Origin of the sequence: Thioalkalivibrio sp. ARh3 (genome assembly GCF_000377265.1) — a bacterium.
Lineage (GTDB): Bacteria > Pseudomonadota > Gammaproteobacteria > Ectothiorhodospirales > Ectothiorhodospiraceae > Thioalkalivibrio > Thioalkalivibrio thiocyanoxidans.
On record NZ_KB897948.1, the window covers coordinates 343505 to 399948 of the forward strand.

General features: G+C 65.8%; 56 protein-coding genes and 1 pseudogene (1 of these 57 cut by a window edge). 27 read left to right on the forward strand and 30 right to left on the reverse strand.

The genetic code is table 11. The features are described 5' to 3' along the window. Window positions 1–920: the 3' portion of a phosphatidylserine/phosphatidylglycerophosphate/cardiolipin synthase family protein gene (locus tag C995_RS0106460; RefSeq protein WP_018864146.1), read on the forward strand. Its footprint begins 364 nt before the window's first position; 920 of the gene's 1284 nt are visible here — the last part of the coding sequence; its start codon lies off the left edge, out of view; its stop codon occupies window positions 918–920. Between the two features lie 26 nt (window positions 921–946). Here C995_RS0106460 and C995_RS14460 read toward each other — a convergent pair whose 3' ends face one another. The 3 genes from C995_RS14460 to C995_RS0106475 all read right to left on the reverse strand — a co-directional run bounded on the left by C995_RS14460 (window position 947) and on the right by C995_RS0106475 (window position 1949). Beyond that, window positions 947–1075 (reverse strand): hypothetical protein, encoded by a 129-nt coding sequence (locus tag C995_RS14460; RefSeq protein WP_018864147.1) that lies wholly within the window; start codon window positions 1073–1075, stop codon window positions 947–949. 156 nt (window positions 1076–1231) lie between these two features. After that, window positions 1232–1627, reverse strand: a complete 396-nt coding sequence (locus tag C995_RS0106470; RefSeq protein WP_018864148.1) for a thiol-disulfide oxidoreductase DCC family protein — start codon at window positions 1625–1627, stop codon at window positions 1232–1234. Then, entirely contained in the window at window positions 1620–1949 is a 330-nt protein-coding gene (locus C995_RS0106475; RefSeq protein WP_018864149.1) for a hypothetical protein, read from the reverse strand. The genes C995_RS0106470 and C995_RS0106475 overlap by 8 nt, the downstream gene beginning before the upstream one ends. Window positions 1950–2184: 235 nt before the next feature. Between C995_RS0106475 and mtgA the strand changes: the two genes are divergently transcribed. From mtgA to C995_RS0106525, 10 genes and pseudogenes are all read left to right on the forward strand, one after another. Continuing rightward, window positions 2185–2907 (forward strand): monofunctional biosynthetic peptidoglycan transglycosylase, encoded by a 723-nt coding sequence (mtgA, locus tag C995_RS0106480; protein ID WP_018864150.1) that lies wholly within the window; start codon window positions 2185–2187, stop codon window positions 2905–2907. A gap of 133 nt (window positions 2908–3040) precedes the next feature. Then, complete coding sequence (locus tag C995_RS0106485; protein ID WP_026278988.1) at window positions 3041–5329, forward strand: mechanosensitive ion channel domain-containing protein; 2289 nt, start codon at window positions 3041–3043, stop codon at window positions 5327–5329. Window positions 5330–5401: 72 nt separating this feature from the next. Then, window positions 5402–6088 carry a zinc metallopeptidase gene (locus C995_RS0106490; RefSeq protein WP_018864152.1) on the forward strand — a complete coding sequence of 229 codons (687 nt, stop codon included), beginning with the start codon at window positions 5402–5404 and terminating at the stop codon, window positions 6086–6088. A 302-nt stretch (window positions 6089–6390) separates the two neighbouring features. Continuing rightward, window positions 6391–7124, forward strand: a pseudogene (locus C995_RS0106495) (class I SAM-dependent methyltransferase). Between the two features lie 59 nt (window positions 7125–7183). Further along, on the forward strand, window positions 7184–7768 hold the full coding sequence (locus C995_RS0106500) for a hypothetical protein (RefSeq protein WP_018864154.1): 585 nt from the start codon (window positions 7184–7186) through the stop codon (window positions 7766–7768). A gap of 321 nt (window positions 7769–8089) precedes the next feature. Then, window positions 8090–10162, forward strand: a complete 2073-nt coding sequence (locus C995_RS0106505; protein ID WP_018864155.1) for a SulP family inorganic anion transporter — start codon at window positions 8090–8092, stop codon at window positions 10160–10162. A 95-nt stretch (window positions 10163–10257) separates the two neighbouring features. Further along, complete coding sequence (locus C995_RS0106510; RefSeq protein WP_018139182.1) at window positions 10258–10947, forward strand: Bax inhibitor-1/YccA family protein; 690 nt, start codon at window positions 10258–10260, stop codon at window positions 10945–10947. Between the two features lie 179 nt (window positions 10948–11126). Further along, the gene (locus C995_RS0106515; RefSeq protein ID WP_018864156.1) at window positions 11127–12107 is read left to right on the forward strand and encodes a D-2-hydroxyacid dehydrogenase; all 981 of its coding nucleotides are present in this window, start codon (window positions 11127–11129) and stop codon (window positions 12105–12107) included. Beyond that, the gene (locus C995_RS0106520; RefSeq protein WP_018861853.1) at window positions 12094–12336 is read left to right on the forward strand and encodes a SlyX family protein; all 243 of its coding nucleotides are present in this window, start codon (window positions 12094–12096) and stop codon (window positions 12334–12336) included. The genes C995_RS0106515 and C995_RS0106520 overlap by 14 nt, the downstream gene beginning before the upstream one ends. A 2-nt stretch (window positions 12337–12338) precedes the next feature. Continuing rightward, complete coding sequence (locus tag C995_RS0106525; protein WP_018864158.1) at window positions 12339–13094, forward strand: class I SAM-dependent methyltransferase; 756 nt, start codon at window positions 12339–12341, stop codon at window positions 13092–13094. Between the two features lie 37 nt (window positions 13095–13131). Here C995_RS0106525 and C995_RS0106530 read toward each other — a convergent pair whose 3' ends face one another. Further along, window positions 13132–13692: a hypothetical protein gene (locus C995_RS0106530; RefSeq protein ID WP_018864159.1), complete on the reverse strand. Its 561-nt coding sequence runs from the start codon at window positions 13690–13692 to the stop codon at window positions 13132–13134. A 125-nt stretch (window positions 13693–13817) separates the two neighbouring features. Here C995_RS0106530 and C995_RS0106535 point away from each other — a divergent pair, with 125 nt between their 5' ends. From C995_RS0106535 to cyaY, 3 genes are all read left to right on the forward strand, one after another. Beyond that, window positions 13818–14090: a hypothetical protein gene (locus C995_RS0106535; RefSeq protein ID WP_369771648.1), complete on the forward strand. Its 273-nt coding sequence runs from the start codon at window positions 13818–13820 to the stop codon at window positions 14088–14090. Then, window positions 14090–14482, forward strand: a complete 393-nt coding sequence (locus C995_RS0106540; RefSeq protein ID WP_018864161.1) for a DUF423 domain-containing protein — start codon at window positions 14090–14092, stop codon at window positions 14480–14482. Before C995_RS0106535 ends, C995_RS0106540 begins: the two co-directional genes overlap by 1 nt. Window positions 14483–14580: 98 nt before the next feature. Next, entirely contained in the window at window positions 14581–14904 is a 324-nt protein-coding gene (gene cyaY / locus C995_RS0106545; protein ID WP_018864162.1) for an iron donor protein CyaY, read from the forward strand. On the opposite strand, the gene C995_RS0106550 is transcribed toward cyaY, so the two are convergent. The 5 genes from C995_RS0106550 to crcB (C995_RS0106570) form a co-directional block, all read right to left on the reverse strand. Then, complete coding sequence (locus C995_RS0106550; RefSeq protein ID WP_018864163.1) at window positions 14901–15311, reverse strand: hypothetical protein; 411 nt, start codon at window positions 15309–15311, stop codon at window positions 14901–14903. The two genes, cyaY and C995_RS0106550, sit on opposite strands and share 4 nt — an antisense overlap. A gap of 296 nt (window positions 15312–15607) precedes the next feature. After that, on the reverse strand, window positions 15608–16636 hold the full coding sequence (locus C995_RS0106555; protein ID WP_018864164.1) for a thioredoxin fold domain-containing protein: 1029 nt from the start codon (window positions 16634–16636) through the stop codon (window positions 15608–15610). 21 nt (window positions 16637–16657) lie between these two features. Beyond that, a complete protein-coding gene (gene serS, locus C995_RS0106560) occupies window positions 16658–17947 on the reverse strand; it encodes a serine--tRNA ligase (RefSeq protein WP_018864165.1) in 1290 nt (429 codons plus the stop codon). An 85-nt stretch (window positions 17948–18032) separates the two neighbouring features. After that, window positions 18033–18449 carry a fluoride efflux transporter CrcB gene (gene crcB / locus C995_RS0106565; RefSeq protein WP_018864166.1) on the reverse strand — a complete coding sequence of 139 codons (417 nt, stop codon included), beginning with the start codon at window positions 18447–18449 and terminating at the stop codon, window positions 18033–18035. After that, window positions 18446–18886, reverse strand: a complete 441-nt coding sequence (gene crcB, locus C995_RS0106570; RefSeq protein WP_018864167.1) for a fluoride efflux transporter CrcB — start codon at window positions 18884–18886, stop codon at window positions 18446–18448. Before crcB (C995_RS0106570) ends, crcB (C995_RS0106565) begins: the two co-directional genes overlap by 4 nt. 169 nt (window positions 18887–19055) lie before the next feature. On the opposite strand from crcB (C995_RS0106570), the gene C995_RS0106575 reads away from it, so the two are divergent. The 5 genes from C995_RS0106575 to C995_RS0106595 all read left to right on the forward strand — a co-directional run bounded on the left by C995_RS0106575 (window position 19056) and on the right by C995_RS0106595 (window position 27905). Beyond that, window positions 19056–21764, forward strand: a complete 2709-nt coding sequence (locus C995_RS0106575) for a cation-transporting P-type ATPase (RefSeq protein ID WP_018864168.1) — start codon at window positions 19056–19058, stop codon at window positions 21762–21764. 250 nt (window positions 21765–22014) lie between these two features. Beyond that, window positions 22015–23697 (forward strand): NADH-quinone oxidoreductase subunit L, encoded by a 1683-nt coding sequence (locus tag C995_RS0106580; protein ID WP_026278990.1) that lies wholly within the window; start codon window positions 22015–22017, stop codon window positions 23695–23697. Between the two features lies 1 nt (window position 23698). Further along, on the forward strand, window positions 23699–24451 hold the full coding sequence (locus C995_RS0106585; protein ID WP_018864170.1) for a hypothetical protein: 753 nt from the start codon (window positions 23699–23701) through the stop codon (window positions 24449–24451). Beyond that, window positions 24448–27582, forward strand: a complete 3135-nt coding sequence (locus tag C995_RS0106590) for a DUF2309 domain-containing protein (protein WP_018864171.1) — start codon at window positions 24448–24450, stop codon at window positions 27580–27582. Before C995_RS0106585 ends, C995_RS0106590 begins: the two co-directional genes overlap by 4 nt. Further along, entirely contained in the window at window positions 27579–27905 is a 327-nt protein-coding gene (locus tag C995_RS0106595) for a P-II family nitrogen regulator (RefSeq protein WP_018174440.1), read from the forward strand. The genes C995_RS0106590 and C995_RS0106595 overlap by 4 nt, the downstream gene beginning before the upstream one ends. Before the next feature lie 83 nt (window positions 27906–27988). On the opposite strand, the gene C995_RS0106600 is transcribed toward C995_RS0106595, so the two are convergent. Beyond that, entirely contained in the window at window positions 27989–28558 is a 570-nt protein-coding gene (locus C995_RS0106600) for a cupin domain-containing protein (RefSeq protein WP_018864172.1), read from the reverse strand. Between the two features lie 297 nt (window positions 28559–28855). Between C995_RS0106600 and C995_RS0106605 the strand changes: the two genes are divergently transcribed. Next, window positions 28856–29581 carry a helix-turn-helix domain-containing protein gene (locus C995_RS0106605; RefSeq protein ID WP_018138827.1) on the forward strand — a complete coding sequence of 242 codons (726 nt, stop codon included), beginning with the start codon at window positions 28856–28858 and terminating at the stop codon, window positions 29579–29581. A 499-nt stretch (window positions 29582–30080) separates the two neighbouring features. Here the strand turns inward: C995_RS0106605 and C995_RS0106610 are convergent, their stop codons facing one another. After that, the gene (locus tag C995_RS0106610; protein ID WP_018864173.1) at window positions 30081–30992 is read right to left on the reverse strand and encodes a LysR family transcriptional regulator; all 912 of its coding nucleotides are present in this window, start codon (window positions 30990–30992) and stop codon (window positions 30081–30083) included. Window positions 30993–31101: 109 nt separating this feature from the next. Here C995_RS0106610 and C995_RS0106615 point away from each other — a divergent pair, with 109 nt between their 5' ends. The 3 genes from C995_RS0106615 to ettA all read left to right on the forward strand — a co-directional run bounded on the left by C995_RS0106615 (window position 31102) and on the right by ettA (window position 34622). Beyond that, a complete protein-coding gene (locus C995_RS0106615) occupies window positions 31102–31974 on the forward strand; it encodes a pirin family protein (protein ID WP_018864174.1) in 873 nt (290 codons plus the stop codon). Between the two features lie 70 nt (window positions 31975–32044). Next, complete coding sequence (gene ycaC / locus C995_RS0106620; protein ID WP_018864175.1) at window positions 32045–32671, forward strand: isochorismate family cysteine hydrolase YcaC; 627 nt, start codon at window positions 32045–32047, stop codon at window positions 32669–32671. Between the two features lie 283 nt (window positions 32672–32954). Next, on the forward strand, window positions 32955–34622 hold the full coding sequence (ettA, locus tag C995_RS0106625; protein WP_018864176.1) for an energy-dependent translational throttle protein EttA: 1668 nt from the start codon (window positions 32955–32957) through the stop codon (window positions 34620–34622). An 88-nt stretch (window positions 34623–34710) separates the two neighbouring features. Here the strand turns inward: ettA and C995_RS0106630 are convergent, their stop codons facing one another. From C995_RS0106630 to C995_RS0106640, 3 genes are all read right to left on the reverse strand, one after another. Then, complete coding sequence (locus tag C995_RS0106630) at window positions 34711–35730, reverse strand: DUF21 domain-containing protein (protein WP_018864177.1); 1020 nt, start codon at window positions 35728–35730, stop codon at window positions 34711–34713. Further along, complete coding sequence (locus tag C995_RS0106635) at window positions 35727–36362, reverse strand: hypothetical protein (protein ID WP_018864178.1); 636 nt, start codon at window positions 36360–36362, stop codon at window positions 35727–35729. Before C995_RS0106635 ends, C995_RS0106630 begins: the two co-directional genes overlap by 4 nt. Before the next feature lie 61 nt (window positions 36363–36423). Continuing rightward, on the reverse strand, window positions 36424–37401 hold the full coding sequence (locus tag C995_RS0106640; RefSeq protein ID WP_018864179.1) for a phosphotransferase: 978 nt from the start codon (window positions 37399–37401) through the stop codon (window positions 36424–36426). 91 nt (window positions 37402–37492) lie between these two features. Here C995_RS0106640 and C995_RS0106645 point away from each other — a divergent pair, with 91 nt between their 5' ends. After that, window positions 37493–38620, forward strand: a complete 1128-nt coding sequence (locus C995_RS0106645; protein ID WP_018864180.1) for a diguanylate cyclase — start codon at window positions 37493–37495, stop codon at window positions 38618–38620. 14 nt (window positions 38621–38634) lie between these two features. Here the strand turns inward: C995_RS0106645 and C995_RS0106650 are convergent, their stop codons facing one another. Further along, the gene (locus tag C995_RS0106650) at window positions 38635–39108 is read right to left on the reverse strand and encodes a hypothetical protein (RefSeq protein ID WP_018864181.1); all 474 of its coding nucleotides are present in this window, start codon (window positions 39106–39108) and stop codon (window positions 38635–38637) included. 302 nt (window positions 39109–39410) lie between these two features. On the opposite strand from C995_RS0106650, the gene treY reads away from it, so the two are divergent. The 3 genes from treY to C995_RS0106665 are packed head-to-tail and all read left to right on the forward strand — an operon-like array spanning window position 39411 to window position 45682. Beyond that, window positions 39411–42071, forward strand: coding sequence for a malto-oligosyltrehalose synthase (gene treY, locus C995_RS0106655; protein WP_026278991.1), 2661 nt, complete (start codon window positions 39411–39413; stop codon window positions 42069–42071). After that, window positions 42068–43813 (forward strand): malto-oligosyltrehalose trehalohydrolase, encoded by a 1746-nt coding sequence (gene treZ / locus C995_RS0106660; protein ID WP_018864183.1) that lies wholly within the window; start codon window positions 42068–42070, stop codon window positions 43811–43813. The genes treY and treZ overlap by 4 nt, the downstream gene beginning before the upstream one ends. A 42-nt stretch (window positions 43814–43855) precedes the next feature. Then, window positions 43856–45682 (forward strand): glycoside hydrolase family 15 protein, encoded by a 1827-nt coding sequence (locus C995_RS0106665; protein WP_018864184.1) that lies wholly within the window; start codon window positions 43856–43858, stop codon window positions 45680–45682. Between the two features lie 39 nt (window positions 45683–45721). Here the strand turns inward: C995_RS0106665 and C995_RS0106670 are convergent, their stop codons facing one another. From C995_RS0106670 to C995_RS0106740, 15 genes are all read right to left on the reverse strand, one after another. After that, complete coding sequence (locus tag C995_RS0106670; protein WP_018864185.1) at window positions 45722–46204, reverse strand: SgcJ/EcaC family oxidoreductase; 483 nt, start codon at window positions 46202–46204, stop codon at window positions 45722–45724. Window positions 46205–46272: 68 nt separating this feature from the next. Next, entirely contained in the window at window positions 46273–46839 is a 567-nt protein-coding gene (locus tag C995_RS0106675; protein ID WP_018864186.1) for an SgcJ/EcaC family oxidoreductase, read from the reverse strand. 238 nt (window positions 46840–47077) lie between these two features. Beyond that, window positions 47078–48055 (reverse strand): LysR family transcriptional regulator, encoded by a 978-nt coding sequence (locus C995_RS0106680; RefSeq protein WP_018864187.1) that lies wholly within the window; start codon window positions 48053–48055, stop codon window positions 47078–47080. A 58-nt stretch (window positions 48056–48113) separates the two neighbouring features. Then, window positions 48114–50435 carry a nitric oxide reductase activation protein NorD gene (locus C995_RS0106685; protein ID WP_018864188.1) on the reverse strand — a complete coding sequence of 774 codons (2322 nt, stop codon included), beginning with the start codon at window positions 50433–50435 and terminating at the stop codon, window positions 48114–48116. A gap of 22 nt (window positions 50436–50457) precedes the next feature. After that, window positions 50458–51261, reverse strand: coding sequence for a CbbQ/NirQ/NorQ/GpvN family protein (locus C995_RS0106690; protein WP_018864189.1), 804 nt, complete (start codon window positions 51259–51261; stop codon window positions 50458–50460). Between the two features lie 80 nt (window positions 51262–51341). Further along, window positions 51342–51752, reverse strand: coding sequence for a hypothetical protein (locus tag C995_RS0106695; protein WP_018864190.1), 411 nt, complete (start codon window positions 51750–51752; stop codon window positions 51342–51344). Then, window positions 51749–52384: a ParA family partition ATPase gene (parA, locus tag C995_RS0106700; RefSeq protein WP_018864191.1), complete on the reverse strand. Its 636-nt coding sequence runs from the start codon at window positions 52382–52384 to the stop codon at window positions 51749–51751. The genes C995_RS0106695 and parA overlap by 4 nt, the downstream gene beginning before the upstream one ends. 64 nt (window positions 52385–52448) lie before the next feature. Beyond that, window positions 52449–52730: a 4a-hydroxytetrahydrobiopterin dehydratase gene (locus tag C995_RS0106705; RefSeq protein ID WP_012982279.1), complete on the reverse strand. Its 282-nt coding sequence runs from the start codon at window positions 52728–52730 to the stop codon at window positions 52449–52451. Window positions 52731–52762: 32 nt separating this feature from the next. Next, window positions 52763–53188: a bacterioferritin gene (locus tag C995_RS0106710; protein WP_018864192.1), complete on the reverse strand. Its 426-nt coding sequence runs from the start codon at window positions 53186–53188 to the stop codon at window positions 52763–52765. Between the two features lie 10 nt (window positions 53189–53198). Next, the gene (locus C995_RS0106715) at window positions 53199–53513 is read right to left on the reverse strand and encodes a BMC domain-containing protein (protein ID WP_012982277.1); all 315 of its coding nucleotides are present in this window, start codon (window positions 53511–53513) and stop codon (window positions 53199–53201) included. A 68-nt stretch (window positions 53514–53581) separates the two neighbouring features. Continuing rightward, complete coding sequence (locus tag C995_RS0106720) at window positions 53582–53875, reverse strand: BMC domain-containing protein (protein WP_012982276.1); 294 nt, start codon at window positions 53873–53875, stop codon at window positions 53582–53584. 31 nt (window positions 53876–53906) lie between these two features. After that, entirely contained in the window at window positions 53907–54206 is a 300-nt protein-coding gene (locus C995_RS0106725; RefSeq protein ID WP_012982275.1) for a BMC domain-containing protein, read from the reverse strand. A gap of 44 nt (window positions 54207–54250) precedes the next feature. Next, window positions 54251–54583, reverse strand: coding sequence for a carboxysome peptide B (locus C995_RS0106730; RefSeq protein WP_018864193.1), 333 nt, complete (start codon window positions 54581–54583; stop codon window positions 54251–54253). A 4-nt stretch (window positions 54584–54587) separates the two neighbouring features. Further along, window positions 54588–54839 (reverse strand): carboxysome peptide A, encoded by a 252-nt coding sequence (locus C995_RS0106735; protein ID WP_012982273.1) that lies wholly within the window; start codon window positions 54837–54839, stop codon window positions 54588–54590. 16 nt (window positions 54840–54855) lie between these two features. Then, a complete protein-coding gene (locus C995_RS0106740; RefSeq protein WP_369771646.1) occupies window positions 54856–56421 on the reverse strand; it encodes a carboxysome shell carbonic anhydrase in 1566 nt (521 codons plus the stop codon). Window positions 56422–56444: the final 23 nt, after the last annotated feature.

Below are 56444 nucleotides of genomic sequence, written 5' to 3' on the forward strand. Positions count from 1 at the left end.
AGGTGCACGTGGTGATCGATTACATCGGCTCCGTGGCGGCCGCCCAGGAGAAGTTCGACCGCATGACCGATGCCGGCGCGGAGGTCGTGCGCTGGCGCAAACCCTCCTGGTACGAGATGTCGCGGTTCAACCACCGCACCCACCGAAAGATCCTGGTCGTGGACGGCCACACGGGATTCATTGGGGGCGCCAACGTTGCGGATTCCTGGGTACCCGACGAGGACCACGAGCCCTACCGCGACAACCATTTCCGCGTCACCGGTCCCGTGGTGGGCAACCTGCAGGCGGCCTTTATGGAGACCTGGCTGGATGCCATGGGCGAACTGCTGCTGGGCGACGCCTATTACCCGGAACTCGAAGAAGAAGGTGATCTGGATGCACAGGTCGTCAACAGCGCCCCGCGCGAGGGACGCCATCGGATCCGCAAGATGTTCCTGCATGCCCTGGCCGCGGCCGAGGAGCAGGCAACCATTGCAACAGCGTATTTCTATCCCGACCCGGACTTCCTCGACGCCATGACCGAAGCCGCCGAACGCGGTGTCCGGATCCGCGTGCTGATGCCGGGCGACACCATGACCTTCGGCTTCGTGCGCCATGCCTCGGTCAATCGCTGGCGACCGATACTGGAAGCGGGAGTGGAACTGTACGAATACCACCCGCGGATGTATCACTCGAAATTGATAAGCGTCGACGACCGCTGGGCCAGCATTGGCTCCGCCAACATGCACAATCGGTCGTTCCGCCTGAACGACGAAACCAACCTGAACATCTATGACGAAGACTTTGCCCGCTCGATCCGGGAACTGATCGAGGAAGACAAGGCAGAGGCCGAGCGCATGACAATCGAGGCCTGGGAAGATCGCCCGTGGAAATACCGCATCTACGGCTGGATCGCGCGCATCCTTGGGCCCTATATGTAGGACACGCCCTACCGGCCTCGGCCGCCTCAGTCCGCGGCGGGCCAGGCGACTCCCTCGGCATTGCGCTCCACCACCAGAATGTGGCCCGTGCCGGCACCGCAACCGGACAGCCCCATGGTCTTCGCAGGCTGGCTGCCAGCCCGCAGTTGGTTCACGGTTCTGATTCCCGCGATCAAGAAACGCACACCGGCAGCTGCCGTCACACTCATCCCGCCCGCCGTGGCAACGACCCAGCCTGTCCAGGCGCTTGATTCCGGTCACATCACCCAGGCTTCGCGGCTGCGCCATGCACAGCCGTCTTCACCGCCTGGCTAGTCGGAATGACAGAGGCCGTCGCTGCAGCGCGACCGCCAGCGTCGACGCGCGAACCCCTCATAGACCCGGTCCATCAGGCGCACTACGGGCGGCACTCGCCTCAGGCCCCGCCCCAGCACGCGGTAGTACGGCAAATGCTGCCAGACGACGACGAATGCCCAGGCCCCGGTGTGGATCTGCCCTTGGGTATCGACGACGTGCATCCGCCGCATTGCCGCCCCCCAGTCAATGCGCCACGACCTCAATGGCGCCGCGTCGGCATGGATGTCCTGCCAGTCCACATGTCCGACCTTGTCCAGCCGCTGGTAGTGGCCGATCTCGCGCCGGCAAAGCGGACAGCCGCCATCGAAAAAGACGATGGGGCGACGCCCGGGAACCGGATGGTCAGGCATGGCCCACCGGGCCCACGTACTGATGCTCGGCCTCCGACAGCGAGCCCAGTGCACGTTCGACCACATCGCGCGCGAGATCGCGCGTCATCTCCGGGTGCGCCGGGATCATGTCGGTGCGCACGGCGAGCGCCATTGCCAGTGCCTGCAGGACGTCGCCATTGCAGGTGTCGCCCAGCACCCCGATTTCGTGATCCAGGGTATCGACCAGCCGATCCAGCAGCTGCTGGACACGCACGGCCGAACCGGTCTCGGGATGCAAACGAAACTCGAAGGATACAGCCTCGCCACTGGGGGTGGTATACCGATAGGGCATCACGTCCATGGGTCTCTCCTTCTGATTCGTGTGGGTTGGATGGCATCGCCAGACAGAACGCCGGCTTGAAAGATTGGGCCACGTACGACATCAACAGTTCAATCAATAACGAGATTCCTCGTAGGTCAACGTTGGGCCGTCATCAACATTAAACCACACCGTCGAGATACTCGACCGAGCCGCAAGTCGCGGTATTCTTGGCCCCGATGAACACGGTCCTCCACTTGCATCCAGGGTGGCACTGATGGCCCGCCGACGGCGCGGGCCGATCGCCCGCCTGCTACGCGCGCTGGCCTGGCTGCTGGCCGGGACGCTTGCGCTCGTCGTCACGTTCGCGCTGGGATTGATCCTCCTGTTTGCCAAGGTCAATCCGCCCTACGGCATGGCCATGGTCGTCGCGACGGACTGGCAGACCGCCTCGCGCCTGCGGCCGGACTGGCAGCGCCTGGATGACCTGCCGCGCCACCTGATGCTGGCGGTAATCGCGGCGGAAGACCAGCATTTCCCCGTGCATCGCGGCTTCGACTGGGGATCGATGCGCCAGGCGGTGGACGCTCACGTGCTGCATGGCCAGCGCCTGCGCGGCGCCAGCACCATCAGCCAGCAAACCGCCAAGAACCTGTTCCTCTGGCACAAGCGCTCCTGGTTCCGCAAGACGCTGGAGGCCGGGCTCACGGCGGGAATGGAGACTATCTGGCCCAAGCGCCGCATCCTCGAGGTGTACCTGAACCTGGCGGAATGGGGTCCCGGCATCTACGGGATCGAGCATGCAGCGCAGCATTATTTCGGTGTACCCGCGCGCGAGCTGAACCGGCAGCAGGCCGCACGCCTGGCCGCAATCCTGCCCAGTCCAGGCAACTACGATCCCGTGAACCCGGGTCCGCACCTTACCCAGCGCATTGCCTGGATCGAACGCCAGATGAACCAGCTGGGCATCGCCTGGCTGGATCCCATGCTGCTGGAATAAGCGCAGCGCGCTGAACTGGCGTGCACATCCATCAGTCATTCCCTAGACTGGCACCCTCCGCCGTCGCATGGATGCGCGTCTTCCGCATCAATCCTCGCGACCCGCGAACCCCGTCCAAGCCCGAGGTCCGCCCGTGTCCCCAAGTCACCTTCTCCGTCTTCCCTTTCTCCTGCTCGTCCTGGTGTCGCTGCTGGTCCCGTTGGGCACGGTTCAAGCCCAGGACACCGGCGAGCGCGAACTGCACGACGCTCTGATCGAGGCACTGGAAAACGAAGAAGCCCGCGAGCGGCTACTTGAAACGTTGCGTGCCGAGCGCGCGGAGGACGACGAGGCGGCAGCAGACGAAGAGGCCATCGACACCGACGAACCCATGTCGCTCCCGCGCCAGATCGCCCAGGTCACACAGTCCCTGGCCGAAGGCACGGTGCAGGAGATTCGGGCCCTCAACGAGATCGCCGCGGACATCGGGGAGACGCTGCGCACGATCGACCCGGTGGTGTTTGGCACGGGTGTACTGGATCTGGCGATCCTGATCGCTTTCACAATCGCCATATTCCTGCTCTTGCGCCGCCTGGGCAGCCCGATGTTTGCCGCGCTGGATCGCTGGGTGATCAACTCGCCTGAGCAGTATCACCTGCTGCGCGCACTCCCCGCCGTCCTCCTGGCCGCACTGGTCGACTTCCTGATCGTGCTCCTGGCCTGGGTGGCGGGTTACGGGCTCGCGCTGTTTGTGCTCGGAGAGTCCGGAGAGATGCTCACGCGGCACTCGCTGTTCCTGAACGCCTTCCTGCTGATCGAGGTCACCAAGGCGGCCCTGCGCCTGATTTTTGCCACGCGCTATCAGGGCCTGCGGCTGCTGCCGATGGCCGGCGACGAGGCCGCCTACTGGAATGCCTGGCTCGCGCGCCTGGTGACCTACATCGGCTACGGCCTGCTTCTGCTGGTGCCGATCACCAACATCCACATCTCCAGCGAGGCGGGCCGTTCGCTGGGCCTGCTGGTCATGCTGACCGCCTTCCTCTATGCGGCGGTGATCATCCTGCAGAACCGTCAGCGCGTGCATGACCGCCTGATCCTGGTCGCCAACCGCGCCGGGTTCGCATTCACGCGAATGACACTGACCTTCGTGGCGAACGCCTGGCACTGGATCGCGCTGATCTACTTCCTGACGCTGGCAGTCGTCAGCATGACCCGTCCGGAAGATGCCCTGCCCTTCATGGCCAAGGCCACCGGCCAGACCATCCTGGCCGCCTTTATCGGGGTATTCGTGGCCAACGTGCTCACCCAGGTCATCGGACGCGAGATCCGGGTGCCGGACGAGACCCGCCTCAAGTTCCCGATGCTCGAGGCACGCCTGAACTCCTATATCCCCAAGGCGCTCAAGACCATGCGCCTGGTGATCCTGCTCATCGTGCTGGCGGTGATCGCGGATGCCTGGGGCGCATTCAATCTGGGTGCCTGGATAGCGTCGGACGCGGGCATGTACGTCCTGGGTACCACGATCTCGGTCGCCCTGATCCTGCTTGCCGCCCTGGCCATCTGGCTGGTGTTTGCCAGCTGGATCGAGCACCGCCTGAACCCGAATACCGGCGAGGGCGAACCCGGCGCGCGCGAGAAGACCCTGCTGTCCCTGTTCCGCAATGCCGTCGCGGTGGTGCTGGCCGTGATGACCGCCATGATCGTGCTGGCGGAGATCGGCGTGAACATCGGCCCGCTGCTGGCGGGTGCCGGTGTCCTGGGCCTGGCCGTGGGCTTCGGCGCGCAGAAACTGGTGCAGGACATCATCACCGGGGTGTTCATCCAGCTGGAGAAAGCCATCAACACCGGGGACGTGGTCACGGTCGCCGGAACGACTGGGGTGGTCGAGAAACTCACGATCCGCTCCATGGGCCTGCGCGACCTGTCGGGTACCTATCACCTGATCCCGTTCTCTTCGGTGGATGCCGTTTCCAACTACATGCGTGACTACGCCTACCACGTGGGCGAATACGGCGTGGCCTATCGCGAGGATATCGACGAGGTCATCGTGCGCCTGCGCGAGGCCTTCGAGGAACTGAAGGAAGACCCGGAACAGGGCCCGAACATCCTCGACGAGATGGAGGTGCACGGAGTCACCGCGCTGGCGGACAGCTCGGTCAATGTGCGCATTCGCATCAAGACCCTGCCGGGCACGCAGTTCGGTCTGGGGCGTGCGTTCAACCGCCTGGTGAAGAAGCACTTCGATGCGGCCGGCATCGAGATCCCGTTCCCGCACCAGACCATCTACTTCGGTCAGGAGAAGGACGGCACGGCCCCGCCCGCGCATCTGCGCCTCACCCAGGAAACGGGCGAGGACACCGAGGACAGTCGCGACTACTCGAAGGACCGGCGGGCCCGCCCCAACCCGAAGCACAAGGGCGATTACGACGAGGCCGAGGACTGAACGAGAAAAAGCCGGTGTACGGATTGACGCGGGTGACTTCCCCCGAGGTGGAAGTCGCGCCATGATGAAGGCATGCGACTGCTGATTCTGCTCGCACCGCTCGTGCTGCTCCTGGCCTGGGCCCCGAGCTGGTGGGTACGCCATACAATGAAGAAGTACAGCCAGCCGGAGGACCGCTACAACGGCACCGGGGCGGAACTGGCGCGCGACCTGCTGGATCGCCATGGCCTGCACCACGTACGCGTCGAATCCACCCGTGATGGCGACCACTACGATCCGTTCGATCGGGCGGTGCGGCTGTCGGAGGGCAACCACGACGGTCGGTCGCTCACCGCGATCACAGTAGCGGCGCACGAGGTCGGGCACGCGGTCCAGCACGCCCAGGACTACCCGCCCCTGCGGATGCGCAGCAACCTCGTATGTCTGTCGCGCTACGGACAGCAGATCGGGGCCTGGCTGCTGGTCGCGATCCCCGTGATCACGCTGATCGCCCGGCACCCGGCGCCGGGCATCCTGTTCTTCCTGGCCGGGATTCTGTCGATGGGGCTGGCTGCGCTGGTGCACTTCGTCACCCTGCCCACCGAATTCGACGCGAGCTTTCGCCGGGCCCTGCCGATGCTGCGCCGGGGCAATTACCTGCACCCGCCGGACTATCCCCATGCCCAGCGGATCCTGAAGGCCGCGGCCTATACCTATCTCGCCCAGTCCCTGATGAGCCTGCTGAACATCGCGTCCTGGTTCCGCTTCCTGCGCCGTTAGGGAAACACGGATTCATGTGCGCACTCGCGTTGGTACCCCAGGTTTCCCGAGACAAGGCGCGGTGCGCAGCCGGTAATGGTTCTGCCGGCAAGGGCCGCAACGCAGGACCGGGGAGCATGGGATTTCAACCCCACAAACCATTGAAGGCAGAAAGTCGGCCGCCCGTGGTTGACGAAAACGGGGGCGCGCACGGCGTTGTGGTTCCCTTGTGCAGAATGACCGCATGGCGATCACCACGCCTTGTTCGCACGCAAGCGCGACACAACAGTAAGCGTGCATATCCATCCGTGTCTCCCTAAAACATGGCCGACTGCCCCCTTTGCACCGGGCCACTGCGCCTTTTCTTCGCCCGCGGGGTGCGCGATCCCTCGCCCGGGGATTACCTGCGCTGCCCGACCTGTTCGCTGATCGTTCTGGAACCAGCGTCCTGGCCCACGCCTGCGTTTGAACACGCGTATTATCAAACGCACGAAAACCGCCCGGACGACCCCGGTTATCGGCGTTTTCTCGGGCGCTTGATCGCCCCCCTGGAGGCCCACTGCCCACCTCCGGCCCATGGCCTGGACTGGGGGTGCGGCCCCCATCCGGTGCTGGCGGACATGCTGCGTGCACGCGGCTACTCGATGCAGACCCACGATCCCGTGTTCGGGCCCGACCGCCCGCCCCCCCTCGAACGCTTCGACCTGATCACCTGCAGCGAGGTACTGGAACATCTGCACAACCCCCTCGCCACACTTGAGGACATGGCGGCCGTTCTGCGGCCTGGCGGCACCATCGTGATCATGACCGGCTGGCCGCCCGCCGCAGCCGACTTCCATCGCTGGCACTATCGCCGTGACCCTACCCACGTGGCCTTCTACGGCCCTGCCACGCTGCACTGGGTCGCGATGCACCTGGGCTGGGCGATCGAGCTACCGGCCACCGATATCGCCCTCTTGTGTCCTCCTTCCGGCCGAGGGGGCACCGATCACACCAAAAACGAGAAGCCTGCAGCGAAAACCGGGCTGCTCCGGCACCCGTCGACCACGCCTGTTAAGCTGTTGTTAAGTCACCACGCACTAAGCTTTCCACCGTAATTTCACGAGGAGAATCATTATGACGAACCGTTCCCGGCCTCTCGCCGGTTTGATTGCCGCCGCCGCGCTCGCGCTCGCCAGCCCGCTGGTGATGGCCCAGGGCATGGGTCAGGAAGGCATGGGCCAGCAGGGGCAACAGCAAGGCGGGGCCGACCCGCAAATGGAAATGCAGCAGCTGCAGCAGACCCTGGCCGAGACCCAGCAGCAGGCGATCGAGAACAACCCCGATCTCGAGCAAAAGGGCGAAGAGCTCGAAAACCTGGTGCTTAACAAGATGGAAGAGGCCGGCTATCAGCCGCGCCAGGATCTTGAAACCCTGGAAGGCGCCGAAGAACGCCTGCGCGATCCGGACCTCAGCGCCGAGGAGCGCCAGCAGGTGATCCAGTCGGAGGACGTCCAGCAGGCGCAGATGAACCTGCAGGAGGCCCAGCAGGCCGTGGCTCAGGACGAGGAAATCATCACCGCCCAGGAGGCCCTGCGCGAAGACCTGATGGCCGCCATGCGCGAAGAGAATCCGGACATCGATGACATCATTGCGCGTCTGGAAAGCCTGCAGCAGGAAATGCAGCAGGGTGGCAGCCCGGGCATGGCGCCCCCGCAGTAAACCGCGCCACGCCTGACGCTATCGCGCCCCGGTCGCCGCTGGTGACCGGGGCGTTTTTGTGTGGCACATGCAGGCGGACCAAACGCCGCCCTCTATATTCTCTTTGCGCTATGTATCGCATTGAATACCTTTGATAGAAGAAAATAAGTCGAGCCTCTATACTGGCGCCTCCCCCTGACTGCGCCCGGCCCACCCCGGGCCAGAGTTGGCTGCCAAATCGTGACGACGGCCCTGGCAGCCACACGGCCCGGGTGCGCCGGGCTCGCGGGATCGCTCGACAAGCCGTCGTCCACGTCACGAACAGGCCAAGCGAGTACCGCCATGAATTCGATCCTGCTGCGCATCTTTCCGTTCTTGAGCTGGCGCCCGACCAAGGGCACGATCAATGCGGATCTGATTGCCGGGATCTCCGTGGCCCTGGTACTGATCCCGCAGTCCATGGCCTATGCCCAGCTGGCCGGACTGCCGCCCGTCTACGGCCTGTATGCATCGCTGCTGCCGGTCATGGTCGCCGCCCTCTGGGGCTCCTCGCATCAGCTGGCCACCGGCCCCGTCGCAGTCGTCTCGTTGCTGACCGCATCGGCCCTGGTCCCGCTGGCCGCCGAAGGCTCCTCCGAGTTCATTGCCCTCGCGATCGCCCTGGCCCTGATCGTCGGGGTGATTCAGCTGGTCATGGGCCTGTTCAAGCTGGGCGCCCTCGTCAGTTTTATCTCCCATCCGGTGATCGTCGGCTTTACCAATGCGGCGGCCATCATCATCGGGCTCTCGCAGCTCAACAAGCTGCTTGGGGTGCCGATCGACACGTCGGGTCACTTCCTGCTGGGCCTGTGGGGCGTCGTGCTCGAACTGGGCAACACCCACTGGCCGACCCTCGCCTTCGGTCTGGGCGCGATCGCGATCATGGTCGGGATGAAGCGGGTCGCACCGAAGATCCCCGGCGTGCTGGTCGCGGTGGTCGTCACCATTCTGGTCTCCTGGCTGGTCGGCTACGAGCGCAAGGCCGACACAACACTGGACCAGATCGCCCCCGCCGAACTCGTCGAACTCGCCCAGCAGATCGAGGAGAAGCGCGGCCAGGTATCCGATCTGGATGACCGCGTGCGGGAACTCGAAATCGAGATCCAGGAAGCCGCCCGCGTCGACGCCCCGGCCCTGCGCTTCCAGCAGGAGCAGGCCGAGCTGGAGCGCGAGGAACTGCGCGCCGAACTTGCCCCGCTGCGCGAGGAACTGCGCAGCGTCACGCTGCGCCGACTCCCGGCCACCGACGATGAACCCGAGCGCTTCATTGCCGATGACCACCTGTCGGACGCCGAGCGGGCACGTGCCGAGCGCACTGCCTGGCGGATCGAGCGGGTAGATGGCGATGACGTCGCCCTGAATGGCGGTGGCGCGGTCGTCGGCAACGTACCTCAGGGCCTGCCGTCAATCAGCGCACCGGAGATGACCTTCGGCACCATTACCACACTGCTGACTACGGCCTTTGTTATCGCGCTGGTCGGCTTCACCGAGGCGATTGCGATCGCCAAGGCCATGGCGGCGCGGACCGGGCAGCGCCTGGACCCGAACAGGGAACTGATGGGCCAGGGCCTGGCCAACATCTCCGGCGGCTTTACCCAGGGCTATCCGGTGAGCGGGTCATTCTCGCGTTCGGCGGTCAATCTGAACTCGGGCGCACGCACGGGCATGGCGTCCGTCTTCACGGCCGTGATCATCGGGATCGCTCTGCTGTTCCTGACGCCCCTGATCTATCACCTGCCGCAGTCGGTGCTGGCTGCCATCATCATGATGGCCGTGGTAGGCCTGATTAATTTCAAGGCGATCAAGCATGCCTGGGTGGCCAACAAGCACGACGGGGCTGCGGCGATCGTCACCTTCGTCGCCACCCTGGCAATGGCCCCGAACCTCGACTACGGCATCCTGATGGGCGCCGGTCTGGCCATCGTGCTGTACCTGTACCGCACCATGCAGCCGCGCGTGTGCGAACTGGCCCGCTACGACGACGGGACGCTTCGCGAGGCACAGCGCTACGGGCTGGAGACCAACGAGAAGGTCGGGCTGATGCGCTTTGACGGCTCGCTGTACTTCGCCAACGTCCCCTACTTCGAGGATGCAGTGCTGGATCTGGTCGCGCGCAACCCGCAGGCCAGGTATCTGATCGTGGTCGGCAAGGGTATCAACGAGATCGACGCCTCCGGCGAGGAAGTCATCCATCAGCTGGTCCATCGCCTGAAGGCGCGGGGCATCACCCTGGTCTTCGCCGGCGTGAAGGCGCAGGTTATGGAGGTCATGCAGCGCACCGGCCTCGAGGACATCATCGGCAAGGACAACATCTTCAAGTCCACCGATCATGCGGTGAAGGAGATCTCCGAACGCGTGGGTGAACCGATCAAGTAATGCCAAGGGCCCGCGCCACGGACGGCGAAAAGGGCTGCACCCACCGGCGTCAGTCGCTACACTGGTCAGGTTACGAACCCAAGAGGAGTTGACCCGTGTCCCGAGACCAGATCGTTCGCTCGAGTCGCAACCCGTCGAGCACCGGCTCCATCAGCGAGACCATCTCGACCAACAAGGTCATCCGCCAGACCTACATGCTGCTGTCGGTGACGCTGGCGTTCAGCGCGGTGATGGCCTTCGTGGCGATGGCCGTGGGCGCCCCGGCGGTGCACTGGCTGGTCCTGCTGGCGGTCCTGATTGGCGGGCCGTTCGCCATCCATGCCGCGCGCAACTCCGCGCTCGGGCTGGTGCTGACCTTCGCCTTCACCGGCGTACTGGGCTTCTTCCTCGGCCCGATCCTCAGCATGTACCTGGGCCTGCCCAACGGGCCGCAGATCGTCGGCAATGCCTTTACCGCCACCGCGGTCGCCTTTGTTGCGCTGTCCGGCTATGCCCTGGCCACCAAGAAGGACTTCAGCTTCCTGGGTGGCTTCCTGGTGGTCGGCCTGATCGTCGCCCTGCTGGCGATCGTCGCCAACATCTTCCTGGCGATCCCGGCGCTGTCGCTGACCATCTCCGCGGCCGTGGTACTGCTGCTGTCGGCGGCGATCCTGTTCGACACCAGCCGTATGATCCACGACCCGGAGGCCAACTACATCATGATGACGGTCTCGCTGTACGCGAACCTCTACGTGATGTTCCTCCACCTGCTGAACCTGTTCCACGCCTTCATGGGTGACAACTAACAGCAGCGGCTGACAGGCAAGCGATTCGGGCCCCGCGATGCGGGGCCCTTTTGTTGGGAAACACGGATCAATGTACACGCTCGCGTTGGTACTCCAGGTTTTCCGAGGCAAGCCGCATCGTGCGGTCGGTAGTGATCCTATCCGCAAGCGTCGCAACACCGTTTCTCCTGGTAAACGCCATGACTGAACTGCGACACGGGGTATTTCTCGACCTGTCCACGGTGGATCGCGACGACCTGGACCTCACCCCCCTGCGCGAGGCCCTTCCCGAGTGGGACCTGCACCCGCGCACGGACCCCGACGAGATCAGCGCCCGCATTGCGAATGCCGAGGTAGTGGTCACCAACAAGGTTGTACTGGACGACTCGCTGCTGGCCGCGGCCTCGAACCTGAAGCTGGTCTGTGCCGCAGCCACCGGCACCAACAATATCGATGTCGCCGCCGCTCGCCGACTGGGCATCACCGTCAGCAATGCCCGCGACTATGCGACGGACTCCGTGGTACAGCATGTCTTTGCCCTGCTGCTGACGCTGGTCACGCGGCTGGACGACTACCGCGCCGATATCCGCGCCGGCCACTGGAGCGCGTCCGATCAGTTCTGTCTGCTGGATCACCCGATCCAGACCCTGGCGGGCATGCGTCTGGGCATCATCGGCCATGGCGTACTGGGCCAGGCCACGGCACGCGTCGCCCGGGCCTTCGGCATGCAGGTTCAGGTGGCCGCGAGCCTGCGCCCGGGATCACCCTCGTCTGCGGACGACGCGGATCGCATCCCGCTGCCGGAGCTCCTTGCGACCAGCGACGTGGTCAGCCTGCATTGCCCGTTGTCCCCCGAAACCCGCCACCTGATCGACGATGACGCGCTGCGGCGCATGCGTCCGGGGGCGATCCTGCTCAATACCGCGCGCGGTGGCCTGGTCGACCCCGAGGCCCTCGCACGCCATCTTCGGGCCGGAAGCCTGGGCGGTGCCGGCATCGACGTCCTGGAGCCCGAACCCCCGCCAGCGGACCACCCCCTGCTGGCAGCGGACATCCCGAACCTCGTGCTGACGCCGCATACCGCCTGGGCAGCCCGCAGTGCCCGCCAGCGCGTGATCGAGGAGACTGCGGCCAACATCCGCTCTTTCGCCAAGGGACAGCCCCGCCATGTCGTCAGCTGATCCATCCCGCACCGACCGCGAACTGATCGCACGGATCGAGGCGCTGGAGGTTCGCCTGGCCCATCAGGAGTACACCCAGGAAGAGCAGGCTCGCGTCCAGCACGAGCTCCAGCAGGACAACCAGGAGCTGCGCCGCCAGCTCCAGTGGCTCCGCGACCGACTGCGGGAACTCGAGGACCAGGGCGGCGGCCCCGGAGACGGCAACGAGCCGCCTCCGCCGCACTACTGACCGTGACCCTTCAAGTCCGCGCAGAACCGGGGCAGGAGCCCCGAGCCCGGGAGATCGACCATTACCTGCAAGTCGAGGGCTATCGTCACCTGGGCGAGGCGGCCCTGGTACTGGAGGTCGGCACGCACGGGCTGGCGCTGATCCGCGAGGAGAGTCGGCGCGCACTGCGTCTGCATCTGGACTTCGCCACCGGCCGTCAGGGGTATCGTCTGGCCCATAGCGGGCATCAGCGAGAGGGCCTGATCCGGGCCATGGGCAACATCCCGCGGGACAGCCATGTGGTGGACGCCACGGCCGGACTGGGTCGCGATACGCTGCTACTGGCCGCGCATGGCTTCCGCGTGGATGCCTGGGAGCGCCACCCGGTCATCTACCTGCTACTGGCGGATGCCCTGGAGCGCGCCGCCCGCGAGGAGGTGCTGGCACCCATCGTCGAGCGCATAACGCTGCACGTGGGCCTGGCCACGCCGGCGACCCTGAGCACCCAGCCCGTCGCCGCCGTATTCGATCCGATGTTCCCGGAGCGGGCCAAGCGCGCCGCGGTCAAGAAGGACATGCAGCTGACCCAGGCCCTGATGGAGGGCGACCCGGACCCCGACCCGGAAACCACGCTGCATAACCTGCGCGAGGCGGCCACGCGTCGGGTCATCGTGAAGCGCCCCCTGCATGCCCCTGCTCTGGGTCCCGACACGCCCCAGGGCAGCGTCAGGGGCAAGAGCGTACGCTTCGACATCTACGCACCTGCCGAGACACCCTGAGGCAGCCCCGCTGGGCCGCCCACGCCCCGCTCACCGATCAGGAACCACCCAGAATCAGCCGGTCGTCTCCGGAGAAGCGGTAATCCGGGATCGGCAGATTGCGCCGGGCATCCTGTCCGTCATAGACCCGCCCAGCCGCGTCATAGCGCCCCCCACGACAGCGATCGACGAACCCGCCGGACCAGTCCTCCGCCGCGTCCGGGTGCACCAGGTCCAGCTCGCAGCCGAGATCGGTGCTCTCGCCAATGACCACCAGCCACTCCGGCCGCAGGCTGCGCAACGGCAGTTCCAGCCCGTCCGGCTGCTGGCCGCGACGGGCACGCGGATCGACCAGTTCATCGTCATCACCCAGCGCCTGCTGCAGGGCCGGGTCCCGGTGCAGCACCAGGATGCGCCGACCGTCCCAGTCCAGCCGCTTGAGTTCGCCGGGGGCGATCGCATCCAGCTCCACGATGCGGCGCTCGGTCTCACCGCCCCCCAACATGGACAGCGCGTAGCTCGCCAGAATACCGGCGAATACGATCACACCGCCCAGCACCATCAGCTTCATCAGGACGCGGATCCGCATTCGGTTCAGGCTGTCGCCCGCAGGCTGCATCGTGACTTCTCCGCTTGAATTTGCTTTGCGCCTGGCCGGTGTACCTCTACACTACGCGCATGAATACGGCCAAACGCTCCGGAAGCCGCCACTACGTCGGCATCCACAATGACTTGTACGGCGGCATGACGCCGGTCGGCAATATTATCCGCGATGCCTGGGTATTCGGCTTCCTCCCGGAGACCGAGACCTGCGAGGGCTGGGATCTCGGACGCATCCAGCAACTGCACGACCAGGTCAACGCCGAGTGGGACAAGTACGACCTGCGCATCGCCAACCTCCCGCCCGAGCTGCGCGAGCGCCACGCGCGCATTCACGATGAAGCGATCGAGCGGGCCCGCGGGCATGGCTGGGTACCCGGGAAGGACTACGACAGCGAGATGGGCGACGACGCCTGATGCCGGGTACGGAGCCCGAGCCGATGATCCGCGCCCTGGTCGTGATCGCGGCCCTGCTCGCTGCCGTCGCGGTAGTGCTCGGTGCCTTCGGCGCGCACGCCCTGCAGGACCGGCTGTCCGAGCGCGCGCTGGCCACCTGGCAGACCGGCGTCCAGTATCACTTCATCCACGCCCTCGCCCTGCTCCTGCTGGCGGCGCTGTGGTCGCACCTGGCCACCGGCTGGGCCACCGCCAGCGCCGTGGCCTTCGTGCTCGGCATCCTGCTCTTTGCCGGCAGCCTCTACGCCCTGGCCCTGGGCGCCCCGCGCGTCCTGGGGGCCATCGCGCCACTGGGCGGCACCGCCTTTATCCTCGGCTGGCTGGGCCTGGCAATCGCCGCCTGGCGGGCATAGGAAGGTTTGCCCACGCCCGGAAGGCCAGTATCGCGTTCATCCGCTTTCCCTGACTTATACTGCCCGCGCCCAGAGGCAATAACCGAACCGAGAGACCCATGAGCCAGCCCTCCTTCGTCGTATTCGCCGAACAGACCCTCGACGAGATCTACAACTCCCTCAGCGACCAGGACGGTCTCGACGACCTGGACATCGACCTGATCGATGGTGTCCTGACCCTCGAGTTCGAGGACGGGGCGCAGATGATCCTGAACCGCCAGGAGGCCGCGCAGCAGATCTGGCTGTCCTCGCCCGAGGGGCCGGCCCACTTCGGCTACAACGAAGACGAGGATGCCTGGCTGGATGACCGCAACGGGGATGACCTGCACGAGACCCTCGCCCGCGTGATTGGACAGAAACTGGGCGTGCGTGTAGAACTCTAGTCCCGAGGCCCCGACCGGCCGTTGTCACCCTCCTCCGACGGCGCCTCCGGGGATCCCTCCTCGTCCAGCGCCCGCAGGTGGGCCTCCAGCTCCGCCAGCACCGGGTGCGGCCGATCCTCTTCCAGCGCATTGTCCAGTGCCCGGGTCGCCTCCAGCGCCTCGGGGTCGCCCCGAAGCGGCATGCGCGCGATGCCCAGTGCCAGCATCCGGAACTGGCGAAACACCAGGTAGCTGACGGTCGCGGTAATCAGCGCCGCCCACATCTGATCCTGGAACCACAACCAGACGGCAATACCGTAGCCACTGAAGGTCAGGACAAAAATCCCCAGCGCCACGCGATGGGCACGGGCCACAATGCCCTCCAGCACATCGCGATTGCGCACGACGAAATCACGTTCGAAATGCATTCAGTTCGGTCCTCGGCCGCCTAGGGAAACACTGATTCATGTACACGCTCGCGCTCGAGTCGCTTTTGCGTGCGAACAAGGAGCGGTGACTGCCGTGCAGTTATTCTGCACAAAGGAGCCGCAACGCCGTGCGCGCGCAAAAGAGGCCGAGCCCCTTGGGGTTGGCACCCCCGGTTCCCCGATCCTGCGTTGCGGCCCTTGCCGGTAGAACCACTACCGGCTGCGCACCGCGCCTTCTCTCGGAAAACCGGGGGTGCCAACGCGAGTGTGTACATGAATCAGTGTTTCCCTCACGGCTATGGTTGCTGGGCGCGCCAGCGTTCGAAGGTCGGATAGTCCTCATAGCCGCGCGTGAGCACATAGTCCATCACGTTGCGCAGCCGGTTCAGGTGCACCACCGAGTCGATGCGGATGATCTCCTCGCCCGCCTCGTCAAAGAAGATCAGCGTCGGCGCCCAGTGCACATCGAGCTCTGCCGCCCAGTCACGCGGGTTGGTCCGCTGACCGTCCGGGGTCAGCACCGGCGTGTCACTGTCCTCGGCATCCAGCTGGACGGCGTCCATCAGGGCGATGCGGTCCAGTACCTCGTCTTCCTGCAACGGCTCGGTGTGCAGGATATCGCAGGCGTGGCAGGCCTCGCGCTCGAAGAACACCACCAGGGGCCGTTGACCGGGGATCGCACTACGGTCCAGCGCATACGGCTCATTAACGAAGAAATCGCGCTCGTTGATGTCTTCCATGTCGAACTTGGGAGGCGGGTCGGCACGATCCAGGTAGTCGCGGAAACTCATCTCCCGGTCGTGACGCTCGGTCACGTAGTCGAGCAGCGCGCGGAAGCGATACGGCGGGTAATAGCCCCGCATCTGGTGGATACGCTCGCCTTCGGCATCGTAGAAGGCGATGGAAGGCGTGAAGTTAAGCCGTTGTTCGGAGGCATATTCGCGCTCAAACTTGACCTCGCCGTCCAGCCCGGTGACCTCGCGGCTGCCGAGCACGTCGATCGCCACCACGTCGAAGTTGTCCGACAGCTGTGCGCGAATGTCCTCTTTCTCGAAATTGACCTCGAACAGGGCCTCGCAGTACGGGCAGTCATCCATCCCGTAGTACACCGCCAGGCCCTGTTTGCCGCGCTCCACGGCGCGTTCCAGGTCCTCCGGCAGGTCGAGAAAGCTCAGTTCGAACCAGTCCGGGGTGTGCAGGCCGATGATGCGCGGCGCATCGTCGAAATCGAAACCCTCCTCGATCTCGGCCTGCGCCCACAGCGACCAGCAAAGCAGCAGCGCCAGCAGGCTGGCGATCGCGACCGGCTTTCCGATTGGTTTCACACCCACCTCGTCTGAATCAACCTACTGTTCAGACGGCGGTTTCAGCAGCGAGGTTCCACCGAGATAGGGACGCAGCCGCTCCGGGATCGCAATCGATCCGTCGGCCTGCTGGTGATTCTCGAGCAGCGCGACCAGGGCCCGGCCCACCGCGACGCCGGACCCGTTGATGGTATGCACCAGCTCGGGCTTGCTGCCTGCTTCCGGGCGGAAGCGCGCCTGCATGCGCCGCGCCTGGAAGGCCTCGAAATTGGAGCACGAGGAGATCTCGCGGTAGGCCTGCTGGCCCGGCAGCCAGACCTCCAGGTCATAGGTGCGCGCGGCCGCAAAGCCCATGTCGCCCGTGCTCAGCAGCACCACGCGGTAGGGCAGCTCCAGCGCCTGCAGCACCGCCTCCGCGTGCCCGAGCAGCTCTTCCAGGGCCGCGTCGGACTGTTCCGGATGCACCACCTGCACCAGCTCCACCTTCTCGAACTGGTGCTGACGGATCAGGCCGCGTACGTCACGCCCGTAGCTGCCCGCCTCCGAGCGGAAGCACGGGGTGTGGGCGGTCATCTTCAGCGGCAGCGCGCCGGCCTCGAGGATCTGCTCGCGCACCAGGTTGGTCAGCGTGACCTCGGCGGTCGGGATCAGCCGGAAACGCTGGTCGCAGTCCACCGAGAACAGGTCCTCGTCGAACTTGGGCAGCTGGCCCGTCCCCTCCAGCGACTCCGGGTTCGCCAGGTAGGGGACATAGGTTTCCTGGTAGCCATGCTGCTGGGTGTGCAGGTCGAGCATGAACTGGGTCAGCGCCCGGTGCAGACGCGCCATGTCGCCGCGCATCACCACAAAGCGGGAGCCGGCCACGCGTACCGCCGCCTCGAAATCCAGCCAGCCACCGGGCAGGCCCAGGTCCACATGATCCCGGGGCGTGAAGTCGAATTCGCGCGGGGTGCCCTCGCGGCGCAGTTCGACGTTCGCCTCCTCGTCCTTGCCAACGGGCACGTCCTTCTGCGGCAGGTTCGGGACGCGCATCAGCAGCGCGTCCAGCTCCTGCTGCACGGCATGCAGGTCGGCCTCGCACTGCTTGAGTTCGTCGCCCAGACGACCGACCTCGGCCTTCAGGGGCTCGATGTCCTCGCCCCGCGCCTTGGCCTGTCCGATCCCCTTGGAGCGGGTGTTGCGCTCGTTCTGGAGTTCCTGGGTGCGAACCTGAAGCGCCTTGCGCCGCGCTTCCAGCGACTCGAAGCGCTCGCGGTCGAGCTCGAAGCCGCGACTGGCCAGCGCGGCCACGGTCGCGTCCAGGTCCTGGCGCAGACTGCGAATATCCAGCATGTCGGTAATCCGTTCACAAACGACCGGGAAGTCTACGGTCGCGGCCACGCCCCGTCCATGGCCGGGCCGTCAGGCCCGCTCGGCCTCAGCCGCGCGATGCAGCGGCATTCCAGCGACGCCCCTGCGCACTGCCCAGCCACACGCCCGCCAGCCACAGCACCAGGGATACGGACACATACAGCGCCGCACGTCCGGGATCGCCCATCTCCAGCAACCACAGGCTCTCCAGGCTGAACACCGAAAACGTCGTAAAGCCCCCGCAGAAGCCGGCCAGGACAAACTGGCGGGTCACCGGATCGGCGGGCCGGCACCCCTCCGGGGCACTGATCACGGCGTAAAGCCCGATCAGCCAGGACCCGGCCACATTCACCGCCAGCGTATCCCAGGGAAACCCGGCCCCCATCAGGTGCAGCCCGGTCCACGACAGGGCATAGCGCGCCATGCTGCCCAATGCGGCGCCCAGGGCGACGAACGCGGACAGGCGCAGCGAGTACCCCGTCATCCCGCGCCACCCGCGGCACGGCCCAGGACATGGCCGACAAACACCAGCGTCAGCCCACCGCCCAGTGTCAGCAGGACGTAGGCGATCGCCGGGCGCCAGCCGTCGCGTTCCGCAACACCCACCGTCTGCAGGCTGAACGAGGAGACCGTGGTGAAACTGCCGAGCACCCCCACCACCAGCAACAACCAGAGCCAGGGCGCTCCGGAGGGGTCCGCCACCAGCCCGAGCGCCACGCCGATCAGCAGCGCGCCCGAGGCGTTCACGGCCAGCGTCCCCCACGGGAAACGGCCTCCGGTGCGGTTATCAATCCACTGCGACAGCCAGAAGCGCGCCAGCCCTCCCAGCGCGCCCCCAGCCCCCACCAGCACAAGGCCCTCCCACCAGACGATCATGGCGGCATTGTCTGTGCCCGCAGTCGGCCTGTCGAGCCATTGCATTCGGCGCACCGATTCACCGCCCTCCACGGATCTGTTCAAATGCCATTGGGCCATGCTTCGGCACACGCTGGTGCGCCTGTTCATCGACAAGCCCTGACACATCGTCTTTCCCGGCGCATGATTAGGACAACCGGAAGCAATGCACAGCCGCCACCCATCAGGGATTCACATGAGCGATCGCGAATCAGACCGCGACTGGCACAGCCGGGGCGTCGATCAGACCCTGGATGCCCTTGGCGCCAACGCTGACGGCCTGAATAGCGAAACCGCCCACCAGCGGCTCGAAGAACACGGGTACAACCGGCTGCCCCAGCCGCCACGCCGTGGACCGCTGATGCGCTTTCTGGGGCAGTTTCACAACATACTGATCTACGTACTGATCGCCGCAGCCGTTGGCACAGCGCTCCTTGGTCACTGGCTGGATACCGGCGTAATCCTCGGGGTGGTGCTGATCAATGCCACCATCGGCCACATCCAGGAGGGCAAGGCCGAAAAGGCCCTCGAAGCCATCCGCGGGATGCTCTCGCCCCAGGCACAGGTGCTGCGCGACGGACAACGCCGCAGCATCCCCGCCGAGAAGCTCGTCCCCGGCGATATCGTCTATCTGCAGGCCGGAGACCGAGTCCCGGCTGATCTGCGCTTGATCGGGGCGCACAATATGCGGGTCGACGAGGCCACGCTGACCGGCGAGTCGATCGCCAGCGACAAACAGACCGACCCCGTGGACAGCGACACCGATCTTGGCGACCGTCGGTCCATGGCCTACTCCGGGACCCTGGTCGCCTCCGGCCAGGGGCGCGGCGTAGTGGTGGCCACGGGCGCCAATACCGAGATCGGCCACATCTCCACCCTGCTCGGCGAGGTCGAGAGCGTTACCACCCCGCTGCTTCAGCAGATCGCCCAGTTTGGCCGCTGGTTGTCGGTCGCGATTGGAGTACTGGCCTCACTTACCTTTGCATTCGGGTTCTGGGTGCGCGACTACGACCTGGTGGAGACCTTCCTCGCCGCCGCCAGCCTGGCAGTGGCGGCGATCCCGGAGGGCCTTCCGGCGATCATGACCATCACCCTGGCAATCGGGGTGCAGCGCATGGCTGCCCGTCACGCGATCATCCGCCGCCTGCCGGCGGTGGAGACCCTCGGCTCGGTTACCACCATCTGCTCGGACAAGACCGGCACCCTCACCCGTAACGAGATGACGGTAAAGAGCATCATCACCACCCAGGCGGAGTACGAACTGGGCGGGGTGGGCTACGAGCCGCACGGCGGGATCAGCCGCGACGGCCAGGAGGCCGCCCCGGAGACCGATCCCCTGCTGGCCGAGGTGTTGCACGGCATCCTTCTGTGCAACGACGCCGAGGTCTACCGGAAGGACGACACGTGGACCATGGAGGGCGACCCCACCGAAGGCGCCCTGATCACCGCGGCGATGAAGGGCGGGCTGGAGCCGAAGCTCGTGAACAAGGAATTTGTGCGCGACGACGTGATCCCGTTTGAATCGTCCTACAAGTTCATGGCCACCCTGCACCACGATCATGAGGGGCACGCCTTCCTCTTCCTCAAGGGCGCGCCGGAACGCGTACTGGCGCTGTGCAGCCACCAGCGCACCAACGATGAGGATGAACCGCTGGACACCGAACACTGGCAGCAGTGGATGGATGATGTCGCCTCCCGCGGTCAGCGCCTGCTCGCTCTCGCTACCCGGCGCATGGAAGGGCACTGCCGAGAACTCGAGTTCGGCGACATCGAGAACGGAGGGCTCACCCTGGTCGCTGTCTGCGGAATCATCGACCCGCCGCGCGAAGAGGCGATCGAAGCGGTAGCCCACTGTCAGGGGGCCGGCATCCGCGTGAAGATGATCACCGGCGATCACGGCGTCACCGCCCGGGCGATCGCCGACGAACTGGGCATCAGCACCGAAGGCGGTGTGGTGGTTGGCCACGAACTGGACGACACCTCGGACGATGACCTCAAGGCGATGGTCCAGCGCGTCGACGTATTTGCCCGCACCACACCGGAGCACAAGCTGCGGCTCGTTCGCGCGATTCAGAGCCACGGCGACGTGGTGGCAATGACCGGTGACGGCGTAAACGACACCCCTGCACTCAAACGCGCCGATGTTGGCGTGGCCATGGGGCTGAAGGGCACCGAGGCCGCACGCGAGGCCTCCGCAATGGTGCTGGCCGACGACAACTTCGTCTCCATCGCCAATGCGGTCGAAGAAGGCCGCACGGTCTATGACAACCTGAAAAAGGCGATCATGTTCCTGCTGCCCAGCAACGGGGGACTGGCCTTTACGATCGTCGCTGCCATTTTGCTGGGTCTGACCCTGCCGCTAACCCCGGTGCAGGTCCTGTGGGTCAACATGGTCAGTGCGGTTACCCTCGGCCTGGCGCTGGCCTTCGAACCGACCGAGCCGGGCGTGATGCAACGCCCTCCTCGCCCGCCCAATACGCCTATCTTGTCCGGCTTCCTGCTCTGGCGCGTCAGTTTCGTGTCCACCCTGCTGGTCGCCGGCGCCTTTGGCCACTTCCTGTGGCTGGAGCAGCAGGGGGCGGAACACGAGTTCGCCCGTACGGTGGCCATCAACACCCTGGTCATGGGGCAGCTGTTCTTCATGCTTACCAGCCGCTCTCTTCTGGCGCCCGCTCTCAGCCATGCAAGCCTCGTCGCCAGCCGGCCGGCCCTGATCGCAATCGGGATCCTGATCGTACTCCAGAGCCTCTTTACCTATGCCCCGCCACTGCAACTCCTGTTCGGCACCACCGCCATCGGACCGCAAGAGTGGCTGCGCATCCTCGCGTTCGGCCTGATCCTGTTCACTCTGGTCGAGCTCGAAAAAACGGTGCTGCGACGCCGTGGTTTCAACCCCCACCAGTAGACGGCCGCCGGGCTGGCTCCAGGCCTGATCGCGGTGTCCGGCTTGTTCAGCCACCTGACGGTGCGGATGTTCCGGGGCCGCACACGCGTCATTACTGTCAGGCCGCCCGTGACGAAAGCCCAGACTTTGCAATCCGCCTCCTGTTCTACTTCCGACCCCCGTGGGTTTGAGGGCCGCTTTACCCTATTATCCGGGGAGTAGCAGTAAACGCCCCGGCGGTCAGTCAACAGCCCCAAGAGTGATCAAGACGATGATCGAGACGCAGTGGCTGATCCCTCTCCTCCCCTTTCTCTCGGCGTTACTGGTCCATTTGTCTGGTGCCCGGCTGGGCAAGCGCGTCGCGCAGCTGAGTGTCGGCATCAACCTGGTCGTGGTGCTGGTGGCTGCATTCCAGCTGACCGCCTACATCGTCAGCGACACAGGGCCCCAATGGGCGGCCCTCGCCGGCGGTTTGGGCAGCCTGCAGATCGACCCGCTGAGCGCGATCATGGCACTGGTGGTCGCCGGCATCAGCCTGGTGGTCCACATCTACTCGATCCGCTACATGATCGAGGAGCCGGGCTACGCCCGCTTTTTCATGCTGCTGGACCTGATGACCGGCTCGATCCTGCTGATGGTCATGGCCGGCGATCTGATCACCCTGCTGGTGGCCTGGCACCTGATCGGCGTCTTCCTCTATTTCCTGCTGGCGCACAACACCGAACCCGTCAACGCGCAGCGCTACGCGTTCTGGACGTTCATTACCTATCGCCTGGGGGACCTGCCGCTGGTACTGGCCGCGATGGTGCTGTTCCAGGCCTACGGGGCGCTGGACTTCCCCACCCTGTTCGCCCGCATCGAAGCGACGCCGGATGCCCGTACGTTCCTGGACCTGCCGGTCGCCGGAACCGTGGCCTTCCTGGTGGCGCTGGCGGCGTTTGCCAAATCCGCTCAGTTTCCGTTGCACACCTGGCTGCCCTATTCCATGGAGGGACCGACACCGGTTTCGGCATTGATGCACGCGGGTATCGTCAACGCCGGCGGCATCATCATCAATCGCTTCGCGCCGGTATTCGTCCACAGCAGCGAGGTCCTGCATCTGCTGTTCATCGTGGGCCTGTTCACGGCGGTACTCGGTTCGATGCTGATGCTCGCGCAGAACGACATCAAGAAGTCGCTGGGCTATTCCACCGTGGGTCAGATGGGCTTCATGATCATGGAGACCGGTGCGGGTGCGTTCGCGCTGGCGATCTTCCACCTGATTGCCCACGGCCTGTTCAAGGGAACCCTGTTCCTCGGTGCCGGCAAGGTGATTGGCGCCGCGCGCAAACACGACGGCGTGCCCAACGATCCCCTCTACGACTTTCTGGTCGAACGCAAGTCGGCCCCGGCCCGACTGCCGTGGCTGTTGATCGGGGCTGCGATGCTGATCGTGCCGCTGGTGATTCTGGTGCTGGCACACTACTGGGTGGCCCCGGACTTTTTCCAGAAACAGGGCGCGATCGTGCTCCTGTTCTTTGGCTGGATCACGGGCGTCCAGGTGCTGTTCGCCACGCACCGGCTGGATACCGGCAATCCCTTGCGCATGATGGCCCTGATCGTCCTGTCATTCGCGGTGATCGTGGTCGGCTACAGCTTTGTCGGGCACAGCTTCGAGGGCTTCCTGTATCCGGATGCCGAGTTCCGCGAAGCGCTTTATACCGCGGCAGGCATCGATCAGATCACCTTCGGTGTGCTGATCGCGCTGCTGGCGCTGGTCATGGTGGCCGGGTGGCTGGGCGCCTATCTGACCCATGTCCGCCGCCAGCGGGTCGACAGGGAACATGGACGAACCTGGCTGACGCTGTACTCGCTGTTCTCCCGCGAGTTCTACGTCGCCGAGCTCTACACTCGCATGACGGTCTCGCTGCTGGCGCTGTCCCGGCGCCTGAATCTCTGGCTGAGGTGGGGTTGAGATGTCCGCTCTGCTGATCCTCGTCGCGGCATTCTTCCTGCCACTGTTCCCGATGAGCCTGGCGTTCAATGCGCTGGCTGCGCGCATCACCAACACCTACGTGCAGGTGGCGCTTTTCGTGGCCTGGCCGCAGTTCGGCGTGGCACTGATCCTGTGGGGTGATATCGCACCATTCGCTGGAGTGCTTGTCGTCTGGGCGACCCTGAGTGCGATTTTGTACGCCTTTCGCCTGTTGACCATCCGCGACGTCGGGCGCTGGGCGGCCTTGCTGGCCAGCTCCACCTGGCCCCTGGTGTGGCTGTTCGCCTTGCAGCTGCCGGCTGAAACGGACGTGATCGGCTTCGCCCTCGCGATGACAGCCGCCCCGTTGCTGATGCTCCTGGTACGCGATGCGCTTTCTCGACGGCTGGAGACCGCCTATACCGGACTGCATGGCGGACTGGCGCGGGATCTCCCCCGCCTGTCGGGCATGATCGTGGTAGCCACGCTCTGCGCAATGGCCCTGCCACTGTTCCCCGGCTTCTTCGCTCTGCTGACGCTGCTGGGTGGTGCCACACCCGGGGCTGCCCTCGGGGTCCTGCTGACCTGGCTGCTGTGGAGCTGGGCAGGAGCGCGACTGCTGCAAGGAACGGTGTTCGGCCCGCGCAGTGGTGACATCGCCAAGGACCTGCCGGCCACATCGATATGGGCCTTCGCCGGACTGGTGGCATTGCTGGTGGTATCCGGACTGCTGTGGACTGGAGGTGTCCCGTGAAGCTGACCCTCGGACGCAAGCTCAAGATCCGCTCGATGGTGCACATGGCGGCCGAGCCGATTCCCAACTTCTGGCCCATGCGCACCTTCATCCATCACAACCCGCTCCACGGGCTGGAGGACTTGCCGTTCCCGGACGCGATCCGGCGCGGTGAAGAGCTGTTCCACGGGAGGGGATTCCTGCCCCGAGCCGACTACCAGCGATTGTTCCGCGAGGGCCGCGTGGACCGCGACACCCTCGAGGCGCGCGTCGATGCCGCTCTTGAGAGCCACCCGGCCCTTAGGGCGATCGGCGGGCTCGACCTGCTCTGCACGCTGCTGACCGAATGCCATGATCCGGTCATCACGCCGCGCACGCTCGCCGATGCCGACGATGTGGCGGCCGCCCTGAACGGTCGCGAACGCACACCCTCTGCGACGGATACCGGGATCCTCGCCAAACGGCTGCACGCCGCGTTTCCGGCTATGCGGCCGCTCTACGAGGCGCTCGATTCGCTGTGCGGCACACGTATCGGGCCCACGCTGGACGAACAACTGATCAGGATCTGCCTGGACTACTTCGACGAAGGTCAGTCGGCATGGCAGATGCCCGGCCGCGAACAAGGCCTGTTCGCCGCGTGGAAGACTGTCGTCCATCACCACCCGCGCCTGTTCCTGCGCGGCCAGCACACTCACAAAATCCTGGCGGAGTGTGACAGTCCCGAGGCGATCATCGCCCATGTCCTGGACGAGATCGGGATCCCCGAAGAGGCCTGGCCCGATCTGATCGTTCACGAACTGACTCGCCTGCACGGCTGGGCCGGCTTCATCCGCTGGCGCTCGACGGCAAGCCACTATCACTGGGCACGCGAACATCCGGCCGACCTGATTGATTTCCTGGCCATCCGCCTGGTGCTCGCGCTGTCGCTGATCCGCGAACATGGCCATCGGCACAAGTTGCCCGGTGACCGCAAGGCGCTCGAGGCCTTCCTGACCGAGCGACCCGGCGAGGCCTACCTGCGCCACGAACTGTTCACCGGAGCCGTACTGCCGACTCAGGCCGAGCTTGTCGAAGACGTCATCGCGCGTGGCAGGCCGGCCGAGATCGCCCGGCAACTGGACCATTACCTGCCGGCCAAACGCCGCGCGGAAAGCCGCGACCAGGCCCGCGCGCTTCACGCCCTGGCGTCGCTCGCCGGGAACCCCTCGCTGTTTGACGGGCTCGAGCGCGGACAGCTTCACGCCGTGCTGGAACAGCTTGGCGAGTTCGAGCGGCACGAGGGTATGGTCTGGCTGGAGGCCATGGAGGCGACCTACCGCCGCAGCGTTCTGTCCGGCCTGCGACTCGACCCGCCCGCGCCGCGCGAAAAACGCCCGTTCGCGCAGTTGCTGTTCTGCATCGACGTGCGTTCCGAACGTGTCCGGCGTCAACTCGAGACCATCGGCGACTACCAGACCTACGGCATTGCCGGCTTCTTCGGGGTACCGGTGAGCTTCATCGCGCTCGGCAAGGGCAGCGAGGATCACCTCTGCCCGGTCGTGGTCACACCGAAAAACCTCGTGCTGGAGGTGACCACGGGCGCCGAGCAACTGGACCTGGACCTGTACTCCTCGGCGGAATACCTGCTGCACGACCTGAAGCACTCCGTGCTGTCGCCGTATTTCACCGTCGAGGCCATTGGTCTGCTGTTCGGATTCGACATGATTGGCAAGACCGTCGCGCCGGCGACCTACCACCGATGGCGTGACAAGATCGAGTCGGATCAGCCCTCGACCCGCCTGATGGTCGACAAACTTACCCGTGAACAGGCGGATTCGGTGGTTCGCGCCCAGCAGCGGGTCATCATCGTCCAGGCGATTCATCAGCAGTTCGACATCGAGCGCGAAGCGATCACCGACTCCATGATCCGCGAGTTGCGCGAGACGGCAATGGGAAACAGCAGCGAACAGACCGTCTTCGCCCGCGAATTCGGCCTGAGCGAGAGTGCGGAGTCGGAGTTCATCGCGACCTTGCGGAACGACTATCGGATCAACCGTTCCTATGCCCATATGCAGCTCGAGCGACTGGGACGAATCGGCTTTTCCCTCGAAGAGCAGGCCTACTTTGTCGCCCAGGCGCTCCGCTCCATCGGCCTGACCGAACAGTTCTCGCGTTTCATCATCCTCACGGGGCACGGCAGCCAGTCGGACAACAACCCCTACGAATCGGCCCTGGACTGCGGCGCCTGCGGCGGCAGCCACGGTATCGTCAGCGCGCGAGTGCTCGCACACATGGGCAACAAGCCCGAGGTTCGCCGGCGGCTGCGGACCCAGGGCATCGACATCCCCGATGACGCCTGGTTTCTGCCCGCCATGCACAACACCACATCCGACGAGATCCGGCTGCATGACCTCGACCTGCTGCCGGCCAGCCACCTGGTCTATCTCGAGCGCCTGCGCAACGGCCTCCGCGCCGCCACGCGCCGAACGGCACGCGAGCGGCTGCAGACCCTGGAACCGGATCTCGAGGACGCCCCCGATACCATAACGGCCGCTCGGCGGGCACGACGCAACACGGTCGACTGGGCCCAGGTGCGCCCCGAATGGGGTCTGGCACGCAATGCGGGCTTCATCATCGGCCGGCGACACCTGACCGCGGCGAGCGACCTGCAGGGCCGCACGTTCCTGCATTCCTACGACTATCGCGTCGACCCCAAAGGCCGACTGCTGGAAAGCATTCTGACCGGCCCGCTGATCGTCGCCCAGTGGATCAACATGGAGCACTATTTCTCGGCGGTCGACAACGAACGCTACGGCTCCGGCAGCAAGGCCTACCATAACGTCGCCTGTCGCGTCGGGGTCATGACCGGCAACCTCTCGGACCTGCGCACCGGCCTGCCCGCCCAGACCGTACTCTACGACGGGCTGCCCTACCACGACCCGATCCGGTTGCTGGCCCTGATCGAGGCCCCGCTCTCCCATGCGCGCCGGGCCATTGAAAACGTGCCCAAGGTCCGGAGCCTGATTGCGAATGGCTGGGTACTGTGCGTCATCCTCGACCCGGAAACCGACCGGCTGTACCGATTCGTCGACGGCGACTGGTGCGAGGAACCCCCGCCCCGTTCCACACAAGATGCGGCCGACCGACCTGCCGTGGAGGAAAACCGCGCATGAACGACCTGAATCTCAAATCACTGAAGAAGATCGAGATCATTCTCGAAGGCGAACACCAGGCGTTTGCCACCGATCTGCTGGATCGGGCGGGCGTCAAGGGCTACACCATCATCGGCAATCTCTCCGGCAAGGGTAGCCAGGGCTTCCACTCGGGGCACCTGATGTTCAACGAGGACGAAGTCCTGATCATGATCATCGCGGCGATCCCCGAAGAACTGGTCGAACCGATCCTCGAAGGGTTCACGCCCTTCTTCAACCAGCACAGCGGTGTTGTCTTCATCTCCGACATCCAGGTCAGCCGCCTGGTGAAGTTCAAGGGCTGAGATCGAGCGCCTTGCCTTGAGCACACGGGTCGGCGACCACCACGGACGCCCCCTCACGACCGTGGTAGCCGAACATCACCTCCTCAGTGCCCATGGAGCCGGTTTTCGCCCGTGCGCTCAATGCCGCACTTCTCGTCCAGTGCAGAGTTGTCGTCCGCGTCGACGGGCATCGTGAGCGGACCCTCTCCCGGGACCCCAAGCAGCGTGGCAATGACCACCGTGGGCTCATCCCGGCTGGGGTTGTAGGCCGTGTGCACACTGTCCCCGGGATCGACCAGGGCCATGCCGGGTTCAAGCTCGCGCCTTACACAGTCCTCCGCGAACATGAATACGAATTCACCTTCCGTGACCATGATGAGTACCGTCCCCGGATGGGTATGCCAGGGAAACACGGCCCCCGGCTGGATGGTGAACTCGAATACGCTGACATTCGATGCGTCTTCAATGTCGAAGGTCTTCCTGGGCAAACCGTCGAGCTCCTGCGTGATCTGCATCGAGACTTCGCCGCTAAAGGCGTGACGTTCGGTCAATGGCTTGGCCGTGATCGGATCGGGGTCCGCGTGTGCCAGTGGCGTGGCCAGGAGCACCAGCAGCGTAAACGCCGTGAGGGATATGGCGGCTCTGGTCCTGGCAAGGAATCCGGGATTGTTCATGACATTCTCCTTTGGGTCTGTTTGGGGCGAGCACTCCCCGACAGCGGCACCCTCGGCGCCGTATGTCGCACACGCACTCCGTGCGGCTTGATGTGGAAGGACTCGACTGGCGATCGATTCGCATGTGAGTGTCATCGTCGGCTCCCCTTGGTTTGGGCTGCGATGGGTTACGGCAAGACAAGGCACGCCGTGAGATCAGCATTGCGAAGCGGAGGCCGACCCCGCTAGTTCAGAAAATGAACCGGAAAACACCCGGTGGCGGAGCCATAATTGGGAAAATGGCTGCGGAGAAGCGCCATGACCGACCGAACGGGATACAGTCAGTTCTGCCCTGTGGCAAAGGCGGCGGAGATCCTGACAACGCGCTGGACCCCGCTGGTTCTGCGTGAGTTGATCAGTGGGTCTTCAGGTTTCAACGAGATCCATCGCGGCGTGCCGCTGATGTCGCGTGCACTGCTGGCCCGCCGTCTGCGGGACCTGATTGCGAGCGGCGTCGTAGTCCGAGAACACGCGGACTATCGCCTGACGGAGGCCGGCGAGGCCCTGGGCCCGGTGATCATCTCGATGGGCCTGTGGGGGCGGCGCTGGGTGGAAAGCGCAGCCGACGGCCCCGACTGGGACGCAGGCGTACTCATGTGGGACATGCGCCGGCGCATCGATACCGCGGCTCTTCCCTCGGGGCGGACCGTCGTCCAGTTCGACTACAGCGACGCGCCGCCCGAACTTCGACGCTGGTGGCTACTGATCGAAGACGATGATGTCGACCTCTGCCAGTCCGACCCCGGATTCGAGGTCGACCTGTACATCGCCACAACCGTGCGGGTGCTGGGCCCGGTCTGGATCGGCCAGCGCCCCCTCGCGCCGGCCATCGAACGCAGGGATATTCGGGTTCTCGGAAGACTGGAGCTGGAACGCAGCATCGGGCGTTGGATGAAGCTGTCAGTCATTGCCGAACAGGCGGCAAGGTCGCCCCCCACAAGAACGGCCCCTGACGCCACCACCGGGATGAACCTGAAACACTGACCAGCGGTCCAGACCTCGTCCCTCTACCGAATTCCCGTCGGGCTGTCGCCACCAGTATTCCATCGCAAAGCTGGCAGTCTTCAGCATGTCTCGCTCAGCGGTTGGCCCCAACGGGACGCCCAGCACGGGCCGCGATTGGCTTGCCCGCGCAGACCGTACTTTGCAACGGCTTGCCCCACTCCGACCCAATTGCCCGCTGACCCTCACCGAGCCGCGTTCGCACACGCACGCGGAGCCATCGACAGCGTGCCCAGGATCCGGAGCCTTATCGACAACGGCCGAATACTGATCATGATCATCGCTGCGATCCCCGAAACACTAGTCGGGCTCGAGAAAACAGAGCTGCGCCGGCGCGGCTTCAACCCCCACCAACAGGGATACTACCGGGCCGTTTCAGCCGCATCGCGCCTGCCAGCCAGGCGGTAACCCCATGCACTGATAACTCGCGACAAGCGAACGATACAGCCGCTCGCACGATGGCTTGACCGGTCTGTGGACCTCAATCCTCGTCGAGGGCGGCAAAGCCTTCGGCCAGATGATCGATCAGGCCACGCACGGCAGGCAGCTGACCGCGCCGCGACGGGAACACCGCATGCACGATCTCGCGCGGCGGGGCCCAGTCTTCCAGTACCGGAACCAGACGGCCATCCGCCAGCTCCGTGGTCATCATCATGGTCGGCAACTGCACGATACCGACCCCGTGGCAGGCGGCAATCCGCAGGGCCGTCATGCTGCGCGTGACCAGCCGCGGCTGGTGGGCAATCCAGGCCTCGCCACCGTCGGACCCGACAAGGTGCCACTGATAGCGTGCCTGCGGCCGGCTCAGTGCGAGACTGGGGAGGTCTGCGAGATCCGCGGGCACCTGCGGCGAGCCCTCACGCTGAAGCAGGTCGGGGCTCGCCACCAGCCGCTGGGCCCGGTCGGCCAGGACGCGCAGGACAAGCTCGCTGTCCTCCAGCGGCGGCGGCTCCACGCGGATGGCGATATCGAAGCCTTCCTCGATGACGTCCACGCGGCGGTTGGTCGCGTCCAGGTGCAGCTGCACCCGCGGGTAACGGCGCTGGTATTCCGCCAGCATGGTCGCCACCCGGGCATCCAGCAGCGCGACCGGACAGCTCAGCTTGACCGTGCCACAGGGCTCGTCGCGCAGGCCGTCGATCGCGTCCTGCGCGGCCTCCGCCTGCACCAGCATGGCCTTGCAGAAGCCATGGTAGATGCGCCCGATCTCGGTGACGCCGACATGCCGGGTGGAGCGCTGCAACAGGCGCACCCCCAGTCGTTCTTCCAGTGCCGCGATCCGGCGGCTGAGCTTGGACTTGGGCTCGCCCAGTGCCCGTGCAGCGGGGGCAAACCCGCCGTGTTCGACCACGCGGGCGAAATAGTAGAGATCGTTGAGGTCCTGCATCTTCATCGTTCCGATTGCGGAACGGTGAGTGTAATTTTCGGGTACTACCCGCGCCACCGTCCTGCTGTCAGGATTCTCGTCAGGTCACCAACCACGGCCTTTCGAGGAGGACGACATGAAGACCATCCTGGGTACATACAGCGCCCCACCCCGCCACTGGGTCGGCAACGGCTTTCCCGTGCGTTCGCTGTTTTCCTACCAGAGTCACGGCCGCCACGTGAGCCCGTTCCTGTTGCTCGACCATGCCGGCCCCATGGATTTCGAACCTGCGACCCGGCCGCGCGGCGTCGGAGAACATCCGCACCGGGGGTTCGAGACCGTCACCATCGTGCTGGATGGCGAGGTGGAGCATGCCGACTCCACCGGGGCCGGCGGCATTATCGGACCGGGCGACGTGCAGTGGATGACCGCCGGTGCCGGCATCCTGCACGAGGAGTTCCATTCCCGGCGCTTCACCCGCACCGGCGGGCGGCTGGAGATGGTGCAGCTCTGGGTCAACCTGCCATCCCGATACAAGATGACCGCACCGGGCTATCAGCACCTGGGCGTCACCGACATCCCGGAGATCCCACTGCCGGACGCCGCGGGGCGGCTAAGAGTCATTGCCGGCGAATATGCCGGGCAGCGAGGGCCGGCCCGCACCTTCAGCCCGATGCAGGTGTGGGACCTGCGCCTGGAGCGCGACGGCGAGGTCCGCCTGGACCTGCCGCACGGCTGGAACTCCATGCTGGTGGTACTGCATGGCACCGTTCAGGTGAACGGCAGCGAGATCGCGCGCGGCGGCCAGCTGGTGATGCTGAGTGCGGAGCACGAGGGCGTGATCGTCGAATCCAACCACGAGGCCACCATCCTGGTCCTGTCCGGCGAACCCATCGACGAGCCCGTCGTCGGCCAGGGGCCCTTCGTCATGAACACGCCGGAGGAGATCCGCCAGGCCATCCGCGACTATCGCGAGGGCCGCCTGCAGCATTCCGCCCCATCCACTTGACCCAACCCCGCGGCGCACCCGCGTCGCGGACTTTCATGCCTGCCCGGCAGGCCTTCACAAGGAGAACGACATGAATCACGACTACACCTACCGCCGCCTCGACAAGGACGATGCCGCGCTGCTGCTGGTCGATCACCAGTCCGGTCTGATCTCGCTGGTCCAGGACTTCGAACCCAGCGAATTCAAGAACAACGTGCTGGCCACGGCTGCCTGCGGCCGGTACTTCGGGTTGCCCACCATCCTGACCACCAGCTTCGAGGCCGGCCCCAATGGACCACTGGTGCCGGAACTGAAGGAGATGTTCCCCGACGCCCCCTATATCGCGCGTCCGGGCAACATCAACGCCTGGGACAACGAGGAATTCCTGGCTGCCGTGAAGGCCACCGGCAAGAAGCAGCTGATCATCGCCGGTGTCGTCACGGAGGTCTGCGTGGCCTTCCCGGCGCTGTCCGCCATCGAGGAGGGCTACGATGTATTCGTCGTGACCGACGCCTCGGGCACCTTCAACAAGACCACCCGCGATTCCGCCTGGTCCCGCATGGAGGCCGCCGGCGTGCAGCTGATGGGCTGGTTTGCGATGGCCTGCGAACTGCACCGCGACTGGCGCAATGATGTCGAAGGCCTGGGAGCGCTGTTCTCCGAGCACATCCCCAACTACCGCAACCTGATGACCAGCTACTTCGCGCGCAACGCCTGAGCCATTAGCCATTAGCCATTAGCCATTAGCCATTAGCCATTAGCCATCAGCCATGAGCCATGAGCCATGAGCCATGAGCTATCGGGGCGGGCAGCCATCGCGGCGCCCGCCCCGTTCCGTGTTCATCGATGCGGCCCCGGCGACCTGACGCGTCGGAGGCCTTCACAAGGTCCGGGATCACCGGGGGCATGCGCTTCCGGATTGCCAGGATGGTAAAGTGCGGGCCCAGCACGGGCCGTAAAGGGCCTGCCCTCATTCAAACCGCATTGGTCGCAGGAGCATCATGGCGCAGTACATCTTCACGATGAACGGCGTGGGCAAGATCGTCCCGCCGAAGAAGTACATCCTCAAGGACATCAACCTGAACTTCTTCCCGGGCGCCAAGATCGGCGTGCTGGGCTATAACGGGGCGGGGAAATCCACCCTGCTGCGCATCATGGCGGGCGTGGACACCGAGATCGTCGGCGAGGCGCGGCCGCAGCCGGGCATCAATATCGGCTACCTGCCGCAGGAGCCGCAGCTCGACGAGAGCAAGGACGTGCGCGGCAATGTCGAGGAGGCCGTGGCCCCGATCAAGGAGGCGCTGACCGAGCTGGATCAGGTGTATGCCGCCTATGCCGAGCCGGAGGCCGACTTCGACGCCCTGGCCGCCAAGCAGGGCGAGCTGGAGGCGAAGATCGAGGCGGCCGATGGCCACAACCTCGAGCGCAAGCTGGAGGTGGCCGCGGACGCCCTGCGCCTGCCGCCGTGGGATGCGGACGTGAACACCCTGTCCGGGGGCGAACGCCGCCGCGTGGCCCTGTGCCGCCTGCTGCTGTCCAGCCCGGACATGCTGATCCTCGACGAGCCGACCAACCACCTGGACGCCGAGTCCGTGGCCTGGCTGGAGCGCTTCCTGCAGGAGTTCCAGGGCACCGTGGTCGCGGTCACCCATGACCGTTATTTCCTCGACAACGTGGCCGGCTGGATCCTCGAGCTGGACCGCGGCCAGGGCATCCCGTTCCAGGGCAACTACTCGCAGTGGCTGGAGCAGAAGGAAAAGCGCCTGAAGCAGGAAGAAAAGGCCGAGGCCGCCCGCGTGAAGGCGATGGAGTCGGAACTCGAGTGGGTGCGCTCCAACCCGAAGGGCCGCGGCGCCAAGAGCAAGGCCCGCCTGAAGCGCTTCGAGGAGATCGCCTCCACCGACTACCAGAAGCGCTCCGAGACCAAGGAAATCTACATCCCGCCGGGCCCGCGCCTGGGCGACAAGGTGCTGGAGGTGGACGGCCTGTCCAAGAACTTCGGCGACCGCGTGCTCTACCAGGGCCTGTCGTTCTCCGTGCCACGCGGCGCGCTGATCGGCGTGATCGGCCCGAACGGCGTCGGCAAGACCACCCTGTTCCGCATGATCGCCGAACAGGAACAGCCGGACGAAGGCACGATCGAACTGGGCGAGACCGTGCAGCTGGCCTATGTGGACCAGAGCCGCGACGCGCTGCAGGACGAGAAAACCGTCTGGGAGGAGATCTCCAACGGCCAGGACATCATCCAGGTCGGCAATTTCCAGATGCCGTCACGCGCCTACGTCGGCCGCTTCAACTTCAAGGGCACCGACCAGCAGAAACGCATGAAGGAACTGTCCGGCGGGGAACGCAACCGCGTGCACCTGGCCAAGCTGCTGCAAAGCGGCGGCAACTTCCTGCTGCTCGACGAACCGACCAACGACCTGGACGTGGAGACCCTGCGCGCCCTGGAAGAGGCCCTGCTGGACTTCCCCGGCTCCGCGATCGTGATCTCGCATGACCGCTGGTTCCTCGACCGCATCGCCACGCACATCCTCGCGTTCGAGGAGGATGGCAACGTGGTGTTCTTCGACGGCAACTACCAGGAATACGAGGAAGACCGCCACAAGCGCCTGGGCGCCGAGGCCGACCAGCCCCACCGGGTCAAGTACAAGCGACTCGCCTCCTGATCCACCCCGAAGGCCCGGCACCTGCCGGGCCTTCCAGTTTCTGGATCATCACGACCTCCTCTCACCCGGCGAGGTGCATCTTCGCTTTCTAGCGACGGTCCGCGGTCGTCGCGATGTTGCGCAATAACCGCCCCAGGATATCGGTGCCGGTCAGTACGCGGGGCTCGTCGCCCCACAGCAGGACGACGTCGTCCTCGACGATGTCGTCGCCGCGCGGGCCGGTGTGCAGGCGAAAACGCTGGATGAGCTGGCCAAGCCGGTGCTCGCCGCTCTTTACGATCACGGGCCGGTGGCAGTGCCGCCAGGGGTTGAACCGCTCCGGCTCGAACAGCGCCTCGCGCAAAAAATCGTCGGTGGACAACACCAGCCGCGGATTGCCGTCCGAGTCCTGGATGACGGTCCACGTCTTCCCCGAACGGGCCAGGCGCTGCAGGAAGGCATCCTCCGGGCTCGGGGTGATCGCCGGGAATACCGGATGCGGGCCGTCAAAGGGCAGCACGATCCGGCTGAGTTCGTCCACGGGCTCGCCCTCCTCCTGCAGGGGTACGTCGTCGATTTCCAGGAAGTTCAGCGCCCCTTGGCCCTCCACCCGGGCGATGTCGGAGCGTTCTGATTCCATATGCAGGCGGATCAGGTGGCGCAGGTCACGCTCCGGAAAGTACCGGATGCTCTCGCCCCCCAGCCACGCATCCAGTACCCAGGCCGTGGGACGCGCAACCGGGTACAACGCGATCTGGTAGATGCGCAGCACCGGCGCCAGCAGTGACGCCATGCGCAGCGCGTTCCGGGTGAAGTAGGACTGCGGGATGATCTCCGCGAAGATGGTGATCACGACCGTGGAAAACAGGAAGGCGGCCACACCGGCCAGTACCGAACCGGACAGCAGGGCCAGCAGCACGTTGACCCCGACATTCCCCCAGAGAATGGTCACCAGTGCAAAGTTGGAGTCCTCGCGCAGGTGTAGCACCCGCGCGGCGCGGCGATCCCCCTTGCGCGCCTCGACCTCCAGTTCCAGCTTGCTGAGCGAGAACAGCCCCAGATTCAGCCCGGACAGCATCGCCGATTGCGACAGACAGGCGAAAATCCCCAGCCAGATCGCCAGGGTCATCTGGTCTCGCTCCCCGCATCTCGATGACCTGGCTGAACCACGCGCCCCGCCCGGCCAAAGCCCCATAATGCCAGCCGGTGCGTCAGCCACCACACGATTACACAGGAGATCATCACGAAGCCGATCCACAACTCCGGCGCCACCCACTCCTGCGGGTGCCCCGCCGGCCCAAGCGCCCAGTTCACGCTGTCCTCCGGCGTGGACAGGACATAGCTGATCAGCAAGAGGATCAAGCCCAGCGGCACCCAGTTGCGCCAGACGCGGGGATCGTAGCCCAGGCGCCAGACCATCCAGATCAGCACAAACGGCAGTGGCAGGTGATAGAGCGACAGCAACCGCACATGCAGCGGGGTAGCGGGATCGTACATGTAGTCCACCGTACCGAACGGGGGATTGCCCAGCAGCACGAGACTCAGCACGAAATCCACCACCCAGCCCATCTCCAGCACTGCCACCGCCACCAGCAGCATCCCGGCCAGACGGCGACTTTCCAGCCAGGCGGCCATACAGCCCCCGAGCAGTGCAATGTTGGACAGCCACAGAAAGTTGAGCGGCCCGTACTCGGCCAGATAGACCGGCACCAGGACCATCAGAAACGCCAGGTAGACCAGTTTGAACCAGAGGGGGATCATCGCGCGCGAGGCTCCGCCGGGCTTTCACACACCATACCGCACCGGCGTCCCTGCGAAGGGGTCAGACCGAATCCAGCGCCGCGACCACCTCCAGAGCCACCCGCCGACTGTAGTCGTGGAGCTTCCAGTGCCCCGGACTCCAGCCCACCAGAAAGCGATAGAAATCGGCCTGGGCAAACCGGAACAGATCACGCCATTCGGCCTCCAGCGCCCCCAGGTCCACGTCGGGGAGTCGAGCCGCAACCGCACCGCGCAGACTGGCGAAGTAGGTATCCAGCAGGGCCGCCTCCCATAGTTCCTGCTCGGATTCGTCGAGGCAGGAGCCCAGGAAATAGGCGACATCCTTCATGCCGCAGCCTCCCCCGACATACTGGAAATCCAGCGCTGCCACCGCCCCTGTCGGGCCAAAACAGAAGTTGGCCACCTTGGCATCGCCGTGGATTACGGTCCGGAACCGGGCCGCATTCAGGCGCTCGTCGATCGCCGTGGCCGTGCGGCGGATGGCCGGATCCTCGATGGCCGCCCACTCCTGCCGCCGCGTCGCCAGGTGCCAGTAGCTGCCGACCGGCCAGAGCCCGGCCGGGGCCACGCCAAGAAAGGTGGCATGAAACCAGGCCAGCCAGCGCAGACAGACCACCGCCTCATCGAAGTCCAGGTGTTCACGCCGCCCGGAAAATCCGGCCGCATCCAGATCCTCGAGGATGATGCTGTGACCACCTTTCACCGGTCGTGCTTCCAGGCAGCGCGGGACCCGGCAGCCGTCCGGACAAAGTGCCGCCCAGTCACGGTAGAAGGCCATCTCCACCTCGTAGGAGTGCCGCTTGCGGCGGTCGCCGTGATCACTGTTCCAGCCACGCGGGTGATTGCAATGCGCGGGGAACACCACGTGCTTGACGATCACGCTGGGAAGAGCGGCGCCCTCGAGGTCATAGCGCACAATCTCGCCATACCCACTCCAAAGCTGCTGCAGCACCGGGCCACGACGCGCAGCAGACGCACGAGTGGCAGCGAGAACGCCGGCCAGCAGGGGGTCGCTCATCGGTATCTCCGCACGGTGCCGTCGGGTACTCTACTCGTCACGCGAACCCGTCCCGACTCTGAATTGTGGGCCCGCCGCCCCCAGGATCCCCATGCCGCAGGAACCGGCCAGCGACGCGCGCCAGGAGCTCGAAAATCTCGCCATACGCAAGCGCCGGGTCTATCTGGGGGCCCTGGCGCTGGCCGTGCTGATCATGCTCCTGAGCTGGCTTTTCCGCGACCCGGACGACTACTTCCTCGGCCATATTTACCCCGTCTTCGCCATCCTGACCTCCATCCTTCTCGTGCTGGTCTGGCGCGCACCGGTGCCGCTGCGCTGGCTGGAGATCGCCATGGTAACCACCCTCGGGGCATTGGTGCTCGGAAGACTGGCCTGGCACCACCATGTCGCGGGCCCGATCGATCAGCAGCTGCTGGTTCTGGCTGGTGGACATTACTGGGCGGTCGGCGCCCTGATCGTGGGCGTGTTCGTAATGCTGGATCGGCGCTACGGGGTGCTGGCCGGATCAATCTTGCTGCTCGCCAGCGCCGTGATCACCGTGACCGGGGTGCTGCCCGACCTCCGGGCCGACCGGGCATCTGGCGAGGCCTTGATGTACCTGCTCCGGGTGCATGTATTCCTTGCCCTGCTGCTCGTACTGGTCAGCGCGGTCGCCGGACTGCGCGACCAGCTGCAACGTGCGCTAGTACGGGCCGAGGTGCTGGACCATTGGGCCAGCACCGACGTGCTGACCGATCTGGCGAATCGCCGGGCAATGGACCAATTCCTGCGCCAGCAGATGGCGACTGCGAGGCGTCGTGGCCAGCCCCTGTCGGTGATTCTGGTGGATCTCGACCATTTCAAGCGCATCAACGACACCCACGGCCATAATGTCGGTGATCAGGTGATTCAGGAAACGGCGCGCCGCCTCGAGCGGAACGTCCGCGAATCCGACCTGGTTGCCCGATGGGGCGGCGAGGAATTTCTGATTGCATTGCCGGGCGAAGCACTTCCTGCGGCCACCCGCACCGCCGAGCGCTGCCGGAGCACCCTGTCCGCCACCCCGATCGCCGGAGTCGAAGTCACGGCTACCTTTGGCGTGGCCGAACTCAAGCCGGATGACGGCCTGGACGAGCTACTGCGGCGCGCCGACCGTCGGATGTACCGGGGCAAGGCAACCGGGCGCAACCGCGTGATCGCGCAGCAAACCCCGGACGACGCTAACCAGTGTTTCCCGTAGGGAAACGCCTGCCCTCAGCGATTGCAGGTCGCGGCAAGGCGGCCCTCGACTGGATCACGCGTCATGCCGGTGTCCGCAAACAGGCCCGTGGCGGTCAATTCGGCGCCATCGATCTGGATCAGGGGTTCCGAGGGGCCGTCAGCGGCAGAGAACCACTCATCGCCGGAACGGCTGCGGCTAGCCTCCAGCACCTCGCCCTCCGGAGACATCACGTCCCCGATCTGCACACTGACCGTATGCATCAGCATTCCGCTGACCTTGTTGCGCGAGACAAACACGCGCATCGGCCCCTCATCGGTCTCGGCATCGCCGACCAGCGTCTGCAGATCGGCCTGATCGGATTCGCCCGAGAAATCGCAGGCCTCCACGTCGAGGTCGTAGGACTGCCCGTCCAGCTCGAGTTGCGCGGTACCCGCGGCATGGATGCCGCCCGCCATGGCGAAAATAACGGTCGCCGCTGACAGGCTGACGATACGATTCCAGTTCATGGGACGTCCCCGATGGTGATCGGAACTCGACAGTAGACCGCGACGCTCAGGCGGACAACCCCAGTAACGCTCGATCTCATCCTGGATCCAGGCTGATTGACCGCCTCTGAGCCGCCGCAGCGAGGGTGCCACACACCGGGAGTGCATTCCTTTCGGCCGTGATGTGGTCCATATTCGGGGTAGCACAAGCTGATCTTCAAGGCGGAGGGGGATGCAGGCATTCTTTGGTAGCGCTGGCAGGCTTGGTTTTCTGGCCATGCCCAATGCCCCGCCTTGCCGGAACCCGAACCGGCAACGAGCAGATGCAACCTGAACGGATTGCCACCTGCCGCCTGCAGCTGCACCCAGGGTTCAGCCTGGATGATGCCGCGCGCGTCGTTCCCTACCTTGCCCGGCTGGGCATATCGCATCTGTACCTTTCTCCGATCCTCCAGGCGGTGCGCGGCAGCATGCACGGCTACGATGTGGTGGACCCGTCGCGGGTGAACGACGAGCTCGGCGGCGAGGCCGCGCGCCAACGCCTGTGCGCGGCGCTGGAACAGGCCGGGATGGGGCTGGTGCTGGACATCGTGCCCAACCACATGGCCGTGGCCGGGGATCAGAACCCGTGGTGGTGGGATGTGCTGGAGAACGGGCCCTCCAGCCGGTTTGCGATGTTTTTCGACGTGGACTGGGAGTCCTCGGAGGAACGCTGGCCGAACAAGGTCCTGCTGCCAGTACTGGGCGATCATTACGGGCGCATCCTCGAGGCTGGCGAGATCCGCCTGCAATACGCCGACGGGCTCTTCGAGCTCGCCTGTCACGAACACCGCTTCCCGCTGGACCCGTCTTCGCTGAACGACTTGCTCTACCGCGTCTGTCGCGCCACGGGCATCGAACTGCTGGGCTTTCTCGCGGAATCCTGCGCGCGCCTGCCACAACCCGAGCTGACCGCGCGTGACTCTGCCACCCGGCGCCACCGCGACCAGGCCGTGATCCGCCAGCTGCTGGACGACACCACCAGCCAGGATCCGGCGGCCGCCGAGGCAATCGCAGCCGAGGTGGAGCGAATCAACCAGGACCCCGATGCGCTGGACGCGCTGATCGAGCGGCAGAACTACCGCCTGGCCTGGTGGCGCACCGCCGGACGCGACCTCGGCTACCGCCGCTTTTTCGACATCAACGACCTGGCCGGGCTGCGACAAGAACGCGAAGAGGTCTTCCAGGCGGTGCACGCCCTGCCGATCCGCTGGGTGGACGAAGGCTCGGTGCACGGTCTGCGAGTCGATCACCCGGACGGCATGCGTGACCCCGCCGAGTATTTTCGCCGACTGGCCCATGTCTGCCCGGACACCTGGATCGTCGCCGAGAAGATCCTCGAACCGGGTGAGTCACTGCCCGACGACTGGCCGATCGCCGGCTCCACCGGCTACGACTTTCTCAACCGTGTGCAGGGGCTGTTCGTGGACCCGGCGGGCGAGGCGCCGCTGACCCGGCTGTTCGAGGACCTCACCGGCGAGGACACCGACTACGCGGGGCTGGTCTATGCATCCAAGCGCCAGGTCCTGGAGGATCTGCTCGGCAGCGAGCTCAACCGGCTGAGTGCGCTGTTCGTGGACATTTGCGAGCGCCACCGCCGCCACCGCGACTACACCCGCCACGAGCTGTACCTTGCCCTGCTGGAGGTGGTCTCCTGCTTCCCCGTCTACCGTACCTACGTGAGCCCGCGCGAAGGCGGGGTGACGGCGGCCGACGTCGGCTGCGTGGAGACCGCGATCGAACAGGCGGCCGAGCGCAGCGCCGCACTGGACAGCGAGCTGCTGCAGTTCCTGCGCGACCTGTTGCTCCTGCGCATCCCCGGCGAGCGCGAGACCGAACTCGCCCTGCGCTTCCAGCAGTTGACCGGACCGGCAATGGCCAAGGGGGTGGAGGACACCGCCTTGTATCGCTTCCACCGGCTGACGCCGCTCAACGAGGTCGGCGGCGACCCCGGAAGCTTCGGGGTGTCGGTGGACGAGTTCCACCACGCCAGTGCCCGGGCCCGCGCCCGCCACCCGGAGGCGATGCTGGCCACCTCCACCCATGACACCAAGCGCAGCGAGGACGTGCGCGCGCGCCTGGTGCTGCTCTCCGAGATTCCGGGCGCATGGGCGCAGACCGTGCGTCGCTGGATGCGTCACAACGCCCGCCACCGCACCGGCGAATGGCCAGAACCGGCTACCGAATACCTGTACTACCAGACGCTGCTGGGCGCCTGGCCGATCGACGCCGAGCGCATGACGGCCTACATGGAAAAGGCCGTGCGCGAGGCCAAGCAGCACACCAGCTGGACCCACCCCCAGGAGGACTACGAGCAGGCATTGCGCGAGTTCGTGAGCGGGACGCTGGAGGATGCAGGATTTCGCAGCGCGCTGGAGTCGTTCCTGCAGCCCCTGGTCGGCCCCGGCCGCACCAACAGCCTGGCCCAGACCCTGATCAAGCTCACCGCTCCAGGGATACCCGACATCTACCAGGGCAGCGAGCTGTGGGACCTGAGCCTGGTCGATCCGGACAACCGCCGTCCGGTGGACTTCGAAACCCGGCACCAACTGCTGGAGGAGATCGGTCACCTGACCCCGGCACAGATCAGTGCCCGTGCCGACGAGGGCCTGCCCAAGCAGTGGGTGGTGCAACAGGCCCTGGCCCTGCGCCGCCGGCACCCGGAATGGTTCCGCCCGGATGCGGCCTACACCCCGCTGGGCGCGACCGGCGAGCGCGCCAGGCACGCGGTGGCCTACCTGCGCGGGGAAGGTGCGCTGGTGCTGGTGCCGCGCCTGGTGCTCGGACTGGCGGGCGACTGGTTCGACACCCGCCTCCGGCTGCCACCCGGCGTCTGGCACAACCGCCTGTCGGGCGAGACGTTCGAGGGCGGCGACCGGCCGGTGGCGAAGCTCCTCGACGCATTTCCGGTGGCACTGCTCGAACGCGAAGAGGAAACCGCATGACCCGCGTGCGCGTCTGGGCCCCGCAGGCAAACCAGGTCGAGCTGGAGTGCGGCGGCAGCCGCATGCCGATGGACCGCCAGGGCGAGGGCTGGTGGTCGCTGCAGACCTCGCGGCTGGTGCATGGCAGCGACTACGCGTTTCGCGTCGACGGCAACGGCCCGTTCCCCGACCCGCGTTCCGCCTGGCAGGCGCAGGGCGTGCACGGCCCCTCGCGCTGGCTGGACCATTCCCGCTTCGTCTGGAACGACGCCGCCTGGCAGGCGCCACCGCTGGCCGCGGCGGTGATCCAGGAGATTCACGTCGGCACCTTCACCCCGGAGGGCAGCTTCGACGGCGTAATCGACCGCCTCGGCCACCTGGCCGAACTCGGCATCACCCACCTGGAGCTGATGCCGGTGGCCGCGTTTCCCGGCGCCCGCGGCTGGGGCTACGACGGGGTCGACCTGTATGCCCCGCACCATGCCTACGGGGGTCCCGACGGCCTGAAACGCCTGGTCGACGCCTGCCACCGCCGCGGCATCGCGGTGCTGCTGGACGTGGTCTACAACCACCTCGGTCCGGACGGCAACTACCTGGCGCAGTTCGGCCCGTATTTCACCGACCGCTACCACACCCCGTGGGGCGACGCGGTCAACCTCGACGGCGCGGACAGCGACAGCGTGCGCCGTTTCTTCATCGACAATTCCCTGATGTGGCTGCGCGACTATCACATCGACGGCCTGCGCATCGACGCGGTGCACGCGATCGTCGACACCTCGGCCACCCATTTCCTCGAGCAGCTCGCCGGCGAGGTGCAGCGCCTCGGGCGCCAGCTCGGCCGGCACCTGGTGGTGATCGCGGAGAACGACCGCAACGACCCGCGCGTGGCGTGGCCGGTCGAGGCCGGCGGCTACGGGCTGGACGCGCAGTGGAACGAGGATTTCCATCACGCGCTGCACACCGCGCTTACCGGCGAGTCCGACGGCTACTACATGGACTTTCGCGGGCTGGCCGACCTGGCCCGGGTGCTGACCCGCGGCCTCGCCAACGACGGCCGCTATTCGCCCTTCCGCCGCCGGCGGCACGGCCGCCCCGCGGCGGACCAGCCCGGGCGGCGTTTCGTCGGCTGCCTGCAGAACCACGACCAGATCGGCAACCGCGCCACCGGGGACCGCAGCAGCCACCTGCTCTCGCCGGGTCTGCTTAAGGTCGGTGCCGCGCTGGTGCTGACCAGCCCGTTCGTGCCACTGCTGTTCCAGGGCGAGGAATGGGGCGCGACCAGCCCGTTCCTGTACTTCACCGACCATGGCGACCCCGAGCTGGGGCGCGCCGTCAGCGAGGGCCGGCGACGCGAATTCGCCGCCTTCGGCTGGGCGCCGGAGCAGATCCCCGACCCGCAGGCCGCGACCACCTTCGACCGCTCGCGCCTCGACTGGTCGGAGCACCGCCGCCCGCCGCATGCCGCGATCCTGCAGTGGCACCGCCAGCTGATCGCCCTGCGCCGCCGCCATCCGGCCTTCGCCGACGACCGCCTGGAGGCCATCCGCGTACGTTTCGACGAACCCCGGCGCTGGCTGCGGATGCAACGCCCGGGACTGGTGGTGGCCTGCAACCTCGGCCCTCAGGCGCGGCAGCTGGAATGCCCCGAAGCCGCCGGCTGGCGCGTGCTGCTCGGGTCGGAACCGGGCATCCTGCATGAAGGCGACCGCCTGCAGCTTCCCGGCGAGTCGGTCGCGATCCTCGGGGAGCCGCCTGCCGCGTGAGCACCCCGGCCCACCAGCGAATCTGCGAGGAGGAACGCCTTCGTGACGGCACCTGATGCGCCCCTGAAACGGATAGACGGCTACCTGCCGATCGAGGACCACGGCCTGATCGGGGACGGCACCACCGCCGCCCTGGTCGGACGCGATGGCGGCATCTCGTGGATGTGCGTGCCGCGTTTCGACTCCGAGCCGCTGTTCTGCGGCCTGCTCGATCACCGCCACGGCGGGGTGTTCCGCGTGGCGCCCGAGCCGCTGGTGGCCGCCCGCCAGTACTATCTCGGGGACACTGCGGTGCTGGTCACCGAAATGGACGGGCCCGAGGGACGCGTGCGGATCACCGACACGCTGCCGCTGCGCGCCGGAGCCGACCTTTCCGAGGATGCCCCGGCCGGACGCGGGGAGCTGCTGCGGCACATCGAGGTGCTGAAGGGCCGCGTGCGCCTGCGCATCCGTGTCGAGCCCTGGGGTGGCGCCCGGGTCGCGCCACACGGGCCGACCCTGCAGATCATGCCCAACCGCCAGCCCGCACTGGAACTGAACCTCGACACCTCGCTGCCGCTCGACAGCACCGACGCCGTGCACGAACTCGCCGCCGGCGCCCGCCACCATCTGCTGCTGTCGTGGGGCTCACACACCCACCGCTTCCTCGCCCGCACCCCGGAGCAGCTGGTGGAGGCCACGGTCGACGTCTGGCAGCGCTGGATGGAGCACTTCCACTACCACGGCCCGCAGGAGGCGCTGGTCCGCCGCTCGGCGGTCACCCTCAAGCTGATGGACTACACCGCCACCGGCGCGATGATCGCTGCGCCCACCTGCTGTCTGCCGGAGGCCATCGGCGGTCCGCGCAACTGGGATTACCGCTACGCCTGGATCCGCGATGCCGCGTTCTCGGTCTCCGCCATCGGCCATATCGGCATGGGTCACGAGGCGGCCGGCTTTCTCGGCTGGGCGCTGGATGCGGTGGACCGCTCCGGCGGCTGGCCGCGGGTGCTGTACGACGTCGACGGCCACCTGCCGCAGCCGGAGCGCGAGGAACCCGGGCTCGAGGGCTACCGGCGCTCGGGCCCGGTGCGCTGGGGCAACGGCGCGGTGGAGCAGCGCCAGCACGACGTGTTCGGCGAGATCCTCGACTGCGCCTACCGCTGGGTCAACTGGGGCGGCACCCTCGACGAGCACTTGTGGAACCGCCTGCGGCGCCTGATCGACGCGGCCGCCGAGGAATGGAAAAAGCCGGATCACGGCATCTGGGAGGTGCGCACCCCGGGGCGGCCGTTCACCTATTCCGCCGCCATGTGCGCGGTGGCGCTGGACCGCGGGGCGGACCTGGCCGACAGCCACGGCATGCCGGGCAACAGCAAGCTGTGGCGGGTGGAGGCGCAGGAGATCCGCGAGGCGATCCTCAACGATGCCTGGGACCCGGAACGCCAGACCCTGACCGAGCATCTGGGCCGCGGTGGCATCGACGCCAGCCTGCTCGCCCTGCCCTGGCGCGGCGTCATCTCGGCGAACCACCCGAAGATGGTGGCCACCACCGCTGCGGTGGTGAAACGGCTGGGGGCCGGCAACGGCCTGCTCTACCGCTATCTCCCCGATGAATCCCCCGACGGGCTGGCCGGAGACGAGGGGGCGTTCCTGCTGTGCAGCTTCTGGCTGGTGGACAACCTTGCCGACCAGGGCCGGCTGGACGAGGCGATGGAGCTGTACGACTCGCTGTGCGCCCGCACCAACACCCTGGGGCTGCTGCCGGAGCAGATCGACCCGGCCAGCGGCGCCTTCCTCGGCAACTTCCCGCAGGCGTTCAGCCACATGGGCCTGATCTCCAGCGGCATCAACCTCGCTCGGGCAATGGAACGCGGCCGCGAAGGCTGAGCGCGGCGGACCTCCGTGCTGGACAGTCTCCAGGCCCGTTCAGTCAGCGGGCATCTTCGAGGAATGGTGATGCGCGATCCGCCACTGCCCGTCACGGTGCTCGTAAGCGAAGGTGTAGCGCGCCTGGACTTCCTCGGTCTCGCCGTCCACCGTCATCCGGAAGGTGTAGATCCCGACATCGGTCAGCTGGTTGCAGCCGAGCCTTACGTTGCGGGAGTCGATAGTCCCGTAGGGCCTCGACTCGAGGAAATGTTCGAAATAATTCTGGATCTCTGCGTGGTTCGTGCGCGGGACCCTGGAGACCGTGGGCAGCAATACGGCGTCCTCGGCGTAGAGTTCAGTCACGCGAGCCGCATCGCCGGTCTGCAGGGCATCGTTCCAGGTTTCGAACCGCTCCAGCGCCAGGTCCTGGTCGACCGGTGCGCAGACCATTTCGCGCGCGTCGCCGCTGCCAGCCGAGGCAGTACCGGAAACCAGCACGAGGAGTGCGGCGGCGAGCGCCGCGACGGGGTATGAAGTCATGTCGCTGCCTCTGAACGTGTTCGCCGCCCGAAACTGGCGGCGCGGCCTCACTGCACGGCCGTACCGGATCAGGCGGTCGGCATCATCGAGGAGTGATGGTGCACGATCAGCCACTTCCCGTCGCGGTTCTCGTAGACGAAGGTGTAGCGCGCGGGGACTTCCTGCGTCTCGTTGCCGTCGCTTACGCGGAAGGTATAGGTGCCGGCGTCGGTCAGCTTGTTGCAGCCGAGCTTCACATTGCGCGTGTTGATGGTGCCGTAGGGCTTCTTCTCGAGGAAATGCTCGAAGTAGTCCTGGATCTCGGCATGGTTGGTGCGCGGGACATTGGACACGGTCGGCAGCAGGACCGCGTCGTCGGCGTACAGCTCGGTCACACGGCGGGCATCGCCCGTCTGCAGGGCGTCGTTCCAGGCGTCGAACAGCTCCTCGGCCAGGCGACGCGTGGCCGGGGCACAGACCACGCAGCTCTCGTTCGGCGGGGTATCGATCGCGCCGGCGAGCATATCGCTGCCCGTCCCGGTCACCGGGTGATGCTGGTCGCGGTGCGAGGCGCTCAGACTCAGGCGCGAACGCGGGGCCTCGTCGGCGTTGATGAACTGGGTGCCGCTGATACGCGGACGGGTCACGGTACTCACTGCGTGTTCTCCCACTCGGGCCGATGGCGGCCGGGTAAAGCGTGAATTTTAAAGAAAGCGCTGAATAAAGCCATCCCGGCTTTCTCAGCGCACGCGGCGCCGCAAACGCAGTTTGCAGCTTGCGCCGTACTCAACCGCCTACGGCGGTCGATTCCGGCGGCACGTCCCTGTGCCGCAGGGAAACGCCGATCAATCAGCGTTTCCCAAGGGCCCCTTGCGGGCCTGTCAGGGCGGCCACTCAGCCGGCCTGGGCCTTGAACGCGGCCAGCAGGTCCTCGACCTGCCCGCGCACCCGGGCCTCGTCCTGGATCGCGAAGTCGAGAAAGGTCTGGGCGACGACCGACAGGACCTTCTTCTTCGGGTAGACGATGTGCCACTGGCGATGGATCGGGAAGTGCTCGACATCCAGCAGTGCCACCGGACCCTCGGCCCCTTCGGCACTGAGGGTGTGCAGCGACAGCACGGCAATCCCCAGGCCACCGATCACTGCCTGCTTGATCGCCTCGTTGCTGCCCAGCTCCATGCGCACGGGCGGGCTGATCCCGTGCTCCTGGAACAGCTTGAGCGTCGCCTCGCGGATGCCCGAGCCGGGCTCGCGCATCAGGAACGTCTCCTGCTCCAGCTCCTTCAGCGGGATATTGCGCCGACCCACCAGCGGGTGGTCGCGGCTCGCCATCACCACCAGCGGGTTCGGAGCGAACGGGTGCACGGCGACATCGGTCAGTCGCTCGGGCACATGCCCGATGATGTAGAGGTCATCGTCATTGTTCGACAGCCGGTCCAGCACCCGGTCAAAGTTGCTGACTTCCAGAGACAGCTCGATATCCGGATACCGCCGGGCGAACTGCCCGAGGATGCTGGGCGCGAAGTACTGCGCCGTGGTGATCACCGCCAGGCGGAGACGCCCGCGCTTGAGGCCGTGCATCTCGGCCAGTTTCATCTCGAGGTTGGTCAGCGCACCGAGCATCTCGCGGCAGGTGTCGTACAGCAGCAGCCCGACCTCGGTCGGGAAGGCCTTGCGCCCCACGTATTCAAACAGCGGGAGCCCCAGCGCCGTGGAGAGCTTCTTGATCTGGATCGAGACGGTCGGCTGGGTCAGATGCAGCTCTTCCGCCGCGCGGGTAAAGCTCCCCAGGCGCACGATCGCCTCGAACACCTGCAGCTGACGCAGCGTGGCGTGCCGGATCAGGTGCGCCGGCAGCTCCGATTTGAGCATCACTTGCGGGAGGCTCGACTCCTTCGGCGTCGGGGACTGGGCCATGCGTGGCGACCGGTTACCGCGTAAGGCCCGCGTACAGCATCGGGAGCTTTTCCGGGAGCCGCTCGATCTGGTCCAGCACCATGAAGTGCTGGGCCCCAAAGATACGCTCGACGTATTCGTCCGCCTGCGGGTCGAGGCTCATGCAGAAGGTATAGACCCCCTTGCGCCCGACCTCCTCTACCGCCCGCTTCGCGTCCTGACGCAGATACTGCGGATCACGCACGTCCGTATCCGCCGGTTCGCCGTCGGTGATGATCAGCAGCAGCTTTTTCGCCGTGCCCTGATTGTGCAGCAACTGGCCGGCATGGCGGATGGCCGCTCCCATGCGGGTGGACAGCTGGCCTTTCATCCCGGCGAGACGCGCCTTCGCGGTGTCGTCGAACGGGGCATCGAAATCCTTGAAGCGGTAGTACTCGACGTCGTGGCGTCCGTCGGAGGCGAAGCCGTGGATGGCGAACGGGTCGCCAATGCGCGAGATCGCACCGGACAGCAGCGTGGCCGCCTCGCGCGCCAGTTGCACCACGGTCGTCTCGCCGTCGCCGATCGTCTCGTTGGTCGACTCCGACAGGTCCAGTAGCACCAGCACGGAGAGATCGCGCACATGGCGCAGATTGCGCACATAAATGCGCTCGTCGGGCTGACGGCGCATGCGGACATCGATCTGCGCCTCGACCAGCGCGTTCACGTCCAGCTCGTCACCCTCCGGCTGCTTGCGCATGCGCTGCACGCCCTGGGGCTGCATCGCCTCGATCAGGAACTTCAGGCGCGAGACCAGCGGCTTGTGCTTGTCGTAGATGGCCTCGATCTCCTCGATCTCGCCCTTTCGCGGGCGCCGCTCCAGCAGCGTGACCCAGTGCGGCCGTTCCAGCTGCATCTGGTAGTCCCACTCGTGATAGTGGAACGGCAGCGAGATCGGCTCCTTGCCCTCCTGCTGGTTGATGCTTTCGTCTTCGCCGTCGCGGAACCACTCGGTCGCCAGCACCATGATCTGCTGGGCATCGTCGCCGGCGTTCGGCACATCCAGCGTGTTGATCATCTCCATCGGGGTGACGTAGAAGCGCTCCTGTCCGGAGCCGTGCGCGGCCAGGACCTCCGCCTCTTCCTCTTCACGCCCGAAGTTCCAGAGATAGCGGTTGTCGTCGCGATAGAGGACATCCGGCGCGACCTTGGCCGGGTTCATATAGCCCTGCTCGGGGAACTCGGTCGCCAGCGCCTCGGCCAACTCGCGGGCCAGGCCTGCGGCCTCGAGGTCCTCTACCCGTTCCGCAAAAGCACTCACGGCCTTCTGCACGAACGGATGCGGGTCGTGATAATCCGGATCCAGCAGGGCGCGCGCGGTGCGCGCCAGCAATGCCTGCGGCGTCTCGCCATCCTCCGCCGTGGCGGTGTGCAGCGGCACCCAGATCTGGCGCAGACCCGGGAACGCGGCGATCGCCAGGGCCTCGATGCGCGCGTCCTCGAACAGCTCGGTCAGGATGCCGACCACGCCCCGTGGCCCCTCCTCCGGCTGCATCTCGCGGGTGTGCACCACATGGGACGCCGCGTGCGCGGCCGCCGCGCGATAGAGGTCCAGCCCGGTCAGGCCCTCGACATCGTCGTAGGCATCCGGCAGGAAGATCGTGAAGCCCTCGATGTACGGACGATACCCCTCGCGCGATTCGAAGTCGCCACTGGTCGGGCGCATGAAGAAATCACGCGCCCACAGCGAGCGCAGGTAGAGGTTGATCCGGCGCTGCACGTCGACGAACAGCGTGCCCCGGCGCTCCTTCTGGAACACCGAACGCGACTCCGGCGACTCCAGGCCAAAGTAGGCAATCTGGGCCTCGAGGTCCGTGCGGTGCGCCTGCGCGCCCCACGTCGCCCAGCGCCGCAGCCCGCCCAGCGTCAGGTGGGTCAGCAGCTCGTCCAGGTGCTCCAGCATCGGCCGTACGCCGCGCGGCGCTTGCCCGAGCAGGTTATCCAGCAGGCGCAAATACCCTTCGAACAGCGAATAGTCGCCAAGCCGCTGAGCCGCGACCGGGCTGGTCTCGATCACCAGAGTGATGACCGCCGCGGAGGTCTTGGAATACATCTTGATCGCGGAGCTGAGCAGTTCCGCAACCGCATCCTCGCCCAGCTCCTGGGCCAGTGCCGGCGCCTCCTGTACGAAGGCGACGACCATCTCCGAACCGCGCCCGAGGGCCTGGAGACTGCGGGCGCCTTCAAGGTAGTAGCGCTTGAGCCCGCTGGCGCTGAAGGCGCGACTGGCCTCCTGCCAGGAACTCTCCAGCACCTCCGCGGCGTGGTTCCCCAGATCGTCGAGGAGGTCCTGGTAGTCCTCCAGATGGATGCTCATGGGTTGGGCGCCCCGAGCTGCGCTAGAAGAACGTGGTGACGGCCGAATCCAGCGCGTCGCGCATGTCCGGATCGTCGGTGATCGGCCGCACCAGGGCCATGCGGCAGGCACCCAGCGGCTCCACACCCTTGGCAATCAGAGAGGCGGCGTAGACCAGCATGCGGGTGGAGATGCCCTCGTCCAGGCCATGACCCTTCAGGTTCCGCGCCCGCTCGGCCACACTGACCAGCTTGCCGGCCATCTCCTCGTTGATCTTGCCCTCGTGGGCGACGATCTTCGCCTCGGTCTCGTGATCGGGGTAGTCGAAATCGAGCGCGCCGAAGCGCTGCTTGGTCGACTGCTTCAGATCCTTCATCAGGCTCTGGTAGCCGGGGTTGTACGATATGACGACCTGGAAGTCCGCATGGGCCTGGACCATCTCACCCTTCTTCTCCAGCGGCAGCACGCGGCGGTTGTCGGTCAGCGGGTGGATCACCACCGTGGTGTCCTGGCGGGCCTCCACGATCTCGTCGAGATAGCAGATCGCCCCGTGGCGCGCCGCCAGGGTCAGCGGACCGTCCTGCCAGCGCGTACCGTCGGCATCGAGCAGATAACGGCCGACCAGATCGGAAGCCGTCATGTCCTCGTTACACGCTACAGTGATCAGGGGCTTGCCGAGCTTCCAGGCCATGTGCTCGACGAAGCGGGTCTTCCCGCAGCCCGTCGGCCCTTTCAGCATCATCGGCATGCGCACCGAGTACGCCGCCTCGTACAGCTCGATCTCGTCCGCGACCGGCTGGTAGTACGGCTCGTCCGTGATCAGGTGATCGCGCAGATCGTCTTGCATTGCCCAGACTCCTCAATCAAAAAGGCCGGGGGGCGGGATGATCTGCACCCCGCCCAGCCCCGGCCCCGAAACGCCGTGGCTCAGTCCGGCCAGATACGATTCGGGTGCAGGTTCTTCCACGGTTCGTCGGCCGTCGCCTTCGCCTTGCCCGGATCCAGTTCGGGTGCGCCGCCGCGCCGGCTCGCGGCCGAGCCGCTGGACTTCGTGGCCGACGTCTTGCGTGTGGACTGTGCGGCCGGCTTCTTGGCCGGGGCCTTCCGCTTGGTCGCAGACCCCTTGCGGGTTGCCGTCTTGCGGGCTGTCCCCTTGGGCGTAGCGGCCTTCTTGGTTGCGGCCGCCTTGGTGCTCGCTGCCTGATGTGGTTGCGTGCTCGCGGGCGTCGCGCTGGTGTCCTTCTTCGGCGCGTTGTCCGCCGCGGTGTTGCTGTCCTTGTCCTGGTCTTCGCGGGCGCTGCGCACGCCGGCCGCCAGCTTGTCTTGCAGATTGCTCATTGCGACACCTCCTCGATGATGGCTTCGATCTCGGCCGCCGCCGGTTCGCCCGGTTTGCCCAGGTCGTACACGGAACAGCCTTCCAGCGCGGAACGCCGATAGATGGCCCGCCGCCGGAGCGATTGTTCCAGCGCGGGTATGTCGATCTCCATCAGTGCATGCTTCATCGCGCGCGACAGCGCACTGCGGACCTCGAGCTGATTGACCACGATATAGGGGCGCAGCGACCGGTTCTTCATCTGCGCCTCCTCCAGACCGCGGCCCATCCGGACGCTGCCCCAAAGATCGACGGGGGATGGCAGAACGGGGATCAGCACCACATCCGAGCCGGCGAGGGCAGCCGTGACCGCCCCGCCCTCCAGGGTCGGCGGACAGTCCACCACGATGTGATCGTAATCCTTGCGAAGCGCCTTGAGTTCGCGGTCCAGCGGACCTGCGACCGCGAACACGGAGGCGGGAAACGGACGCTCGTCCGAGGACATCCGTGCCCACTGGCCGGCCGACGCCTGCGGATCCGCATCGACCACCAGGGTACGCCCTCGGCGCGCCAGACCGGCGGCGAGGTTCATGGAGAGGGTGGTCTTGCCAGTACCCCCTTTCTGATTGACTACCGCGAATACCCGGGAACCCACGTATCAGCCTCCTAGGGCCAGGAACCGGACGGGTCCGGCTCGTGGACTCTGACGTGATGGTCGGTCAACCAGTCGTTTCGCTGGCCAGCCGATCCACCTCTTGCGCGAAACGCTGATCCGCCTCGCCAATCCGGTCGCCGTCGCGCGCATCAATGGTGATGTTCACATACGTCGTACCGAAACTGATATTGGGATGATAGCCATCCTCCTCCGACAGCTCGGCCACCCGATCGAGAAACTCGCGAGTGATGCCGTAACGGTCAAAGGTGAACTGCTTGCTGATGGTCGCCGAGGAGCCCTTGCCCGGCTCCCAGCCGGCCGGCACCACGAGATCGCTATCCGCCATGTACTACTCCAGAACGTTGGACCGGCACGTCCTTAACGAACGGCCGCATCCTGTGCGTCGATCTCCCGTACATGCTCAAGCTCATCCTCCAGGATGCTCTCGAACAGCTCGGCGTCCCCCGCGGCACCCACGCGCCGACAGTACACCGCCGCCTCGTCATACAGGCGCACGGCCTCCATCTCCAGCTCGCGGTTGCGTTCCAGCAACTCGGCCATCGAGCGTCCCAGCCGCACGGGTGCCAGCTGGCTCCCGTTCGGGGCCACCCCATGGTGAAACATGCGGGTCATGAATCGATCCGCATGGTCCAGTTCCTCCTGGGCGTCCCGCCGCAGGCATTCGCTGACATCGCGCATGCCCCACATTGCGGTCAATCGCGCCTGGGCCAGATACTGCTGAACCGCGGACAGCTCATGCGCCACCGCCCGGTTCAGGTAACCCACGATCCGCGGATCCGCCATCGAGGCTGCCTCAGCTGGCCGAGCCGTCGGCAGTCGGGGCCTTCGGCAGGATGCTTTCCACTTCGGAGTGGACGCGGGCAATAATGTGCGCAGCCACCAGGCCGTCACCCACACGCTCGCAGGAATCCGCACCGGCACGCACCGCCGCATTCACGGCACCGGTCTCGCCGCGCACCAGAACGGTCACGTAACCGCCACCGACGAACTGACGACCGATCAGGCGCACTTCCGAGGCCTTGGTCATCGCATCCGCCGCTTCAATTGCCGGCACCAGACCGCGGGTCTCGATCATGCCCAGGGCCACACCAGAAATTTCGCTCGCCATTGCTAACCTCTTTTACAAACGGGCCGCCGGGCCGATCGGCCGCGGCGGCGTTCATCCCCGGTAGGGACTTACGGCTTTTCCGGGAGGATGTTTTCCACCTCGGAATGCACACGGGCAATGATGTGCGCAGCCACCAGGCCGTCGCCCACACGCTCGCAGGAATCCGCGCCGGCACGCACCGCAGCGTTCACGGCACCGGTCTCGCCACGCACCAGAACGGTCACGTAACCGCCACCGACGAACTGACGACCGATCAGGCGCACTTCCGAGGCCTTGGTCATCGCATCGGCGGCTTCAATCGCCGGCACCAGACCACGGGTCTCGATCATGCCGAGGGCCACACCAAAGTTTTCGCTAGCCATTACTCAACTCCTATCAAGCGTTACTGATGAATTACTTTTCAACCTGCTCGGGCAGGATGCTTTCCACTTCCGAATGCACGCGGGCAATGATGTGCGCAGCCACCAGGCCGTCGCCCACACGCTCGCAGGAATCCGCACCGGCACGCACGGCGGCGTTCACGGCACCGGTCTCGCCACGCACCAGAACGGTCACGTAGCCGCCGCCGACGAACTGACGACCGATCAGGCGTACTTCCGAGGCCTTGGTCATCGCATCGGCGGCTTCGATCGCCGGCACCAGACCGCGGGTTTCAATCATGCCCAGCGCCACACCAAAACGTTCAGTTGCCATTTCTCTTTCTCCTGGAGTTACAGTTTTTCCAATTAAAATGACGCTCAAGCCGCCTTGTGGGTACTAGCAGAGCGCTGTGCATCGGCCTGGTCTTGTCCAGCCATGTCCTTCGACCCTTCCGTCTTTCTGCCACCATCGTCCCAGTGGTCGATGATGCCGCCGATCGTCAGATCGGTTGTCACCTTGGGGTCATCGAGCGCGTAGCGCGCGGCCGATCCAGAGATCGTGAACACCCAGTTACCCGGGTGTGCACCGACCGGATCCACGGCCACGCTGAGCGCGCCCTTCTGATCCACCAGCACGCGCAGCGACATGGTCTTGAGTCCGTCCACGCGACGGGTCACCACCAGTTCGTCCTGCACCTGCATAATTTCCATGGAGCTACTGCTCCTCCCAGTAGTCGATGATCCCTACGATCGTCGCATCACTGGGGTATTCCTTGCTCCCCGCGGCCTCGCGTGCGGCGGACGAACCCACCACGATCACCCAGTCCCCGGGGACACAGCCGACCGCGTCCACCGCTACCGTGCGCGGCCCGCCGGCCTTCTCCTGCACCACCAGCAAGGGACGGTGGCCCAGATCCCGGATCCGGTTGGTCGAAACCAGCGTCTTCTCTACCTTGCAGATCTTCATTCCGTGTCCCGTTAGCTCAACCGGCGAGCGGTTCCAGCTGGCTGCCGCTGCGCTTGTCGCGAATCACCATGTGGCACCCGATCAGGCCCTTTTCGGCCAGTTCGCGGTAGCGCGCCATGATCTGGTCGCGAATCCGCCGGCAGCGCGCCTCGACCCGCTCGCGCGACCCCGGCACCTTGCGGTCGTAGCGGTAATGGATCACCACCGGTACCGGCAGACCCCGCTCGACATTCAGCTGCCGAAAGATCTTGTTCACCCCCACGTCCATCCCGTGGGCGCCCTCTTCCATCGTCTCCAGATGCGCGAAGTAGGCAAAGTTGCGTACCTGCATCTCCTCGACTTCCTGGCCGACGATGATCACCCGCTCGCGGTGGCCCACGTCGGCGTAATGCCCGTTGTGGTAGCGCGCCACGTAATCGAGCTGCGAAATATTATTCAGCAGCAGCCGCGAGATTAGCCGAAGCATCCCCTCGTGCGGTCCCCCGTTGCCGTGTCCCCAGCCCTGCTGGTGGATCGCGTCCTGGATCGCCTGATAGACGCGCAGCTCTGCGTCACGGCCATTCAGGTCCTGCGTCTCCCGATACACCTTCGCGCTGTCCACGAAGCGGTACAGACTCATCCGCGTATCCGCGTCCGGGATATGGATCTTCACCGCATCCGTATCCGTATCCACACCGATCAGCAGCGTGTCGACCGAGGCCCCACAGCAGTAGGTGTTCTCGATCGCCTGACGAAACGCCCGCAGCTGCCGCAGCGCGGCATCCGCTGCATCCCGTTCGCTGTTGCCGTGCGCCGCACACCCCTGGTGATGCGGGTCCGCACTGCTGTAGTGATACGCCGCGATCTTCAGGTACCGACTCGGCACATCCGCCGTGGTCGGCCGCCCCTCGCGAAACCGCAACAGCTCGCGTTTCGTCCAGTGGCGCACATCCTCTTCGATGTCGAACTGCGCCCCGGCATAACTCTTTACCCGAACGGCCAGGTCCGGCAGGCGCAGAATAAAGCGCCGCAGGCTCAACAGCCGCCCGTCGGAACAGGGCGAGATGTCCACTTCGTGGAAGTCGCAGTCGAGGAAATACGCAATCGCGCGTTCCGCCTCGTCCACCAGGTCATCCCGACCCGCCCAGTATTCGTTGACCAGTTGATCGAACAGCTCGAACGTGCCGTGCAGGTACAGTTCGCGCGTATCCAGATCATTGATCCACGCATCCTCCAGGACGCGTTCCGGCAACCGATACCCGAGGTTGTCCTCGACAATCCGTTGCGCCTTTTCCTCGAAGTCCCGCTCGTGCTGCAGCGCGTGGACCTCTTTCAGTACCGGCACCAGATTCGCAAACCGATCGCGAAAACCGCTCTCGAACGCGTACAGCCGTTCGTTGTCGGCGACATCCGCGAGCGGATGCCCGGGTTTCAGCACGGTCGGTTCCACCGGGGCCTTTGCCTTGGGCGGCACCGCGCTCACCAGAGGCTGCGCGGTACCCGTGCTCGACCCTGGCGTTGCCGGCGACCGGACGGCACTTCCCCGCGGCGTCGCGTAGCGCGTGCCAAACGGAGAAGTCTTGCGGCGGCCTCGGCGCACCATCGTGGTCGTATTGCCTCCTTACT

Excerpts from the sequence above, each read along its gene's own strand:
- C995_RS0106490 (WP_018864152.1), top strand. The coding sequence starts at position 5,402 with ATGCGACTGCTGATTCTGCTCGCACCGCTCGTGCTGCTCCTGGCCTGG.
- serS (WP_018864165.1), bottom strand. The coding sequence starts at position 17,947 with ATGCTGGATATTCGCAGTCTGCGCCAGGACCTGGACGCGACCGTGGCC.
- C995_RS0106645 (WP_018864180.1), top strand. The coding sequence starts at position 37,493 with ATGCCGCAGGAACCGGCCAGCGACGCGCGCCAGGAGCTCGAAAATCTC.
- crcB (WP_018864167.1), bottom strand. The coding sequence starts at position 18,886 with ATGCAATGGCTCGACAGGCCGACTGCGGGCACAGACAATGCCGCCATG.
- C995_RS0106595 (WP_018174440.1), top strand. The coding sequence starts at position 27,579 with ATGAACGACCTGAATCTCAAATCACTGAAGAAGATCGAGATCATTCTC.
- C995_RS0106615 (WP_018864174.1), top strand. The coding sequence starts at position 31,102 with ATGAAGACCATCCTGGGTACATACAGCGCCCCACCCCGCCACTGGGTC.
- C995_RS0106680 (WP_018864187.1), bottom strand. The coding sequence starts at position 48,055 with ATGCTCAAATCGGAGCTGCCGGCGCACCTGATCCGGCACGCCACGCTG.
- C995_RS0106705 (WP_012982279.1), bottom strand. The coding sequence starts at position 52,730 with ATGGCGGATAGCGATCTCGTGGTGCCGGCCGGCTGGGAGCCGGGCAAG.
- C995_RS0106500 (WP_018864154.1), top strand. The coding sequence starts at position 7,184 with ATGACGAACCGTTCCCGGCCTCTCGCCGGTTTGATTGCCGCCGCCGCG.
- C995_RS0106715 (WP_012982277.1), bottom strand. The coding sequence starts at position 53,513 with ATGGCGAGCGAAATTTCTGGTGTGGCCCTGGGCATGATCGAGACCCGC.
- C995_RS0106505 (WP_018864155.1), top strand. The coding sequence starts at position 8,090 with ATGAATTCGATCCTGCTGCGCATCTTTCCGTTCTTGAGCTGGCGCCCG.
- cyaY (WP_018864162.1), top strand. The coding sequence starts at position 14,581 with ATGAGCCAGCCCTCCTTCGTCGTATTCGCCGAACAGACCCTCGACGAG.
- C995_RS0106470 (WP_018864148.1), bottom strand. The coding sequence starts at position 1,627 with ATGCCTGACCATCCGGTTCCCGGGCGTCGCCCCATCGTCTTTTTCGAT.
- C995_RS0106635 (WP_018864178.1), bottom strand. The coding sequence starts at position 36,362 with ATGATCCCCCTCTGGTTCAAACTGGTCTACCTGGCGTTTCTGATGGTC.
- C995_RS0106710 (WP_018864192.1), bottom strand. The coding sequence starts at position 53,188 with ATGGCGGATCCGCGGATCGTGGGTTACCTGAACCGGGCGGTGGCGCAT.
- C995_RS0106650 (WP_018864181.1), bottom strand. The coding sequence starts at position 39,108 with ATGAACTGGAATCGTATCGTCAGCCTGTCAGCGGCGACCGTTATTTTC.
- ycaC (WP_018864175.1), top strand. The coding sequence starts at position 32,045 with ATGAATCACGACTACACCTACCGCCGCCTCGACAAGGACGATGCCGCG.
- crcB (WP_018864166.1), bottom strand. The coding sequence starts at position 18,449 with ATGACGGGGTACTCGCTGCGCCTGTCCGCGTTCGTCGCCCTGGGCGCC.
- C995_RS0106685 (WP_018864188.1), bottom strand. The coding sequence starts at position 50,435 with ATGAGCATCCATCTGGAGGACTACCAGGACCTCCTCGACGATCTGGGG.
- C995_RS0106540 (WP_018864161.1), top strand. The coding sequence starts at position 14,090 with ATGCCGGGTACGGAGCCCGAGCCGATGATCCGCGCCCTGGTCGTGATC.
- C995_RS0106735 (WP_012982273.1), bottom strand. The coding sequence starts at position 54,839 with ATGAAGATCTGCAAGGTAGAGAAGACGCTGGTTTCGACCAACCGGATC.
- C995_RS0106630 (WP_018864177.1), bottom strand. The coding sequence starts at position 35,730 with ATGACCCTGGCGATCTGGCTGGGGATTTTCGCCTGTCTGTCGCAATCG.
- C995_RS0106725 (WP_012982275.1), bottom strand. The coding sequence starts at position 54,206 with ATGGCAACTGAACGTTTTGGTGTGGCGCTGGGCATGATTGAAACCCGC.
- ettA (WP_018864176.1), top strand. The coding sequence starts at position 32,955 with ATGGCGCAGTACATCTTCACGATGAACGGCGTGGGCAAGATCGTCCCG.
- C995_RS0106690 (WP_018864189.1), bottom strand. The coding sequence starts at position 51,261 with ATGCAAGACGATCTGCGCGATCACCTGATCACGGACGAGCCGTACTAC.
- C995_RS0106605 (WP_018138827.1), top strand. The coding sequence starts at position 28,856 with ATGACCGACCGAACGGGATACAGTCAGTTCTGCCCTGTGGCAAAGGCG.
- C995_RS0106600 (WP_018864172.1), bottom strand. The coding sequence starts at position 28,558 with ATGAACAATCCCGGATTCCTTGCCAGGACCAGAGCCGCCATATCCCTC.
- C995_RS0106475 (WP_018864149.1), bottom strand. The coding sequence starts at position 1,949 with ATGGACGTGATGCCCTATCGGTATACCACCCCCAGTGGCGAGGCTGTA.
- treY (WP_026278991.1), top strand. The coding sequence starts at position 39,411 with ATGCAACCTGAACGGATTGCCACCTGCCGCCTGCAGCTGCACCCAGGG.
- C995_RS0106670 (WP_018864185.1), bottom strand. The coding sequence starts at position 46,204 with ATGACTTCATACCCCGTCGCGGCGCTCGCCGCCGCACTCCTCGTGCTG.
- C995_RS0106740 (WP_369771646.1), bottom strand. The coding sequence starts at position 56,421 with ATGGTGCGCCGAGGCCGCCGCAAGACTTCTCCGTTTGGCACGCGCTAC.
- C995_RS0106530 (WP_018864159.1), bottom strand. The coding sequence starts at position 13,692 with ATGCAGCCTGCGGGCGACAGCCTGAACCGAATGCGGATCCGCGTCCTG.
- C995_RS0106580 (WP_026278990.1), top strand. The coding sequence starts at position 22,015 with ATGATCGAGACGCAGTGGCTGATCCCTCTCCTCCCCTTTCTCTCGGCG.
- C995_RS0106610 (WP_018864173.1), bottom strand. The coding sequence starts at position 30,992 with ATGAAGATGCAGGACCTCAACGATCTCTACTATTTCGCCCGCGTGGTC.
- C995_RS0106515 (WP_018864156.1), top strand. The coding sequence starts at position 11,127 with ATGACTGAACTGCGACACGGGGTATTTCTCGACCTGTCCACGGTGGAT.
- treZ (WP_018864183.1), top strand. The coding sequence starts at position 42,068 with ATGACCCGCGTGCGCGTCTGGGCCCCGCAGGCAAACCAGGTCGAGCTG.
- C995_RS0106535 (WP_369771648.1), top strand. The coding sequence starts at position 13,818 with ATGACGCCGGTCGGCAATATTATCCGCGATGCCTGGGTATTCGGCTTC.
- mtgA (WP_018864150.1), top strand. The coding sequence starts at position 2,185 with ATGGCCCGCCGACGGCGCGGGCCGATCGCCCGCCTGCTACGCGCGCTG.
- C995_RS0106550 (WP_018864163.1), bottom strand. The coding sequence starts at position 15,311 with ATGCATTTCGAACGTGATTTCGTCGTGCGCAATCGCGATGTGCTGGAG.
- C995_RS0106585 (WP_018864170.1), top strand. The coding sequence starts at position 23,699 with ATGTCCGCTCTGCTGATCCTCGTCGCGGCATTCTTCCTGCCACTGTTC.
- C995_RS0106730 (WP_018864193.1), bottom strand. The coding sequence starts at position 54,583 with ATGGAAATTATGCAGGTGCAGGACGAACTGGTGGTGACCCGTCGCGTG.
- C995_RS0106640 (WP_018864179.1), bottom strand. The coding sequence starts at position 37,401 with ATGAGCGACCCCCTGCTGGCCGGCGTTCTCGCTGCCACTCGTGCGTCT.
- C995_RS0106720 (WP_012982276.1), bottom strand. The coding sequence starts at position 53,875 with ATGGCTAGCGAAAACTTTGGTGTGGCCCTCGGCATGATCGAGACCCGT.
- C995_RS0106575 (WP_018864168.1), top strand. The coding sequence starts at position 19,056 with ATGAGCGATCGCGAATCAGACCGCGACTGGCACAGCCGGGGCGTCGAT.
- C995_RS0106695 (WP_018864190.1), bottom strand. The coding sequence starts at position 51,752 with ATGAGCAATCTGCAAGACAAGCTGGCGGCCGGCGTGCGCAGCGCCCGC.
- C995_RS0106520 (WP_018861853.1), top strand. The coding sequence starts at position 12,094 with ATGTCGTCAGCTGATCCATCCCGCACCGACCGCGAACTGATCGCACGG.